Raw genomic sequence first — 57,671 nt, 5'->3', positions numbered from 1 at the left:
CAGGCGGTGAAGGACGCTACCGGTTTTCCCGAGGTCGTGCTCAAGCACCTGCAGGACGCCGGCGGTGACTCTGGGCTGACGGTCCGGGGCGGGGTAGCGCTGACCAGCTGTACTGCGGGCTTCTCCGCGAAGAACGGTTCCGCCATCGGATACTTCTCCGCCGCCCACTGCGGTCAGACTCAGAACATCTACCCTAACACCGCAGGCACCGGCGTCTGGGAAACCAGCACCAGACAGGCCCAGAACTACGGCGCCAACGCGGACATCGCGTTCTACGGCGTCGCCGTCGGCACCGGGAACTCCATCTCCAACACGTTCTACGGGTCATCCTCATCAAGTCCGACGATCGTCGGGGGACCGCAAGACGTGCCGGAAGGCATTACGGCATGTCATCGGGGCAAGACGAGCGGTTGGAAGTGCGGCACGATCACCTCGATCGCCTACAAGCCGACCTGGTCCGGCGCCTGCCCCGGCACGACATGCAATTCGGTCTTCGTCAGGGTGAGCGCCGACCAGGCCGGAGGCGACAGCGGCGGGCCGTGGGTGAACGGAAGTAACGCGATCGGGATCCATAAGGGCGGGGGTAGCGGGTGGAGCGTATACTCCAAGATCTACCGAATCCCGTCAGGCACAACCCTCTACTACTAGCAGAGTTGGTGACGGATGAATCGTGCTGTTCTGCGCCCCCTGCTCGCAGGCTGCGTGATCATGGCTTGCATGAACGGCTGCTCCCGTTCGCCCGACGATGCCTTTGACGCCGGCTCGGCGACATTTGCCCAATATCGAGACGAGGAGCCAGGCGTCGGCGACAGCGCGCTATTGGAGGGCACCGTCTCGAAAAGAGATGAGTGCCTGAGCGTCACCGATTCCACATCAGGCACGGTCTACGTGCCGATCTTTCCTACCTCCTCACTGAGTCAGCCCAAGTCGCTCAAGACCGGCGACAAGGTCTCCTTGCGAGGAGGATCAGTGGAGGCAGCAGCCCCAGAGGGTGCCCAGTTACCGACCCGATGTCCCACGGCCGGACCGTTTTGGGTCGTCGTGGCTTCGTGAGCGCCCGCCTGCAACGGCAAGAGACGGTGGGCCGAACCGACCGGTCCGGCCCACCGTCTGGGTGTACTGCCCAGGCAGGCTGGTTGAGGTCGTGTGACGACACGGCGTAGATAGACGGGATGACGAAGGCCTCCGGTTGTGGAGTGGAGCTGTCTAGGAACCGCTCCGGCAACCAGGAGGCCTTCGTGTCCCACGCTAACGCCGCTCTGAACTCCTCGTGCACGTCTTCGCCTGGCGCGTTTGATCGTGATCACGGGTCGCCCGGGCCGCGAAACGCTATGACGTGTCCTGGCCTATGGCGAAACGGTGGGCGGCGCATTAATGCCGAGCTCGGCGCTGACGCGATTGGCGACCGGTCGTCACGGCCGCGTTCGGCCGCCACCGCCTCGACTGGCGGTGGAAGTTCGGCCCGCAGGACCAGCGGGTGGCCTGACGACTTGACCTTCAGGCAGAGGTGAGCGTCGATCGTGTCCGTCGTCCCGCCGTGATCGGGCTGGGCGGCGTGACCCGTCGACGGAAGGTTTCTCGCCGTGCCCCGCGAACGACTCAGCGCTCTCGCTGCCCTGCCCGGTGATGTGGTCGATCCGCTGTTGTGGCGGCTCGCCTTCGATGTCGCCGCCGCGCACCAACCGAATGAGCGTGGCAACTGCCGGAATCTGCAGTGTGTCGGGCAGCGGGGCATGTGCGCCGCCGCGCGCGCTGCCCGCCGCGCGATGGCCCTCGCTCGGTCTTCCCGAACGACCGCCTCACGTACCCAACCAGCCCGGGGGGGCGCGACGGTGGTCAAACCTTCCCAGCGCGGTTTCGCCGGTTGGTTCGCGACGCGGTCACCACGTGAGGTGACGCGTCCCGTCAGCCGTTCGGCTAGCCTCCCGCGTTGGTCACCTGTGAGGAGCGCCGTCGCGTAGCGGGGCCAGCATCAGTGGCATGCCCGCGCGAGCGCTCATGCCCACCCGAGCGATGTCACGGCGGGCGTCCGGACACGCCCGCAAGGCCGGGCGGTCACAGTCGAGCGGGCACACCAGGTGCGAGCGGCTGGGTACGTGGTTCGGCCCCCCCAGACGTTCCAGGCGTCGATCTCGCTGCACTCCAGCTCAATGTCGTAGTGCTCGCTCCGGCGCATCGGATATCTGCCGTCGGGGGCCATGTCCGGGTCGTGCAGGCGTGCGGTGATGACGCCGTCGCACGGCAGCCGAAAGTCGCAGACGAGCTCACCATCGTGTTCCGAGGCGTCGTTCGACCGTGGCGGGCATCCGCATCGGCGCGGCCACCACCCCTTGCCGGCAGTCTGGGCACGTGGTGGGGTGCCCCTGCCGGGCCTGCTGGCACGCGATGCTGAAGGGCACGTCGCGGAAGTACTCGCGGCCCGCTGGCGTGCGTCTGCCGATCTTGGCGCAGACGGCGATCAGCTGGCGCTCCGCCCACTGGGCGCCCTGCCATGCCTCCGAGACCCAGCGACGCTTGATGGTGAGACGGTAGCGACCGCAATCTCGGCTCGTGACGCTCGTGGCGCATGCGGGGGTCGCCGGTGCGGCCCACCGTGATGACCCCGTTGTCGAACTGCAGGACGTGGAGGTGTTCTCCGCCCGGACGCATTGATGTCTACTGACCTCTTGCCGCGGCCGGGGAGTGTAGCGACTGCCTCTGACAGCGGCCGGCAAGGATCGACTGCCGTCGCCATCTGACGATCTTCGCCACGGCACTCGCACTCCGTGGCGCCACCACAGCGGTAGGACAACAGAAGGCCACGAACCAGCGGTTGAGGGCAGAATGTGACCACCCGATTCGCCGCTTACGGAGATCGACATCCCAGCATGCGAGACGTCACAGAAAGATTCTCGACCGCGAATCGCGTGGACGGACAGGAACCGTCACGGACGTAGGCGACATCCATAGCACTCAGGCGGACTGGCGACAAGACTTCGCGGCTGATCTGTTGGAGATCGGTGGTTGACTGGATCGGGTTTCCGGGGCGTAATGGAGAGACGTTCCCGCAGCGTCGGCTGGCGCCGTCGGCCACAGACTCAGCGGGCAGGCACCCCCAGTGGGGGTGCCTGCCGTTGCTGGTGCCGACCCTGTCGGGGTACGTCGAGTGATGGGAGGACCCCATGAAGGATCGTCTGTCGGCGAGTTGAGCCGCCGCACCCACCTGAGCGCCTGCGCGCTATCGGTGGTGGGTTCTGATCATCTGTGGCTCGGCTTGGCCGTTCGCCCTGTGTCCACGCTGTTGACTGCGGCCTGCTGTGCGGGCTGCGGCGACGCCTGCTTGCCCTGCTGCCTGCTGCGTGGGGTCTGGCGTGTTCCTTGACTCGACCATAGTGACTTGCCGTCCCCCGCGCCCACGTGAGGGGTCCGCCCGGCCGGGCGTCACCCGGCAGGGTCGCGCCTGCCCGTACCCGGCTGGCAGGCGCGACCCGCAGGCGATCCGCCCTCGTGCCGCACCTGGAACCCACAACCCCAATTTTGGAGAAGATCGTGACTTCACTCGACAACATCGTCGCTACGGGCCCGGCCGTCACGGCCGCCCTCCCGGTCGTCCACGTCTGGGCGACGACGCCTCACCGGGTGTCATCCGGGCCAGCCGGCCACAGGTGGTGGGCCTTTGGCGACACATGACCAGCGACGTCGCGACCCGCCCGCTGCGGCGGGGCGCGGACGGCAGCGGCTGGAGGACCGCGCCCAGGTGGCGATCATGCTGCTGATCGGCGGGGCGGCCGGCGCGGCGTCGTTCACCCACGTGCATGACGTCGCCGCTGCGCACGGCCAGCCGGGCTGGCTGGCCTGGGCCGACGCGATCGTCCTGGAGCTGACCTCGATCGCCGCCGGTCTGGAGCTGCGCCGCAACCGGCGACTGGGCAGAAGCATCGTTTTCCCCGCCACCATGCTGACCGCAGCGGTGCTGCTGTCGCTTGCCGCGCAGGTCGTCGAGGCCGAGGCGTCGGTGATCGGCTGGATCGCCGCCGCCCTACCCGCCCTGGGTTTCCTGGCGATGGTGAAGATCGCCCTCGGCCGCGCCGACCCCACCCCACCCACCTCCACCGCCCAGCCCGCGCCGACGGAGCTCGAACCGCCGCAGACCGTCGACACGTCGGTCCCGGACAACCGCCCGCCGGTCCCCGTCACCGCCGCCGCGGTCCCGGACCCCGCGACAGCGGTCCCCGCCGTCGCGGACCAACCATCGGCGGTCCCGGACCACCCGGACCACGAGGCATCGACCGACGACGGCGCTCCGGAGGTCACCGCGCTGGTACCGGCCGCCCGGACCGCCGCCCACACCCTCACCGCCGAAGGGACACCTCTGTCCCGCAAGGCCCTCGCCCACCGGCTACGCGCGGACGGGCACCAGTTGTCCAACGCCACCGCCTCAGCCCTCGTGCGCGTCCTGCGCGCCGAGACCACCCCGCCGGCACCGGATCCGTCAGCGAGGGAGGTCGCGTGACAGAACCCGAACCAATGGCTTCTGTCAGGCCGAGCCGACGCTGTCAGACCGGCGTGCGCGCCTGTCAGCACGCCCGCGAGCTGACAGAAGTCGACCGGACCTGCCCACCCGCTCTCGCCCGCTGCGGCGGCAGGCGCACCAACGTCACACCCACTCGCACCCTCTGACCATGGAGCAAGAACGATGATCACCCCGCACCGCGAAGCGCACCAGCGTCACTGGCCCGACCCACACCGACTCCTACCAATCCGTCATTCCAGACCCGGTGGGCCCGGCGGTTTAGCAGTCAGCGCGGATCTCCGGTCTACCGTCCGTCTTGATCCTGACCCCCAACCTGACCCCTCACGGCCGCTCACAGCCCAGGTCAACCCCGCTCTCAGCGCTCCGATGCCGCTCCAGACAGACCCTCAACTCTGGGGTCTCCCCCCTGGGGCTGCCCATGCGTAAACCCATACACAGCGCAGATCCGCTGCTGCGGCTTCAAGCCAGCATCACCGCCCGTGACGACCGGCTATTCGGTTGGCTCTACGACCACGGTGTGCTCACCACCGACCAGATCGCCGCCGCCCTATTCCCGTCCCTGGACTTCACTCAACGCCGGCTGCGCCGCCTCACCCTGCTGCGGGCGGTGGACCGGTTCCGACCTAACAAGGCCGACGGCGGCTCCTACCCGTACCACTACGTCCTGGACCAGCTCGGCTACGACCACGTACACGCTCAACGCGGACTTCCACGAGGCCGCCGGGACCAGGCCCGCCGCCGCAAACAGTCATTGACGTCCCGGCCGGACCTGCCGCATCTGCTTGGCGCTAACCAGGTCTTCATCGACCTCGCCGCCCACGCCCGCACTCACCCCGACACCGACCTGGTCCGCTGGCAGCCCGCGTCGGCCTACCACGAACCAGGCTCCCTGTACCGCGCCGGCGGCGACCCGCAGATCATCATCGCCGGAGCGACCGGCTTCCCCCGTCCGGACGGTGCCGGGGTGTGGACCGAGGACGGACGGTCCGTGCCGTTCTTCCTTGAGTACGACACCAGCGGCGAAAACCTGCAGGTCCTCATCGACAAGGTCATCAAGTACGAGCGGCTGTACATGATGAGCACCTGGGCATGGCCGGTGCTGTTCCACCTCCCCTCCGCACGACGGGAGGCGAACCTGCACCACCGCCTCGCCGCCGTCCCCGACCCGACAAAGGTCATCGCCACCACCAGCGCTGAACTACGCACCGCCTTCGCCGCCAGCCCCGCCCACCAGATCTGGCAGCTACCCGGCCGCGCGGGCCGTCACCGCCTCATCGACCTGCCCTATACCGACACCCGCCACGACGACGAATATCCCGTCCATGACCAGCCCGCCCCAGATAAGCGGGACGCCTCATGAGGTCAGGCGGGACAGGCGGCGCGGACGGCCGCCCTGAACGCCCTACACACCGCCGGACATACCCATGCCCGCCAAACCCGCCAGGGCGGGAGCCGTTCTTCGCATGTGGGCGCGCACCGAGGGCGACGAGAGCGGACAGCCCGCATCGGACGGGACCCGTCAGACTCTGTCAGCAGCGCAGTTCGGCGGCAGACCCGCGCCCGTCCGAGTACTCACACCCGACGGCACGTCGCGGTGAGTCGCTGTGAGTGGCGCACTGTTCACTTTCGTGGCCCCTGGAGGTACCGTCCGCGGCCCTCCACCCGCTGCTCCCGCAATCGAAGTCACCCGACCGGCGACTACGTCGACCCGCCGCCCCAGTCCGGGTGGCGGAGGCCGGCGATCGATTTTCAGAACTCCCTGGTGAACCGAGAGAGGAGATGACCATGGCCCCACACCTCGCCCCCACGCCGCGAGTCGTCCTGGGAGGGACATGGCCGCACGCCGTGACCAGCAATCACGTGCGAACACACCACACCCGTCGCCGCCGACCCCGCCCACGCGGACAGCCGGCTGCGAGGCCCCGACCGCGCGTCCCGAGGCGGACGCTCCACTCCTGCCAGGGACGATGTCGATGGCCCGCTACCTGACCGAACCCGCAACCGAGACCGAGATCCAAGCCTTGGCCGCCGAAGCCGGCCTCCCGACCGTCGACCAAGCCGCGACCCTCGCCCGCCTGCTCCGCCTACACCAACCTGCACCGCCACGCGCCGCGTGACCTGCGCCCGCCCTGTCTCGGGGCGGGCGCAGCCTCCTTCACCCGAACGCCGGCCGAGTGAGCACCCTTCGAAGACGGCAACCCCTGCCGTCCGCGACAAGGTGCGGAGCAAGAAACATGAGCCTGGCGATCATCCCAGGGGGTGACATGGCGGAGGTTGAACAAGATTCAGGAACCGAGTTCTACCGTGGCGTACGGTTCCCACACGTACATGCCCTCGTCGCGGTTGAGGACGATGAGCTGGCACGAGGTGATCAGCGCGTCGGCGCTGATTTTCGGGGCGGCGGAGAGGGCCTCGATGAGTGGCGCTGCGGGACCGTCGGTGTTGGTGTAGGCCAGGCTGAGGTGAGGGTCGTAGGGCTCGGCGGCCTCGGGTACGCGGTCCTGCCCCCAGACGTCGGCGATGGCGGCACGGATGGCGGCGCGGAGTTGCCGCACGGGCTCGATCGGCTCGACGGCGATCTGGATGGACTCGGGATCGACGTGGGGGGTTCCGATGGTGAGCTTGAAAGGTGACAGGCGCGAGCACCGGTCGGTGGCGGCGGCCACGATGGCGTCGACGTCGTCGGTGGCGACGTCTTGGACGAAGCCGATGCCCTGCATGGTGAGGTGAAGCCATCGGTTCGGGATGACGTCGAGGCTGGGCTGCGAGGACAGCAGGGACCGGTACTGGTCAGCGAGCTTCTCGACCTCGGGCTGTCCGTCGAAGGTGATGTGCCAGGTGTAGAAGCGGGAGCCGATGCCCCAACCCGGTCGCCAGTACCAGTGATCACGGATATCGGTGGCGTGCGGGACTGCCATGGGTTCTCCAGGTTCAGGGAAGTTGTCGGGCGGCGCCGGTGGCGCAGAACTCGGTGATGGCTGCTTGGACATTGCGGGCCTCGATGCTCGCGCGCAGTGACGGGTTGCCGGCGATGTTGCGCCCGACGCCACGCAGGCGGTGCACCAGCGGGTCGAGCCGCTGTTCGGGTGGCAGAGCGAGCACTGGTGACAGGACCGAGACCGCGCCGTCGAGGCTGCCGGCTTTGAGATGTGCTGCGGCGGCCCAGATGCGGATCTGGGCGAGCGTGCCGTACGCGACCGAGGGGTCCGCGGCGGCTTCCGTCAGGGCGTGCTCGGCATGTTCGATGGCGTTGGCGGCCTCGCCGATGCGGAGCAGCACTGATCCAGCGTAGTTGTGTTGGCGTACCGTGCCGCAGGCGAGGAGGCCACCCACGGGGTCGCTGCTTGCCTGTTGGCGGGCTTCCTCGGCTCGTTGCAATGCTGCCCGTGCCGGCTCGACGGCGCCGATCTCCGCCCACGCGTCCGCTTCTTGGCACGCCAGCATGACGGCCGCGCTGCCTTCGGCGGCATGGCCGTAGCCGCGCACGGCGGCGTTGGCCGCGTCTTCGAACCGCCGCTCCCACAGGTGGGTCTTGCTGACCGTGGAGAGGACCCAGGCGCGGAGGGTGCTGTCGCGGACGGTCTCGGCGCACATCCAGGCGGTGCGTGCCTGGGACTCGGCTGCGGCCGGATGCCCGAGATCGCCGGCCATCCAAGCGAGCAGTGTGCAGAGGTAGCCCGCCCATGTGTAGAGCTCCCGAGACTGATCAGGATTCTGGCGCCCGGTCTGCAGAAGGCGGAATACGCGATCCGCCAGGAGCCCGGCCCGCGCGTAGACGACGACAGGCGGCTCGGTCAGGTAGTCGACGGCGATCCTGCGGGTGGAGGCGGCGACATCGTCGAGGGTGAAGGGCCCGACGTTGGAGGCTTGCGCCCATGCGCCGAAGCTCGCCGTGCGTTCTGACACCGCTATCACCAGTTCCGTCTCGTCCTGCAGAGCGCCCAGGTCCCACCGCAGAGGCTCAGCCATCGCGCCAGGCGGTGCTGAGGATGTGACCGATGGCGCAGGCATCGGGGCGGCGCTCCTGCCGCTCACCGCCGCTCGGTCTGCTTCCGGCATAGCGGTCAGGTCGTCGAGGTCGACCAGACTGCTCGGTTCGGTGCCGAAGACCTGCGCCAGTGCGTTCAAGGCGGCCAAGGTGGGCCGACGACCGCCGAAGGGCCACCGCTCGTAGTCGCTGATCCGCGCCCCGGTGAACGTCGCCGAACCGTTTCCTTTAGCGTTCAGTCTCTCGGCTACCGCGTCCTGAGTCCAACCATGGGCCTGGCGGAAGGCATCCCGGGGGCGTAGCCCGAAGCGGCGCTGCAGCTCGGCGGCGATGGCGGCCGGGGTCACTCCGAAACCGGCCAGTGTCTGGCGTACGTGATCACGCTGCGCCTTGGTGCCCGTCGTCCTCGCCATTGCGGTCACCTCCTACCTGCGGCCTCCTGTCGCACGGTATCGCCCCTCTCATCGGAATCGGTACGGGGCGCGGCGAGGCCAGCGGCCCCGGGGTGGGTAGCTCGTCGCTAATTGATCAAAGTATCTGCAGTTCGTGGGCATGCACGGGTGGGGAAAAATCTCACCACTAATGGGAATCCACTCACGTGGATGCGCTTGGCAAGCTTGCTGAGCCGGATCACGGTCGGTCCGGATGTAGCCACCACCAGTGACGAATGGAGTGGCTGCCACAGCAACGTCAACTGCGGATGCCCGTCGCCGTCGGGTCGTTGACGGCCACCCGGCAGGCGTCTCTCCGCGCCCTGCTCGCGCTTCTCATCCTCGTGAGGATTACCGATGACAACCTCGAACGACCTGGCCCGCTACGGCTATCGGCAGGAGCTCAGCCGCCAGCTGCGGTTTCGGGACCTGTTGGCGTACGGCCTGGTGTACATGGTCCCGATCGCGCCGATGGCGATCTTCGGCAGCGTCTACACGGGCTCTGGCGGCATGGTGGCCCTCGCCTACGCCATCGGCGTGGTGGCGCTGGTGTTCACCGCGTTCTCGTACGCGCAGATGGTGAAGGCGTTCCCGATGTCAGGCAGCGTCTACAACTACGCCGGTCGGGGCATCAGCCCGCCGGTCGGGTTCCTCGCCGGCTGGGTGATCCTCCTCGACTACGTGCTCGTTCCCGGCCTGCTGTACCTGGTGGCGTCGGTGGCGATGCACTCCACGGTGCCGGCGGTGCCGGTGTGGCTGTGGCTGCTCGGGTTCGTCGCGGTCAACACCGTTGTCAACTCGGTCGGCATCCGCATGACGGCGGTGGTCACTCGGGTGATGCTCGTCGGTGAGCTGATCGTCCTGGCATTGTTCCTGGTCGTCGCCGGTTGGGCACTCGCGACGGGCACGGGCCGGTTCAGCTGGGATGCGTTCTACAACGCCGACACCTTCACCTGGTCCCTCGTGGCGGGGGCGGTGTCAATCGCGGTGCTGTCGTTCCTGGGCTTCGACGGCATCTCCATGTTGGCGGAGGAGACCCGTGACGGCGCCCGGCAGATCGGCCGGGCGATGGCGGCCGTGCTCGTCCTGGCGGGGGTGCTGTTCATCGCGCAGACATGGCTGGCGGCGATGCTCGTGCCCAACCCCGGCGGGCTGCTGGCCGAGGGCGACGTGCACGGCACCGCCTTCTACGACGCCGCCGCGGTGGCCGGCGGGAGCTGGCTGGCGACGGTGTGCGCGGTGGCGACCGCGATCGCATGGGGGCTGCCGAACTCGATGGTCGCGCAGGTCGCCACGTCCCGGCTGCTGTACGCCATGGCCCGCGACCGGCAGCTCCCCGCGTTCCTGGCGAAGGTGTCGGTGCGCCGCAGCGTGCCGATCAACGCCACTCTGCTCACGGGTGTCGTGTCCCTGGCCCTGGGCTTGTACATGGCCACCCGCTCCGACGGGATCACGCTGTTGTCGTCGCTGATCAACTTCGGGGCGATGGTGGCGTTCCTGGTCCTGCACGTCTCCGTGGTCGTGCACCACCTGATCCGCCGTCGCAGCGGCAACTGGTTCGCGCACCTGCTCATGCCCGCCGCCGGGTTCGTGATCCTCGCCTACGTGGTGGTGAACGCCAACATCGCCGCCCAGCGCCTCGGCCTGGCCTGGCTGGGCCTCGGCGTGCTGGTCCTGGCCGGCCTGTACCTGACCGGCCGCCGGCCGGTGTTGTCCGGCCTGGCCTCCACCCAGGCCGCTGGGCGTGACATGGAGCGGGTGTGATCGCGATGAGTCACTTCACCTACCGTCCCGCCCGTGACGAGTTGGCCTACACCTTCGGTGGACGCCTGCCGGTGGCGCACGTCCGCTCCGGCGACCTGATCACCGTGCACACCGAGGACTGCTTCGGCGGCCTGGTGCGGGGGCCTGCGGACCTGCCGTCGCAGGTGTGTCAGATGCCGTACCTGAACCCGGTGTCGGGGCCGTTCTTCGTCGAGGACGCCGAGCCCGGCGACACCCTCGCCGTGCACCTGCTGTCGATCGAGCCGACCCGCGACTGGGGTGTGTCGGCGACGTTCCCGTACTTCGGGGCACTCACGTCGACCTCGCACACGGCCACGTTGCAGCCGCCGCTGGAGGAGCGGGTGTGGGTGTACGGCATCGACGGGCACGCGGGCGTCGTTCGGTACCGGGCCACCGCCAGTGACCACATGGTCGAGCTGCCGCTGGATCCGATGATCGGCACCATCGGCGTCGCGCCAGGTGGCATGGAGTCCCGGTCCACGATCGTCCCGGACTACTACGGCGGGAACCTCGACACCCCGGAACTGCGCGCCGGGACCACCCTGTATCTCGGGGTGAACGTGCACGGGGCGATGCTCGCCCTCGGCGACGGACACGCCCGCCAGGGCCACGGCGAAGTCTGCGGTGTCGGCGTGGAGATCGCCACCGTCACGACCCTCGCTGTCGAGGTCATCAAGGGTACCGACACCGCCTGGCCGCGTCTGGAAACCGACACGGCGATCATGTCGGTCGGCTGCGCCCGCCCGCTGGAGGACGCCTACCGCATGGCCCACCAGGACCTCACCGGCTGGACCGTCGACCTGTGCGGCCTGCACACGCTGGATGCCTATCAGCTCATCTCGCAGGCCGGGCGGGCGCCCATCGGCAACGTCTGCGATCCCAACTACACCGTTCTGGCGGCCATCGACAAAGCCCTGCTCCCGCAGCGGCAGGCTGCCTACCGCGACGCGCACGCCCGGCTGCGGGCCCTTGCCGCTGTGCAGGGATAGGGGCCTGGGATGACCACGTCGATACCCCACCTGTCGCTGCGCGACGAGCTGTTCCTGCTCGGGCACCACGACGACACCGGCCAGCCGCACCTGCACCGCCAAGCCCTGGCCCTTGGCATGGCCGGCGGTGTGCTGATCGACCTGTTCCTCGCCGGGCGGATCACCATCGACTCCTACGCCGAGCATCCGGCTGCGGACTGGTGGCTACGCCTGAACTCCGACCAGCCGGTCGGTGACCTGATTGCCGACACTGCCCTCGCCGCGATCCGGTACTCCCGTGCGACTCCGACGGTGAAGGCATTTCTGCGTAGCTTCGCCGACGACCTGTATGAGCGCACTCGCGCCGGACTCATCGCCGCTGGGATCCTGCGCCACACCGCCCGCCGCCGCCTCGGCGGCCTGGTCCGCGCCGACGCCTACCTCCCCACCGACACCAAATGGGCTGTCGTCGCCCGCGCCCGTCTGCGCTACCTCGCCGCCGGCCGCGAACAACCGGACAACCACACCGCCGCGCTCGCCGGACTCGTCGCCGTCCTCGGCCTCGCCGACCACCTCTACCTCGACGACGACACCGCCACCCTCACGGCCCACCTGAAGACCATCGCCGCCCAGCACCACCGCCCCGTCCGGGAAATCACCGCCGCCGTCGACGCCGCGATCGGTGACCTCGCCACCGCCACCTACCGATAGACCACCGAGGAGATGACAACAGCCGTGGACCCCAGCGTTCGTATCCGTGCCGCCCGCTGGACAGACAGGCAGGCCGTCGCTGCGTTGATCGCCGACGCCCTGCACCCCAGCCCGCTCGGTGCCTGGCTGGTACCGGACGCGGCGCAGCGCCGCCGGGTGATGACCGACGTCGTCGCGGTGTGGGTGGAGCACGCGATGTTCTTCGGCGACGTACACCTCACCGACGACCTCGCCGCCGCCATCGTCGGCTTTCACCGCTACCGACCGATCCCGCCACCGGCCAACTACCCGACCCGCCTCGTGGAGGCCGCCGGAGCACACGCTGAGCGCTTCAACACCCTTGATGGCCTGATCGCACAGCAGCAGCCCACCGAACCGCACTACCACCTGGCGCTCCTCGCCGTATCCCCAACGCGGCAGAAGGCCGGCTGCGGCAGCGCCCTGCTCAGCCATCACCGCGCCCGCCTCGACCGCATCGGCCTGCCCTCCTGGACCGCCGTTCCCGCAGAACCCGAGCACCTGCTCGCCCGCTATGGGTACACGCTCCGCCCGCCCCTCACCCTGCCGAACGGGCCGAGCCTGCGACCCATGCGCCGTAACCCCTACCGCGCCAGTAATCCAATGCCGATCAACTCCCCGCGTCCGGTCGGCAACCGCTGGCAAGACAACACCGCCCATACCGGCACCACCCTCCGGCCCTGACAGACCGAGCACCGGCCGCCGCCCTACCAAGGACCAAGGAGGCTCACCCATGCCCCTCCGTTCCGTCGGTCACCTACCACTCGCCCCCGACCCGCAGCGTTGTCCACCGCTGCCCAGCTCAGACCTGATCACCAGTACGTTCGGCGGCCGTCCGCAGGTTCTGCCAGAGGCTTGGGCAGTGCCCCTTCACGCGGCGTCCCGGCTCGCCTCGCACCACCGCGAACAATGGGCGGCGGAGACAATCTCCCGCGACCCATCCGCTGACGACCACGTGGTGGCTGCTGCCAAGAGATCGATCGACCGTCTCAACGCCACTCGCGTCGCTCTCATCGGGGAGATCGACTCTTGGGTTGAGCACGTGATCCGGCCTGCGGGCGGGGCACCGTTGCACACCGAGACGATCGGCTCCGTGATCGACCGCCTGGCCATCGCGTGGATTCGGTGGAGGCGATTCTCGGAGACCGCCCAGCTGGACCCGAGCGACGTCGATCCTTCGCTGGCGCTTCAGCAGTTCACCGAACTCACCGAAGCCTTCGACACCCTTGTGCTCGACATCCATGAAGGTCGCCGCCGCATTCCTCACTGGCGCACGCTCAAGAGCTATCGGGAGCCGCGATGAGGACCGCCGTCACCCTCAACGGCGCCGACAACGTCGGCAAGACCACGAACGCCCGCTGGCTGGCGTCGGCGATGCCGGATGTCGAGTTCACCGGGACAGTCGATCGGTGGGACCGGCGATGGGCCGAGGTGTCGCGACGAGACTTCAGTCAGTGGTGGTTCGTCGACAGCACCACCGACGAACACATCGACCTTGTCTTCAGCTCCCACGCCGCGCGGTGCGGCGGTGGCGGCCCCTTGGCTTTGGAGGACCGAGGTTGGCCGATGCTTGTGGCGACCTGCGCCGCGACAGCGGCGATCAAGGACGGCATCTCCACCACCGAGGCGCTCGCGCAAGTCGAGACCAAAGCACGTCGCTACGCCCCCGCGCCGCGCCGTGAGCTGCACCTGCTACTGCGCCACAGCGACCAGCCGGTAGTCGAGGCGCACCACGCCGTGGCACGTGAGCCTGTGCCGACCACCGAACGCTACATCGAGTACCAGCGGCGACTGGCCGAGGCGATCGGCCTACAAGTCGATGGCGGGGAGTACGAGGCCATCGTGGTGCGCGGGGACCGCCCACTCCTTGATGTGCAGCGTGAAATCCGTGAGTCGCTGACGCAGCTCGACGTGCCCGTCGTTCCGCTGCCGCCGGACCGGATCCAGCGCCTGTGGGTGCTCGCTGGTATGTCCGAGAGCGGCAAGAGCACGGTCGGCGAGTTGCTCCGCACGGAGCACACAGCCACCCGGCTGAAGATCGGCTACCTCATGCAGCTCGCCGCCGATCGGCTCGGGGTGGCCGATCCGTATCGCGAATGGGGCGAGCTGACCCAGGCGCAGATGCTCACGGAGGAGATCCTTCGATTCGCCGCGCTGAACCCGGGCTCGCACCGGATCAGCCTGGAGAGCGCGCACCGCTTCGACGCCACAGCACATCTCCGCAGGATCTGGGGGGAGCGCTGCGAGATTGTGTTCCTCCGCCTTCCGGACGGGCTTCGCGCGCAGCGCGCCACCGAGGCCATGGAGTCGCTCTCCGCCCGCGACGCGATCAAGCGAAGCCGGGGCGGAGACCGCATCGCGTCAATCGCCGACACGGTCATCGACAACGGCCGCAGCCTGGCCGCGCTGAAGAGGGCGGTTACAGAAGTTGCTCACCGCAGGTCCGGGGCCAGGGTTCCGCCGCGTGCGGACACGGCCATCCCGGAGGGGCTGCAAGCGGTACTCGCGGACTGCGTCGCCAGGCTGACCGATTCTGAGACCGCGCTCGTCGCCGCCACGGGGAGCCTCGCCCATCAGGGCTGGCAATCGGGATGGAGCGACATCGACCTACTTGTCGTACGCGACACGCTGCCGCTGCGCTGGCTTCAGACCAGGCGTGTACCCCAGAGCGGACCGGCGGGGGAGAAGATCGCGCTGTCGTCGTTCACCACCCGGGAGATGCTCGCCGGGTTGGTCCCACCCCGAGTACTGCACGCGGTGCGGCAGATAGCCCGCGATGGCTGCGGCCTGCTCTACCGCCGAAGCGACCTCGTCCTCAACGCCTTCGACGCACCAACCGACGACCGCGCCTCACGCAGCGAGCTGCCGCTCGTGGCGATGGTGTTGCGGCGACTCGCCGCGAACCCTGAGCCCGATGTCCGCGCTGTCTACAAGCACGTCGTGCTGATCATGAAAATCATCCTGCGCGCCGACGGGGTGGACCTCGACGCCAGCGAGGAGGTTCGTCTCGCCTTCACCACCAGCCATCCGGACGCCGACATCGACCTCCCGGCGGTGGCCGAGGTCAGTGGCGACCGGTGGCGACAGGACGAAATTCTCTCCCATCGGGTCCGCGGGGCCGCCGCCAAAATCCTCACCTACCACGACGTGCTCGGCTGCTCGGTCGCGTCCAACACGCTCCAGACGGAAGGATCAGATCTTCGATGACCACCGCCTTTGACGAGGTTCTGCACGCCGACCGGGTGACCCGGCTCGGGGTGGGAGACACCACTCGTCCGATCCGCGTCGTCCACGGCCTTGATGGCATCCGCACCGACGTGGGCGCGGAACAGGTCCTGGCGACGGGACGCAGCTTGTGGAAGCGGTGGTGCGAGCACCCGGCGTACCGGCCGCACGATGTTCTCCTGGGCCTGGATGCCGGCGGCATCGTGCCGACGATCGCGGTGGCCTGGGCCAGTGGTAGCCAGTATCGGCTCGCCTGGAAAGTCAACCTCGACCTACCCGGGAAGCTCGTGTTCCACGAACCGCATGCCCGGCGTCTTGAGGTCTTCGCCTACGGCGACTTCGAAGGACTGCGCGTCCTCATCGTGGACGACGAGATCACCACCGGACTCACTCTGGCCAATCTCGTCGAGGCGCTTCGCGCGGCCGGCGCCGACATCACCGGCGCGCTCTGCCTCGTCGAAGACACCGCTGGCGAGGGCCGGCAACTACTCGAACGCAACGGGGTCCCGCTGTGCGTACTGACAACGCTGTGACCCTCGTCGAGAAACCGGTGTGCCACCGCGGCGGGCGGTACCTCGTCCGACGTGAACAGGCGCCGCTCGGCCGGCTCCTGCCGTATCGACGAGCCAACGGAGAGATCCCGCCGCGACGGGCACGGCTCGACGCGGTACGTGAGACCGGGTGGCGCGTCGACTTCGGCTCTCGCGGACTCGGCGACCTGCTGCTCGGCCTCGCCATGGCTCGGGCACTTCACGACGCCACACACGATCAGTTCGAAACACTGGAGTACGCCGGCAGGCGGGCGGACCTAATCGCCCGGTGCACCCTTCCAGTCACGGTCACGTACGGGGACGGGCACCAACTGGGCACGCGGAGCAGCGATAACGCCTTGGAATTCGACGCGGTACCGGAATCGCCTCCGACGCTGCTCGACCTCGTCGACGTCGACGTTGTCGAGGTCCATGCGGCGCTGCCGATGCGCTACTACCTCGACATCGAGCAGACCCTCGGCGCCAGGCTCCCCGCATCCGGTGATCCGTGCCCCAGGTTCCGGTCGACCGTCGCAGCGCCAGACCCATTCCACGTGGTCTTCGTGGCCACGACGAGTCGCCCCGACCGCAAGGACTACGGCATCGACAACTTCGCCGCCCTCGCCAAACACCTGAGGGCCCGCCACTCGGGCGCCTGGCGCTTCAGCCTGGTGACACCACCGGGCCACCAACCTCCGGCATTCGTAGGTCAGATCGAAGTACTTCACGGACCAACGGCGGTCGACTGCATTGACCTCTTCGCCACCGCCGAGCTGGTCATCGGCAACGACACCGGCCTGACCCATCTCGCCGCGCTCACCATCCGACCGGACGGCACCCAGCCGCACGTGGTCGGCCTCTACGGACGGCACGGCTACGCCAAGTGGATCACCGGATCGCCACACCACCACGCGGTGGCCACCCCGTTCTCGCACCTGATGTCGGTCGCCGATGCGTGTCCCGTGCGGGACTGCTACGACGACACTCTCTGGTCAACCGCGAGCGACCTTCGCGCCATCCCCATCAAGGACATAGCCGATTTCGCGGGGCAGCGCGCCGGCTGGTGGCCTCGATGATCCGGGTCGCCCGCTACCGCCGCTTCACCATGAACCGCACGTTCCACCTCGACATCGGCCCGCACCGCCTCTTCGCCAAAGTGAACCCGAACCCCGTGGAGGCCGCCGCCGAAGCCGCCGGATACCAACGAATCCGCCACCATTACCAGGTACCAGGGCTGCATTCCCAACACCGCATCGGGCACTGGACCCTCACCCTCTATGACCGCCACCAACCCGATCTCCCGGACACGGGCCTCCTCCTCGACGCTCTCACATCGACCGACGGAGACAGCACGGCCAACCTCGATCGTGGGCTCGAAGCGATCCTCCAGCACTACCGCCGAACCATCGACGCGACCATCTGCCGCGTCCCCGCCTCGCGCACCAACAGCAAGCTCTACCGCGACCGGGTCCAGCCCCGCGGCAGGCTGGACCACTACTACGGTCACGACCCGATCGTGCTCAAACTGGCCGACGCCGACGGTCTCCGACCCTCCGAGCTGCGAGAGACCACCCTCATGGTCAACGGACAGCCCCGACGGCTCGACCTCCATGCCCTCGTCAGCGAGCTACGCGACGCCTTCCAGCCCGACGAGCAGGTCTGGGCCGCGATGACCCAGGGCGACCCCACCGACTTCAACATCGGCCTCGACACCGACAACCAGCCCGTCTGGTTCGACTACGACACCGCAGGCCTCAACGCCCTCCCCGGCGAGATCGCCTGCTTCCTGTGGTACCAGAGACTGCACGGCGCCTGGCTCGTCCCTCACTACAACCCCGGCGCCTACGCCGACCACAGGAGGTCACTCGCCGAAGCTGTCGAGCCCACCGTTCGGCTCAGAAGACTCTCCCACCGAGCCGTCGGCATCGACTATGAGCACCAACCATCGCCGGCCCGGCAGCAAGCCATCACCCGATATCTCACGACGCTTGCCCGGCCGCTCGCACTCTCCGCCGCCACCGACCTGCTCACCTGGATACGCCCGTACCTCGCCATGCGGATCCTCGCCGTCTACCCACTACAGCTACTGGAACCCCGCGACGCTGCTCTGTCGCTGGGCCTACTCGCCGACCTCTACGCACCCGACGCCGCCCTGGAGCAGATCCTCGGACTCACCACTCAGACGCCAGCGGAGCCGCCCTCATGAGCCGCCCCATCGCCGTCATCACCGGAGCAGGCACCGGCATCGGAGCGGCCATCGCCGCCCGGCTGTCAGCCACCTTCGACCTCGTCCTGACCCACCTGAACGACGACACCAACCTCGCTGCGGTCGTCGAGGCCGCCCGCCACCACGGCGCACAGACCCACACCGTCACCGGCGACCTGACCGCCGCTGACACCCAGACCGCACTCCGCACCAGTATCGAGCAACACGCCACCCAACTCGCAGTCCTGATCAGCAACGCCGGCGCGTACCCCCGCATCCCGTGGAGCCGGACGGACCTCAACGTCCTTCGCGACCAGCTCGAACTCAACCTCGTCACGCACGCCGCCGCGATCCGCGCCACCACACCAGCCTTCGTCAGCAACAAATACGGCCGCATCGTCGCCGTCTCGTCAGTCATGACCCAGATCGGACGCGTCGACCTCGCCGGCTACATCGCCGCGAAAAGCGGCCTGGAAGGACTCGTCCGCGCGCTCGCCCGCGAACTCGGTCCCCACAACATCACCGTCAACACTGTGCGGCCCGGCTCGATCGAGGTCCCCGCAGAACGTAGCGTCGTACCCGATCACGAGGCCATGGTCGGACGCCAGCTCGACCGACAATGCATCAAACGACGGGGTCAACCCTCGGATATCGCCGCCGCCATCGCCTTCCTGGCCACCCCGGAAGCGGGCTTCATCACCGGCCAAGCGATCAACGTCGACGGCGGCTGGCACCTGTCATGACGACCCTCTGGATCCGCCACGGAGCCAGCCTCGACGGGATCACCAGCCCCCACGCCCATGCCCGACCCGACACGCCCCTCACCGCGCGCGGCGCGGCACAGATTGCAGCCACCGCCCGCGCACTTCGTGACTGCGGTGTCCGGCCTGCAATCGTGTTGACCAGCCCGCATCCGCGCGCCGCCACAAGCGCGGAGATCCTGGCTGCGCTGCTCGGCGTGCCGCTCGCCGCTCCCAACCCGCTGTACGCCGAGTGGCGCGCCCCCGACTGCGTCCTCGGCAAAGGACCGGAAAACTACCCAGCCGAGTACCGGACCTGGCGCACGGACCGGCTCCGCGACTCGGACTCGGCCCTGGCCGGCGGCGAGAGCCTTACAGCGCTTTACGAACGGGCGACGGCCGCCTCGGCGATTCTCGGACACGTGCGTGAAGGAAACACAGCATTGATCGTCTCGCACCGAGTGTTCATCGGCGCGGTCGCAGCGATCACCGCCGGAGCGAGCCGCCCCCAGGACGTGTTCCAAGCCGCGCGCCGCTTCACGCTCGCACCGGCAGGGATCTGGCCCGCCTTAGCTGAACTCCGATAGCAAAGCATCGGCGTTCGCGAGGATGAACTCCTTCAGAGCCTCAGGCTTCAGATCCACCTCAGGAAGGCGGTCGACGGCCACCCGGTCCAGGGCATAGCCACCACGACCCGGATCAGTGAACTCTGCACCCGTACGAGCGCTCTCGTCGACCCGGGCGAGCCGGCAGGAGACGAAGTGCTGTACGGACACTCCCTCGCCTGACGGCGAGCTGAAGAGGAACACCTGGCTAAGCCGCTCTGCCTCCGCGCCCAACTCCTCGCGCAGCTCACGTCGCAGGGCTGCATCGAGGGATGCGTCAGTCGGTTCAAGGCCGCCACCGGGCGCAGTCCAGTAAGGCGCTTGGCCGGGCTTCGTCCTCTTGATCAATACGAGCTGATCACGTTCGTCCCACAGGATCGCCCGTACCGACCGACGCAGAATCTCACGCATGTTGACCCCTATCGACAGCTGGCAGGGCGCAGGCGAATCGAAGCTACACCGTGTGACCTACCAAGGACGAAACCCTAACCTGACGGCGTTCTTCGAACTCCGCACGACAACCTGATCGCCGCCAAGCACCGTCAGGGGACCAACCGACGCAGTCGCGGTCGCCGCCCAACTGCACCTGTCCCGCTTCGAGGCTCAGGAACGGTCCATGCCCCCCGTGGCCGCGGCTGGCCATGCTTCCGCAGGTGCCGCTAACCGTGCCTCATGCTCCGAGGCCGTTGCTGTCAGTGCTGCTGTCAATCCGCTCGGTCGTATCGCCAAGTAGGAGGGCCTTACCCGTCCTGCCGGCCAATAGCAACTGGCCGTCCCACGCGGAGACTGAGACTCTTTCTCCGTGACGAACCCCCACCGCCCACACGAGCTCGACACCTGGATCGAGCAAACCACTAGCGAGATGGCGAGCGAGTACGAACGCATCCGGCTACGCGCCACCGAGGATCCAGGGACTGCCGGCGACGAGGGAGAGGAGAACTGGGCTCGGTTACTGCGCGAATGGCTGCCGAGCAGCTACCAGGTACGCACGAAGGGCCGCATCCTCGCTCATGATGGAGCCGCGAGCAGGCAGGTGGACGTGGTCGTACTCCGTCCGGGCTATCCCAGCAAGCTGCTCGACAAGAAGCTGTACGTGACCTCCGGCGTAGCGGCAGCCTTCGAATGTAAGCTCACCTTGACGGCTGCACATATCAAGGAAGCGACCCAGACGGCAGCAGAGATCGCACGTATGGCGGCCCCGCGTCAAGGAACGCCCTACAAAGAGCTTGTCAGCCCGATCGTATACGGCGTACTGGCGCACGCTCACGGATGGTCCAGTGATCACGTCGCCGTCGAGAAGATCAATGAATATGTGGTGACGGGCACCGGGCAGCACGCCTTGCACGCGCGGGAGTTCCTCGACCTAGTTTGCGTCGCAAACACATGCGTAACATTGAAGTCGACGCGCCTTACACATATGGCAGCGGCCAGCTGGCATAAGCTGGGTGGCGATCCAAGTGAGGTGCCTGAACCATTGCATTGTTTCGTCGGCTCTTTCTTACCTGATACCAGCAGGCCGGCGGTTGGATCACTGCTCGCCTACCTCTTGATCAGGCTGGGATGGGAGGATCCTCAGGTTCGGCCGTTCGCTGATTACTTCCGTCTGGCGAAAATTTTCTCCCGCCAGTTCGGTGGTGAGGCCCCAGTGCGTCCAACCGGACTCACCCCAGAGACTGAGGCGGCAGTCCTCTCGGCGCCACTCAACGAAAATCCCGATGCGCCGTGGCCATGGTCGTGGGATGAATGGGGCTTCTCGCTGGAGTGATCGGAGCTTGCAGCGAATCTCCTTGTCGAGCATTCGCAGTCCGTCCAGCCTTCCCCGGCCGGGGACAAAGTGGAGCGGCCGACTGAACGAGTCGCAACGGCGGTGTCAGGCAGCGCCACATTCTGCTGTGCGGTGATCGAGCCAGTTACGGGGTGGCGAGCAGGTGCGGAACCGGGCCTGACTGGAGTTACCGCAGGCGCCGGCAGATGAGTCCAGAGGGCAGACGCTCCATCGTCCGCAGCGGACATTCCCCGATCCGCGCCCTCCCGTTCACGTGGGGAGTTGTGCGGCGGCGAGGCCTCGGCACCACTCGGCATCGTGCCGTTGTCCGTTCAGTGTTTGGCCCGGGCGTCGGTGGCGGCGGGCGCGGTGATCGCCTCGGCGGTGACCTGAGGATGCGTGTCCAGCTTGGTGATGAATTCGCGGCAGGTTTCGAGACAGTGGGCCAGGGAGGTCGCGGTGATGACGACCATGCCGTCGCGTACTGGCACGCCGATGACGCGCATCTTGCGGGGAGTCTCTCTCTCGAGCTGCTTTGCTGTGAAGCGTCCGAGACCATGAGCGACTGCATTGCGGACGAGAAAGCATGCCTCGAGGCTTTCCCACGCCGGGATGTCAGCCACGTCGATGTTGTGCCGCCGCCGCAGGAGACCGATGACGTCGCTCCAGCCGCCGGGCGCTCGGCCAGGAGCCTCACCGGCGAGATGTGTCAGGAGTGCCTCGGTGTAGATCTCGACGATGCTGACCAACCGGAGCCAGCAGGCAGCACGGTCGGCTGACGCAGCGTCACTGTCGAGGTTGACGCGGTGGCGGGGTCGGTCACGTAGACGGCCGGCTGCTGTGGCGGTGTGTCGTGCGTAGGTGGTGATCAGCTCTTCGAGAGCGTTTTCGGTGATCTCGAGTGTTACGGGCTCTGGTGTCACGTCCGGGCCAGGATCGTCGCGTGTAGGCCGCTTTCGTCGCGAACGGCATCGTTGGTTTCCTGCGATACAGCTCCGTGGTGGTGCAGGCGTCGTAGCGCAACCAGGTACCAGGTTGCCAATGAGGACGGCTCCTCGTCGAGGGCGCGGACGACCTCCTGCGGCTCGATCTTGTTCGCGTCTGCGAGGGCAAGTGCGGCCTCGGCGCGTACGACAGGCTCGTACCGTTGCGCACGGTTGGCCATGATCCAAGCGGTGAAAGGTTCCACATCCATCAGGCCGAGTTCGCGGATAGCGCGGAGCAGGTAGAGCCGCTGCCAGTCGCTGAGGCTGACCTCCGTAGCGATCGCCGTAACGGTGCGGGTCACTGCAGGACGGTCGAGGTTGGCCATGGCTTTCAGATAGCGGAGTACATACGGTGTCGTGGACGCGGCGAAGGCGACGACATTCACCACTTTCGGCATCACGTCGACGGCCCGTCGTTCTGCGGGATCCGACAGCCTGATGAGGGCACTCCGGATGGCGCGGATCGCGGCACGGTCGGCCTCGTGCAGGTTGATCTGGTGGTCAGCAGCCGTGCTCGTTGGCAGGTCGCGGGGGGTCACGGTCGAGTTGAGCGTGTCGAGCGCCCACTGCGGGTCGCTGTCGTCGTCATCATCGGCGTACTCGGGTACCTCATTCTCCTCCCAGTAGGCGCGGAACGATGGTGTGCGGGTCTTGGATTCGTTGAGCGTCAGCCCGTTGTCGCGGGCGGCTGCTGCCAGATCGTCAAGCGCTCGTTTGGCGTCCTCGAACGTGTCGGTCGCGATTCGGAAGTCGTCGTTGAACCGCCACGCAGCCCACTGCTTGCGACGCAGCGCGCGCAGCACCCGGCTCGCGTACAGGTCGGAGAGCCGATCCGAGGGCTCGAGCAGCTGAGGAAGTCCGTAACGCCTGCGCTGGACTTCGAGCAGGAGTTCGAGCAGACACTCGATGGTGGCGTGGTCCCCGGTACGGAGGAGTAGTTCGCGGGCGAGGATGTCATGGTCGACGTAGTCGTAGAACGACGCGAGGTCGGCTTTCACGACGTATTGGACGACCGCGTTATCCGGCCAGGACAACTCGCTGTGGCTGTTGGCGTCTACCCGGTTGCCCCGAGTTTGGGCGTACGCCAGCGGCGCGTAGGCGAACGTCCGGTATCCCTCGTTGGAGCGGTCCACCTCGTGTTTGGCCTCGGCCATGAGGAGATCGGTTAACGCCCGGTAGGTCACTCGCTCGGCGAAACCCCAGAGCGCAACCGGCCTGCTGCCGGTCTCGGGTTTGGCGACCGCGACGACCAGACCGCGGCAAGGCGTCAGTCCGGCTTGGAGTTGGCCGGCGAGCCACGACGCGAACTCTGGAGCGCGTTCGTTCAGTTCGGTAGCGCCCGGCGACGACGGTATCAACGGTTCCTCGGCACTTGCCTCTCGGCGTGTGGCTCCTTCCAGATCGAGCCGGGAGAGGACGTCAGGTGGCACCGACTGCATGGCTTATGAAAGCACGCGGTGGGCCCAGATGGGGGCAGCGAACCTGGGCGCGATGGAGGAGGGCCCCACCTCCTGACCTCACACTCAGCTGTTGCGTGAGCTTCCGCAGGCTGGAGAGCAGGCCGCCGTCTGGGTTGCGGACTTCGTAGCCGAGTCGCTTGAGCGTCGCGACCGCGGTTGCCGGGTTGGATCGGACCACTGCGGCGATCTGACGGATGCGGTATTCACGCCGGGTGGCATCGAGGACGTCCTTCCATCCGGGCTTGGGGTCGGGGATCCGCTCGACAAAATATGAGGGGGTGGTCTGATCTGGCTCCAGGGCACTGGCCGTCGGTGCTTGGCCAGGCTGAGCACCTCCTACGGAGTGAGGAGGTGCCCAGCCCGTCCGCCTGCGTTCCGAGAGGGTCTTCAGAGCTCGAAGTCGAAGGTGAGCTGTACATCGCCTTCGGGTTCGGGTTGATCATCGATGTTGTCGCCGTCGTCTTCGAGCGTGTCGTCGGCGGGTAGGGCGTATTGGTTGGTGAGTCGTGCGACGTGCATGATCAGGGGCCTGCTGAGGGCTGCCCGGTAGTCGTCAAAGCAGTGGCGTTGCTGGTGTAGAAACCCGGCCCAGTTTGCAGGGTCTTCACCTTGGGGGTGAGCGGCGACGACGAACTCGAGTAGTTCCGCGTTCCAGGCGTTTTTAGAAGGGTCGAGATAGTTCCTCGCGACTTCTAGCTTTCCGTCGGGAGAACGGCCCTCTGAGGGATCGGGAGCATCGGCCTTTGCCGGGTTCTCCTTGTAATGAGGCGTAAGTTTGGCCAAGTCGATGACGATGGAGCTGTGGGTGGCCGGCTTGTCGACCGTGCTGTAATAGACGCGCGTCTGCTCGGTGTTTCCGGTTCCGTCGTCGTGTCGCCACAGCCCGTCGGAGATGCCGATGCTGTCGGCCTCGAAAGCCCATGACTCGGGGGTTTCGAGGCGATCGTTGCCGCAGATCCGTACCAGCCTCATTTTCTTGCCGAAGAGGCTGATTTTCTGAGGTCGCAATTCGCCGAGCTGGAGGTGGTCGGGCAGCATGTGAGCGTTCTGCACCGTGGTGAGTCGATACCGGATGTTATGGGCTTCAGTCACGATGAGGATCTGCGTGTTTCGGAACCGGGTTAGGGTACTTCGGATGAAGGCAGCGAGCCGCTCCTTCTGTTCCTCTTCCTTGGCAGGGCTGGCGTGGTAGTTCGTGCCGGCCAGGGTCTTGAGCAGGGTCGGGTAGGGCACCCAGTCGGCCATACCTTCGGCTTTGCCCATGATGTGCTTTTGGCCGGGCCGGATCAGGACGGCGATCGGGACGAAGATCTGGTGAGTGTTGGTGTCGTCGTTGCGCCTTTTGACGACCCAGAATGCCAGCTGCTCGAGGTCGTCGGGGATGGCGCTCTTGAGTTTGTGCTGCGGGACGAATCGGACGCCGAGCTGCCGTAGGCAGTCGTCCCAGGCGGCTTCGGCCCGGTGCTGGTTGCTGGCCTCTTCCTTGTCGAGATCTTTGCCGGGGAACTCGTCGGGGCGGATGAACTGGCTGACCATGCCGGCGTCGGCGCAGCCCATGCGGATAGCGAATTTCGGGTCGGTGGTGCGTGCGTTGAAGGCCTTCGCACCGTCGAGCTCGATGAGGGCGAGTTGCAGGGTGTCATCGACTTCTTCGGCCAGGTCCTTCATCGCGGAGGCGACGAGTTTCCGGTGCGTGTCGACGGCTTCGTCGTGCTTCCGGCCGCGCCTGGGAACGGAGCCCTCGCCGAGCGCTGCGCCGAGCCTGCCGAGGGGGCGGGCGTAGATCGTGAGGTTGAGGTCTCCGACCTTCCATGTCCAGGTGTCGTTGCTGGCGGGTTGCTGATGAGGCAGGTCGAGTAGTCGTTCGACGGCAGCGAGCAGGCGGTCGCGCATTCCCTTGCCGTCGCCCTGGTAGAGCAAAACGACAGAGAGCCGGCCGTCGACCGCGGCGGCCAGTTGCTGGCGCCGGACGAGCGCGTTCGCCTTCGAGATTTCAGCGTTTGCGGCGTTGGCGGCTTCCTGCCTCTCGACGAGCTGGGTGCGCTCAGCGTCGGTCTGGTCCTTCTTGTCTTTGGGGACGCTTTCGAGCTTGCTGAGGCTTCGGCTTGCCTTGCCGCCGATGAGGACGCGGGTCAGGGGCTGGTCGAGGTCGAAGTCGGGCTGCAGGCACTGGCCGATCCAGCGGATGAGGCGGCTGCGTTCGGCTGGCATGACGCCGGTGCCGACCTGGTGGTCAGGGCCGCGCATGGTGGTGTGGTAGGTGACGGCGGCAGTGACGCCATCTCGGCCGAAGATCCAGGCGTCTGACTTACCGGCGAGCTGCTCGGCAGCCGGGAGATTGTCCACGGCGCCGATCCGGTTGAGGATCTGTTCGGTGCCGCCGTTGCGCCAGCCCATTTCCCGGGTGTCTCGGTCCCAGATCAGGTGGGCGACCGCGAATTTCTGGGATGTCGGTGCGTCGACTACGAAGGGGCTGGTCGACTGTAGGAGGGTAGAAGCTCCCCAGCGGCCCTTGGTGTGTAGCTCGCCGCTGGTCCAGCGGCGGATGCCGGTGTCGACGTGTAGTCGCAGGGTGGGGTCGAACGCCTTTGTACGCAGCGCGATCTTGATCGTGGCGCTGTAGTACCAGGTCCGGATGTTGCTACCTCTGCCGGTGTGGTGTTCCAGCGGCGGCCAAGAAACGAGTTCGGCGTAGCCGTTGGCGGGATTCGCCGCGACCTGCCGGAACCTTATGGATCTGCTGCCATGCTGGTATGACTGGCCAGCGATTTTAGCTGCGGCGTAGTCAGGCAGCAGGCTGAACAGGTGAGGCTGAGGGACGGCGGTGTTGCCATCGGAGAGCTCGTGGGCGAGCAGGTCGACGGTCTTCTGCGTCCATCGCAGGGTGCCCGAGTCCAGTTTCCTGATTGTCGGCATCACGAGCGCTTTGCCGTCGTCGGTGGTGGGCAGGTCATACAGCCAGGCGTTGATGAAGGTCCGCATGATCGCCGGCGGGAACGGCTTTGCTGCGAACAGCCAGGGGTTGTCTTCATCAAGGGTTGCCCAGGTAGCGGTGGAGACCAGATCGGGGGCGACGGTGCGCATCAGTGCGTTGAGGCGCCCGATCGGCACCTGCTGGGCGCGTGCGCGTGATTCCTCGCGCCAACCGGCGGTGCGCAGGTCGAGGATAGGGCGGCGCCAAGAGATGGGGAAGGTAAGTGTGTGCAGCGGGATTTTGAGATCGCCTGCTGCCACGAAGGCTGCGGTCTGCGTGCGGTCGTAGCGCATCGGGGGCCTTTCTGAACCGGTCCGAGCGTGGGCGGTCAGTTCATGTCGCGCAGGGCGCGGTAGAGCGGGTCGTAGAGGGCTTGCACCAGCGATCGGTCGATCGTCGTCTGCGCCGACTCGGGGTCGAAATAGGGAGCGAGTTCGTGCAGCATGCTGGCGAGCAGGCTGGTCGCTGGGGTGTCGTCTCCGGTGAAGCCGGCCTCGCGGGGTGAGAAGGCTCCGTCGACGAAGTAGACGCGGGCGGCGACACCTCCGCGCACGAGTCGTCCAATGACCTGCCAGATGACCACGAGCTGATCCCAGGTAAAGGCCGACTTCTCATCGGGAGGCAGGCTGGTCCAGGACAGGCGACGGGTGAGGAAGCGGTGCCATTTGCGGGCGGCTTCGGCCCGAAAGCGCAGTCCGGCGTCGTCCGGGCTGCCGGCGGCCAGAGCGGTCTGGGTGAAGCGACGGCCTGGGCCGCGGACTTGGCGGACCGCCCAGTCGTTGATTGCCTGGGTGGCCAGGGAGATGTCGTCAGGGCGATGATGCGGGCGGGCGAGGAAGTAGACGCTGCCGATGGCGGCTTTACCGCCGGGAACCACGATGTTGTGCCCGCGCTCGACGGCCAGCAGCGGCGCGATCAGCAACTGCCCGCCGATGTCGGGGAACTTGGCCAGCTCGCCGCGGCGAAGGTGCAGCTGGCGGGTGTCGGCGGGCAGGTTGCTCCAGGAGTGGTCGAGGTCGGTGTCGTCGGATACCAGGACCGTGACGTTGCCGGTCCATTCCGGCAGGTTGTTGAGGTAGTGCCCGGCACGGTGTGCCTCGGCGTAGCTGCCGACCAGCAACAGGATCCTGCGGCGTTGTGGGTCGTCGATGTCGTCCAGTTCCTGCTGCAGCAGCGAGGTCGCGCCGGTCAGGCTGCGGTCAGGTACGGCCAGTTGGTGCAGCATCTGCTCGAGCTGAGCGGGACGCTGCCGAGGGTCGGTGCCGGACAGCCGCAGGGCGGTGGTGACGCCGGGTGGGTAGAGGAAGAGCTTGCGGAAATTGCTCTTCTTGATGGCGGCGACCTCGTGTTCGTGGGGCCGCAGCACGGCGTCAACCTGGGCGTGCAGGTGGTAGCGGCTGGAGGTGCCGGCCCAGCTGGTGGCCGACATCAACAGCACATGCGGGCCGGGCCGGTTGTCCACGGCAGGGATGTCGGCCAGCTCCAGCAGCAGCTCGCGGCCGACACCGTTGCAGCGAAAAAACCGCAGCTCACCGCTCTGATCGCCGTCCTCGTTGCGGTCGCCGGCCTGGAACTGAAAGCCCAGCACGTTACCCATGGGGGATTCGGGAACCACCGGCATGTAGTCCTTGGGCGGCCGGCGGGACAGCACGTTGGAGGTCGAGTCCAGGTTGAGGGCAGCTTCGACGCGAGGCCACAGAATGGTCATGCGGTCAAGACGATCGTGCAGGACCGCCAGCACGAGGGTGAATTCGAAGCGGTGCAGGTTGGCGTCAAGGTCACCGGCGACTGAGGCGTTGTTCGGGACCAGCTGGCGCAGCAACTTCTTCAGCCGCTCACGGCTGAACTCGCGAACGAATACCCCGCGGGGGGCGTGCAGCAACTCCGTCGCCATCGCCACGAGCGCGTTGACCAGGTCCGTGGTCGTATCCTCGGGACCACTCCCGCGCAACGGGGTCAGCGGCGAGTCGCGGAAACTGCCGAGAACGGTGTCGACACGCTGGAGCTCGGCCCGCTGGGAAGCAAGTTTGTCCTCGTCGGGGGCCACGACATTCTCGTCATCGTCGCGATTGCGCCTGCGCAGCTCGGGAAACCACTCATTGATCAGCCACTGGTGCAAGGTCATCGCGCTGAAGTAGTCCTGCGTGATCCATCGCCGCAGCGGCTCGTCGTTGATCAGCATCGAGTAGATCCGGTCGGTGGCCGTGATGACCGTGTTGAGCGCGTTGTTCCAATCGTCGATCTCGTCACTCGACAACTGCAGCCGGCCCTGCGCGGCCAGCTCGGTGAGCTTGTGCTTGCCGACCTCGTCGAGCCACGACTGCGCACCACGGGCCACCAGCGTCGCCGCCGGCGCGAACGCGGTGTCGAGCTGCATCTGTACCCGGTCGGCCTCGTCGACGATGATCAGGTCGCTGCGGCGGCAGGCCAGCTCCAGGTAGCGCATATTCTCGTCGTTGAGATGGTCGGGCACACGGCTGTGCACCAGCGATGCCGGCGTGGCGACCCAGATCTGCGCGTCGACCAGGTCGCGGGCGGCACTATGCCGCGGGCAAGCAGTCCACAACGGGCATCCGTGACGCTTCGGCCTGGCTGGCTTACGGCGACGCCGGAACCTCGTGCTGGCGGAGTCGGGATCGTCGTGCTCGATCTCGGCCTTCTCGACATCGTCAGCGTTGTACAAAGCGGTGCATGGCGCAGCGGTGATCGCCAGCGCCCGACGTGCCTCGAACCCCCGTAAGGCGTCGAGCGGGCAGGCGTTCGACAGGTGCGCGAAACCCGGGTTGTCATGATTCAGCATGCTTTGTCTGGCAGACTCGCTGCGCCGGTGCAACCGCTGAATGTTGCGTTCGAGGGTGGACTTTCCCAGGATCGGCGCGGCGTGCACGCCGAGGCGGCGAAATTGCTCGGTGATGGTCAGCACTTCGGCGACGTCACCCACGACGATCGTGGTCCGGCGTCGGTCGGCCGGGCGCTCGCGGGTGGCGAGCTGGAAGGCCAGAATGTCGCGAATCGTGGACTTGCCGGCGCCGACCATGCCCACCAGGTTCATCAGCCTGTCGATGCGCAGCCGGGGATGGGTCTGGAACGCCCCGGCGGCCTCGTCGCGCAGCAGCAACTCGACCCGCCGTAGACGCTTCTTCCAATCGTTGAGCTTGCGCGGCGTGCGGTTCTCTGCCAGATCCGCGGCGTTGGCGGCGACCTCCAGGGCGTCCATAGCATCAGCTGCGGCTTCCAGTTCGGTCATGGTGACGGTGATCGGCTCGCCTCTGCCTGCCGGCGCCGCCCCGATGTCATGCCCGATCCAGGGCTTGAGGCCGATCAGCTCGACGGGGATGTTCACGGAGTGGCGCTGGTCGCGGACGTAGAACAGCTGGTCTCCGGCGCCGGCGACGGGCAGCTCGCGCCGCTCCAGAGGAGGCGGCTGGGTCAGCAACCGTTCATAGATCTCCCTGCGGTCGTGCGCGCGCGTGGGCTCAAGCGCCTTGGGCAGATCGTCAATGGTCGCGAACGTGTAGCCGCGCAGCGTGATGTCGACATCGAGATACATGTGCAGCGAGTTGTGCCAGGTGTAGCGGCGGCTGCGGTCCCACAGGAAATGCCGGGCTCGCCGGATCATCAGCCGCGCTTCGCTGGTGCGTACGTCGCCGAACACTTCCTCATAGGGGTAGCCGCTGAGCAACGTCCAAATGTCGCGCACCGGCCGGGTCGGCATGACCCGCGTGCCGAGGTAGATTGCCAGCTCTACGTCGAGCAGGTCACCGATGCCGAACCCGGCAGGTGCCTTCCACGCGCCACGGAATTCGCCGGCGAGGTCGCCGTGCCAGCTACTGCGATCACGCATCGTCGCCTCCCGCAGAGCCGTTCTTACGCAGCCGGGTCAGGGTGGTTGTCAACATGCGGAGAAACGCCTTGTCGCTGAGCAGGGTCACCTGCTCCTTGACCTCCGGCGGGCAGAAATGCTCGAAGACGATCTTGTAGTCCTCGCGGTCGTCGAACCGGTACTGCGGCACCACCAGGAAGGCCCGGTTGTACGGCGGCTCCGGCCGGAACCGGGTGGCGCTGTGCCCGAGCAGGGCCGGGTTGGCGCGGTCTTTCACGTCGATGGCCCAAACCTGCCGGTTCGGTAGCGTGATCCTCAGGTCGTAGGCGTCGCAGCCCGGCCACATCTCCGGGACGAGGCCCTTGCCGATGAGCTTCTGTTCCAGCTCGACCTCGGCCAGCCCTGGGCCGGTGATGAACATACGCAGCGGCGCTCGCAGTAAATACAACCCGCCGGTCGAGCGATCGTCGATGAACTCTTTCGGGGTGGCGTGGGCTTCGCGGCGGCAGCGGTCCAGCTCGCACCGCCAGGACCGCCCATCGGGTTTGAGCAGGCAGTGGCAGCGTGCGCACGTAGCGAAGCGTCCGTCGGTGCCTCGGTAGGCGGCCGGGGCCGGCTCGTAGCACCGGTTCACCGTCTCCAAAACGGTGCCCAGCTCGGGATGCTCACCGATCAGCGTCGCCTTGTCGATACCGGTCAGGACCGGCTTGTCGATCAAAAGACGCCGGAACGCGGTGTAGGACTGTGGCGATCGTGCCGTCTCGCACTGTGCGAAGACCGTACGGATGATCTCGTTTTCGAAGAGCTCGGCCGCGGCATCGGGACCTGAGACCTCCCACTCGTAGCATCGCTGGGTGGGGACCCCGGTCTGCGCGTCGACCAGGTACTCGTCCAGGTTCTCGGCTTCCGCCGGCAGGTCAAACGGCCATTGCCCGATCGGCCTGGTCGCCGCCCAGCGCGCCATGCCTGCAACGCTGGCCGGCGGCTCCATCTCGCGCAGCAGGCATTGCAGGACCAGGTGGTTGTAGGCCTTCTGCACCTTGTCCGAGTAGATCGGGTCCGGGGACCTGTCGTGACGCGACAGGTCGACCAAAGCGGTCGCGACCATGCGCAGCAGCGTCACCCCGGTAAAGGTGGACAGATCAGGCGGGCTGTTCACGGTCAGAACCACGAGCGGTCTCCTGAGAGGACGGCGGCGGGTCCGTTCCCGCCGCGCTGGGACACCACCTACTTACCGGACAGGTACGACAGTTATCTCCTGGCACCGCGGCGAAGGTAATGTCTCCGCGCCACGGCTGCGCCATCTTCCGCAGGGCTGCGTACGCCTTATCGAGCTCCTGCGGATCTGACGGGTCGACCATGATGAGATCCGCTCCGGCCGGCCGGAGAATCTCCAGCTCCACTCGGGAACCGTCGACGGGTCCGCCGAGCAGGCCTCGCCCGAGGATGGCCGTCGCGAGTGCGACCTGCGGGAACTCTGTGAAGACATCCTCGCCACCACGCTGGCGGCGCCGGGTGGTCTTGGTCTCGCGCCACACCCAGGCGCCGTCGTCGCGGTAGACGAGGTCGGGCTTGGCGATCACCAGCGTCTGGGCAGCTGTGTCATGAAAGACGAAGGTCTCTTCGATCCTGAGGTCTGAGGTGCTCTCTTCAAGAGGGCACACGGACGGGTGATGCGTGAGCATCCGCATGCCGGCCTCGGCTGCATCAGCGTCGAGCTCCCAGCGCGGGTCGGGCCAGCTGATGTCACCTGGCATGTCCGCGTGCTGGCACGGTCCGCTTGCTTTCGCGTGCAGCGTCTCCAAATAGCTATGAACTGCCTGACCGATCCGGGCCGGAGTGGCGTACTCGTTGACCTTCGGCAGACGCAACGTCTGCAGGTAATGCTGGGCCGGGCAGTCGTTGTAATAGCGCAAGTCGGTGATCGACACCTGGCGCAGCTTCGCTCGCCGGTCCGACCGCAGTCCCAGCAGTCCCGGAGCTCGCATCACCTCGTCACAGGCCAGCACGAGACGGCATTTGAGACAATCGCCGCCTGGGCGGCGCGTCTGGCCATGAAGGACCTGAACCGCAGCGCGGCGTCCATGCTGCTCGTAAAGAGCGCCGGCATCCTCAATGGGTCCGTCGAACAGGACTCTTCTCAAACCTTCGGTGAGATCGATGTCGGCGACCACTACGCGAGACACCTCTTCGCGTGCCCGGACAAAGAACTTCTTCTCCCAATCATCCGGCCACGGCGCGGGACGGCCGTACGCGGCCGTGTAGGCCGCGACCGCCACCTCGGCCTCGCTGCGCTGTCGCTCTAGCATGTTCGCGAGGCGAATCAGCCGCAGTTCACGCACCGCACCGTCAGCCGAGCGGTAACGCCGGCCCCAAGCCCACAGCTCGCGAACACCCTGATCGACATGCTGGACCACCCACCAGCGGGCGACCGGCAGCATCGATGACTCTGCCTCACACATCGACAGGTAACTGCGTGCGGCATGCTTAATGAAGGTTGCTAGACCTTCGTGAAGCGGCTGCTTCGCAAATACCGAGTTCAGCGCCTCGTCAAGCGGTTGGCGGTTGAACTCCACAGCGTCCAATACGTCCATAACGAGCCGCACCGGGACCGGCGGCTTGTCCTGACGCGGCCAAGCGGAAGGCTTAAGTCCTGGTCTCGACTTAACCGCAAGGTGCATTGCGCACCTATGTTCTCCCCCAGTCAAGGCGCTCAAGGCCACACGCATGGGCGAGGTGCTACCGACGAGTTCAGGCGGCGCGGTCCAGGTCCTTGTAGACGGTGCGTCCTCGGGGGTTCGTTGACTGGGAACGAGGGGCGGGTTGCCGCGTTGTTCCAGGGGTAACGGCTTCCTGTCTGACATCGCGCTCCCATGACGAGGGTGTCCGCGCGGCTCGGCACCCGGAGGCGTGATCGCAAAGCATGAGCAATTGATAACGCGGGGCAGAAGCGCTAGCAGGCCAGATTATGCGAGTAGTCGACGTCGTGCGTCCGTATCGGCATGATCAGGCGCACCTCCAACTCGGCGGAAGCGGAGGCGGAGTGGTGCGTCATCCTGGACGGCACGCGTCATGCACATTCCCTGATCACCCCCGCGCCAGCAACGCGTACAGCCCTGTCTAACTCGTGAGCCCGATGTCAGCCATGCGATTGTCAAAAACCCGACCTGTTGGCTTCTATAGACGCTTGACTACCGTCAAGAGCCAGTGCCACGACGCGCTGCGCAAGCTGCGCGACGTCGTACCCGCCCCCGGCACGTCCGGAGACGGCCTGGTGACCGGGATGGAGGCGAACCCGTGAGCGAACCCGAGCTGACCCGGCTGCTGACCCGGGCCGCCGAGGAGATCCGGCCGACCCGGCTGGCCGAGGCAGGATGGGAGCGGGCCGGACGGGTCCGCCGCGCCCGCCGGGCCGCCGGCGTCGCGGCCGTCGCCGTGGTCCTGCTCGGTGGCGGTACGACCGCGCTCCTGCACCGCTCGGGCCCGCCACCGGCCGCACCGCCCCGCCCGACTGTGACGGCGGCACCTAGCGCGCCTGTGGTGCAGCGGCCCCCGGACCGGCTCGGCGAGGCGGGCGACCCGCTGGGCCGGCTCGGCGACCGGGTCGCCTTCGCCCTCTCCGACCGGCCGGTGAGCCGGGCGCTGGCGCTGTACCAGCCGGTCGACCCGGAGACCGGCGACGCCGGTCCGGTCCGGGTGCTGGGTGACGACGGCATGGTCCGGGAACTCGACGTGGTGACGCTCGCGCCCACCCGCGACGCCGAGGGCAACGAGGCCACTCCGCTGAAGCCGGGCAGCCTGTCGCCGGACGGCCGGACCGCCGCGTTCGCGCAGACCGGTGAGGTGGTCGTGGTCGGCCTGACCGACGGCGCGGTCCGCCGCTATCCGCTCACCGGCTACCTGGAACACGTGCTCTGGGCCGGGGACCGGCTGCTGGTCGGGGACAACGACACCACGTACGAGCTGGACCGGCGCACCGGGTCGGCGCGGAAGCTCGCGGTCGACCCGTGGACGCTCGTCGTGCCCGAGCCGGCCCGGTCCGGTGACCTGTTCACAGTCGGCGGCTGGTCCGGGGACGGCGGCCTGGCCGTACGCCGGTTCCCCGCCTCGGGTGGCGCGCCGGAGCGGCGGCCGGTGACCGCCGGGGAGCTTCCCCCCGGCTACCAGCTGAACGAGGTCTACGGGCGGGGCTGGCAGCGCGGCGACCGGATCGCCCAGGCCGGGTGGACCACCACCGCGGGCGCCGCCGGCACGATGAGCGGCGCCGAGGGCGTGGCGGTGCTGGACGCCCGTACCGGCGCGGTGACCCGCCTGCTCGACCTCGGGCGCGAGGGCCGGACCAAGGGGTGCTGCGAGGTGTACGGCTGGACCGCCGACGGCGCGGTGCTGCTCCGCTACGACGCCGGGCTGGCCCGGTGGCGGCCGGAGACCGGCGCCGTCGACTGGGTGGCGAGCAACGTCCCCGGCCGGCTGTCGATAGCCGCCCGCTGACCGGTCCGGAACGCGGCCGGACCGGCGTAACAGCGGAACCGGCCGGTCCAGCCGCCGTGACGACGGGACCGGCCGGGACGCCTCAGCGGGTCAGGCCGCCGGGCTGGTCGCCCTTCACGACGGGGGCCCGGACCAGGTTGCCCCACTCGGTCCACGAGCCGTCGTAGTTGCGCACCTGCGGGAACCCGAGCAGGTGGTGCAGCACGAACCAGGTGTGGCTGGACCGCTCGCCGATCCGGCAGTACGCGACCACGTCGTCGGACGGGCTCAGCCCGAGCTGGTCGCCGTAGATGGCGCGCAGCTCGTCGGCGGACTTGAACGTGCCGTCGTCGTTCGCGGCGGACTTCCACGGCTTGCTCACCGCGCCCGGGATGTGCCCGCCACGCAGCGCGCCCTCCTGCGGGTAGTCCGGCATGTGCAGCATCTCGCCGGTGTACTCGCCGGGCGAACGCACGTCCACCAGCGGCCGCCCGGCCGCCACGTGCGCCATGACCTGCTCCCGGTACGCGCGGATCGGCGCGTCGTTGCGCTCCGGCACCGGGTACGAGGCGCGGGGCCGGCTCACCTTGTCCCGGGTCAGCTCCCGCCCCTCGGCGATCCACTTCTGCCGGCCGCCGTCGAGCAGACGTACGTCCTGGTGACCGAAGAGGGAGAAGACCCAGAGGGCGTACGCGGCCCACCAGTTGAAGTTGTCGCCGTAGAAGACGACTGTGTCGTCCCGCCCGATGCCCTTGGCCGCGCACAGCTCGGCGAAGCTCGCGGCGTCCAGGTAGTCGCGGGTGACCTGGTCGTTGAGTTCGGTGTGCCAGTCGACCTTGACGGCGCCGGGGATGTGGCCGGTGTCGTAGAGGAGCACGTCCTCGTCGGACTCGACCACCACGAGCCCTTCGTCGCCCAGGTGCTCGGCCAGCCACTCGGTGGTGACCAGGCGCTGCGGGTCGGCGTACGACTGGAGGTGGGGATGCGGATCGCTCGGCACAGGCATGATCCCCAAGGTACGCCGGATCAGCGCGGTGCGGTGCCGGTCAGGCGCGGCGGTGCACCAGGCGGCCGGCGACCACTGTCGCCAGGCAGGAACCGTCCGCGTCGAACACGGCGAGGTCGGCGCGCCCGCCGGTCACCAGCGCGGGCGGCCGGACCGTGGGCAGCACCGCCACCTCGTTGCGCGCCGCGGCGGAACGCAGCGCCGGGTCGGTGACGTGTTCGTCGAGCACGGCGGCCACGCCGAGCCGGAACAGCGCGTGCACCCGCTCGCGGGGCGTGGGCGCCGGCGGCAGCGGGCCGTCGTGCACGAGCGCCGGCCCGAGCGTGCCGGCCCACCGCCGCACCCGCACCCCCGGGTACGCGCCGGACAGCTCGGCCGTGGGCACTATCGCCTCGACCCGGTCACCGGCGACCACGACCGCCAGCCCGGTGCGGGGTGGATCGTCGGGTGTCAGCCGCAGCAGGTCGGCGGCGTGGACGGTTCGCACGCTCAGTCGCGCTCGACCGGCCCGAGCACCGGCCGCTTGGCGGTGACGAAGTCGCCGGAGGACCGCCCGGTCAGCCGGCGCTTGATCCACGGCGCCAGGTGCCGGCCGGCCCAGCGCAGGTCGGCGGCGCGCGCGGCGAGCCACGGGCTGGGCGCCGGATGCGGCGGCACCATCAGCCACTCCTCCTCGCAGCCGATGCCGAGCGCGGTGAGCACCTGGGCCGCGACCCGGCGGTGGCCGGCGGCCGACAGGTGCAGCCGGTCGGTGCTCCAGAGCAGCGGGTTGAGGTAGGTGTCGTCGGCGTACAGGTCGACCAGGATCGCGCCGTGCCGCTCGGCCACCTCGCCGACCGCACGGTTGAGCAGCGCGACCCGGGGGGCCACCAGCCGCTGGCCGGGCAGCCGGGCCATCACGTCGGCGAACCGGAACAGCACCACGTCGCTGCCGCCGGACCGCAGCCGCTGCACGACCGAGTCGAAGCGGGGGACGAACGAGTCCGGGTCGAAGCTGCGGCGCAGCACGTCGTTGCCGCCGGCCGCGAAGCTGATCAGGTCGGGCTTCATGGCCAGCGCGGACGGCACCTGCTCGGCCACCACGTTGGGGAACAGCCGGCCGCGGATGGCCAGGTTGGCGTACCCGAAGTCGGGCCCGGCCTCGGCGGCGAGGCGGGTGGCGACCAGATCGGCCCAGCCCCGGTAGCTGCCGTCCGGATACGCGTCGTCCATGCCCTCGGTGAAGCTGTCGCCCACCGCCACGTAGCTGCGCCAGCGCACGGCGCCTCCCTCAGACGTCCCGGCAGAAGTGCGTCGCACAGTCTGTCACCGCGCGGACCGGTCCCGCTGACCCTGGACGCCGGACGTGGCGGATGTCTCGACGTCCTGTTCACGACAGCCACCCGAGGGGACAAATCCGTCCGACACGTCCGGCGGGGCAGAATCCGTCGTCCGGACCGGGGATGATGTCTGCCGTCATCCGGCCGGGCGAAACCGTCCGGCCGGTCCCGCACACGGCACGAGCGAGGAACCACATGACGCAGGGGCACCCACCGGCGGGCTGGCCACCGCCCGGCAACGCCGACCCCCGGTACGCCGCAGCACCGCCGCCCGCGCAGCCGGGACCGTGGGGGCCGCCGCCTGCGACGCCGAAGTCCCGCCGAGGGCTCTGGATCGGGCTCGCGGCGGGTGCGCTCGCGCTTGCGCTCTGCGCCGGCACGGCGGTCGGCGTCGGGCTGGGCCTGCGCGGCGACGACGAGGAGGGCCCGGCGCCGAAGGCGGCAGCCGGCGCGAACGGCGTCACCGTCACGAACGCCGAGCTGACCGCCCTGCTCGACCGGCACAGCAAGGCGCTGGCGGCGAAGGACCTGGACGGCTACCTGGCCGCGTTCGACCCGGCCCGTAAGGAGCTGATCGCCGGGCAGACCCAGCTGTTCCGCAACCTGGGGAAGCTGCCGCTGTCGGTGGCCCGCTACGAGACCATCGAGCGGCAGGGCCGCGCCGGCGACGCCTTCGGGCAGGGCGTCACGTTCCAGCTCGACGTCTCGTTCGTGCACCAGCTCGACGGCTTCGACCTGGCCCCGGTCACCGAGTGGTACCGCTGGACGATCGTCCGCACCGGCAAGGACGCGCCGATCCGGGTCACCGCTGTGACCGGCGCTCCGGCCGCCGGGAACGGTGGCTCGAAGACCGTCCACTACCCCGGTCCGTGGGACAAGTGGCGGGAGATCCACGTCGAGCGGACCCCGCACGCCCTGCTCATCGCCGACGCCGCCCGGGCCGGCGTGGCGAAGCGGTACGCCCCGGCCGCCGATGTGGCGGTCACGAACGGCCTGGCCGTGTGGCGGGCCAGCGGGCCGCCCGGCCCGGTGCCGAGCGGCTTCGTCATCACGCTCGCCGACGGCAAGGACGAGATGACCTCGCTCTACCGGATCGGCACCGAGAAGGCCACCGAGGCGGGCTTCTCGCTGGGCCTGGTCGCGGCCGAGCGCAAGGACGGCAAGGCCACGATCGGCGGCACCCGCATCGTGGTGGACACCCGCGACCGTTACTTCAGCCGTACCAGCGGCGACAACGACGCCCGCATGGTGTTGCGGCACGAGGTGGCGCACTCCCTGATGACGCCCCGCACCGACCTGACCGCTGTGGACGCGTTCAGCAAGCTCGACGAGTGGGTGGTCGAGGGCTTCGCCGAGTACATCGCGTTCCACGGCCGCCCGCTCGGTGCCAGCGAGCGCACCGCGCAGGCCCGGCAGCTGGTCCGCGGCGGGTGGAACGGCACGCTGCCCGGCAACGGCGAGTGGGACGACCCCGACCGGCTGAGCTTCCACTACTGGCTCGGGCACGCCGCGATGAACCACCTCGCCGAGAAGCACGGCGAGGTGAAGCTGTTCCGCTTCGTCGAGGCCGTCTACGGCGGCACCCCGACCGACCGCGCCGCCCGGGACGTGCTGGGCGTGTCGCTCGACGAGTTCCAGGCCGGCTGGGCCGCCTACGTCCGCGCGCAGGCGCGCTGACCGGGAACGGAGACGACGAATGACGTACCAGCACCAGCAGCCGCCGCCCGCGTACCCGCCGGCGGGATGGCCGGGTCCGGCCGGTGCGCCGCCGGCGGCGCCGAAGCGGCGCGGACGCGTGGCGTTGCTCGTCGCCGGTGGCCTGGTGGCCGTGCTCGCGGTCGCGGCCGGCACCGCCTACGGCGTGTCCCGGCTGGTCGGCGGCGATGACGACGACGGGAGGAAGCTGCGTACCGCCTGGGTGCTCGACTTCCCGGAGCGACAGCGCAACGGGCTGAAGACGTACGACGGGCAGGACATGTTCGGCGCCTGGCTGGTCGGCGACGCGGTGGTCCGGGCCCAGCCGGACGGCGTCATCGCCTACCGGCTCGACGACGGCGCCCAGGCGTGGGGCGTGCCCGCGCCCCAGGCGACCTCGCTGTGCGCGGCCGCGCAGACGCTCGCCGAGGGGCGGGGTGTGGTGGCGCTCGGTTCCGCCGACTCGTGCGACACGCTCGTCGGCTTCGACGCTGCCGCCGGCACGCAGACGTGGCGGGCGACGTTCCCCGTCGAACGCCGGACGGGCCGGTCCGAGATCGCCGCCCCGGACCTGTCGGTGACCGCCGGGCAGGTGGTCGTCCGCAGCGGCGAGAACGTCCTCGGCTACTCGCTGGCCGACGGCAAGCGGCTGTGGCAGACCAACACCGACCGGCTGCTGCCGGGCCGCGACTGCCGCCTGACCGACGCGCAGGCCGCCGGGGACCAGGCCGTTGTGACCGCGCGCTGCGACGGCGACCGGGGCGCGCTGCTCGGTCTGGACCCGGCCACCGGCAAGGCGCGCTGGCAGCAGCAACTGCCTGCCGCGCAGCAGAGCGACGGGGTGCTGAGCGTCGACCCGCTGGTCAGCCTGCCCGGTCTGAGCACCGAGACGTTCGTCGCGCGCGACGCCGCCGGCAAGGCGCGGGCCACGTTCGGCAACCCCGTCGACGGTACGCGGTTCAGCGACCTGCCGGTCAACCGCTCCAACACGGTGAGCGGGCCGGGGATCCGGCCGTACCTGGCCGACGCGGACACGCTCTACCTGCCCACCGAAGCCTCTCCGGTGGGCGGCAAGATGCGCCAGGCCAACCAGGTGGTGGCGATCGACCTGGCCACCGGGAAGCGGCGCTGGGTGTCGTCCGGGCACACCGACAGCGAGGTGGAACTCGTCCGCCTCGACGAGCAGGGCGTGCTGGCGTGGGAGGTGGGCGACCGGCGGGACCTCGCCCCGCGGCTGGTCCGGATCGACCCGGCCACCGGCGAGGTGAGCGTCGTGGCCGAGGCGCCGCTGTCGGCCGGCACCGAGGGCAGCGACGCGAAGGTGCTGGAGCGCGACGGCACAGTGGTGCTGGTGCCGTGGAAGCACGTCACAGCGGATGCGGCGATCACCGTGCTGCGCTGAACGACGCGGAGCGGGCCACCCGTCGGTGACCCGCCCCGCGTCGCCTTTCGTCAGGCAGGCACGTAAGCCAGCAGCGACGCCCCGCTCAGCACGGCCGGCTCGGTCACCGTCCCGACCGGCTGGAAACGCTTGTCCAGAACGCTGATGCCGTTGTCGCGCCGGACCAGCACCGTGCCGTCGGTGCTGAACAGGATGCTCCGTACCTCGCCCGCGCCGGGCAGGTCGACCACCTTGCTGGTCCTGGTGTCGACCACCGCGAAGCTCCCGTCGTTGCGGGTCTCGTCCTTGTTGATCCAGCCGACGGCCACGTACCGGCCGTCCGCCGAGACGCTGCGGACCCGCCAGCCGTCGTAGCGGGCCGCCTGGGCCGCCGGCGGCGTGTAGCGGTAGAACGTCACCTTCGGGTCGGTCGTCGCGTACGGCCGCCCCTCGGAGACGGCGGCCCAGTTGCGGCCGTCCGGCGTCCACCACTTCAGAGTCTCGTTGCCGGCGTCGCCGTCGGCGGGCTTGCGGCTGCTCAGGTCGATGAGCGCCATGTGGCCGTCCTGCTGCACCAGCACCCGGTCGTTGGTGTTCCACACGAGCGGGTCGCCGCCGTCGCAGGGCGCCTTGCCGGAGAAGGGCGGCTCCGCCGCGATGGTGGCCCGGTCGCTGCCGTCGATCCGGGTGGTCACGAGCTTGCCGGCCTCCGCTCCGGCCGCTCCCTCCACCCAGGCCAGCCGCTCGCCGTACGGCGAGATGGTGATGGTGTTCCGGACGCAGTCGCCGCCGCCGTACGGGACGCTGGCGCTCACCCGGTCGGTGCCGCCCTTGACGACGTGCACCTCCGCGGCCTGCTCGCCGAACGACAGGTAGTACCGGGTGCCGGGCAGTGCGGCGGAGGAGGCGTCCGACGGGCTCGGGGCGGCGGACGACGGTGCGGCGGCGGACGACTGCCCGGCTGCGGGGGCGGACGGCGTGGACCCGCCGTCGCCGCAGGCGCTCACGCCCACGGCGACGAACGCGGCGGCGGCGAGGGCGGCGACCGTACGTAGTCCGCGGGCGCTGGTGACGATGACGTTCACGATTCGATCCTCGGGGGTTGGTTGGTGCGCGTCTCTGATGCACTCCCAGACGTCGGTTTCGATCTGCATGGTTGCCGCCTGATCGAAAGAACTTCGGCCCCGGGTCGGCGGACGCGGACAGGCCCCCGGCGCACGAAGCGCCAGGGGCCTGTAGGGGTTGTCTGAGGCGGCTCAGGGCACGTACGCCAGCAGTGCCCGGTTCCGGGTCGGTGCCGGCTCGGTCACCGTGCCGAGTGGCTTGAACTCACGGTCGAGGACCGTGATGCCGGTGCCGCGCCGCAGCAGCACCGTGCCGTCGGCGCTGAACAGGATGCTCCGCACCTCGCCCGTGCCGGGCAGGTCGACCACCTTGCTGGTCCTGGTGTCGACGACCGCGAAGCTGCCGTCCCGGCGGGACGGGTCGGTGCCGATCCAGCCCACTGCCACGTAGCGGCCGTCGGTGGACACGCTGCGGGCCTCCCAGCCGTCCCACTTCGCGGCCTCCTGCTGGGGAGGGGTGTAGGTGTACTGCCGCAGGTCGGTGGTGTCCGAGACGTAGGGTTTGCCGTCCGACTCGGCGGCCAGCCAGGTGCCGTCGGCGGACCAGCAGCGTTTGGTCTCCTGGCCCGGGTCGCCGACGACCTGCTTGTTGGCCACCACGTCGTAGAGCACGGACTGGCCGTTCTTCCGCTGCACCATCAGCTGGTCGTCGCCCTTCCACCGCATCGGCCGGGCGCCGAAACAACTGATCCCCTCCGCGAGGGTCGTCGCCCCCTTGTCTCCGACGGTGGCGATCAGCAGCACCCCGCTCGCGTTGTCGGTGCTGTCCTGCACCCAGACCACCCGCTTGCCGTCCGGCGAGACGCTGACGGTGTTGGACTCGCAACGAGAGGCGGCCTCGTGGACGACCTCGTGGACCACCCGGTCCCGCGTCCCGCGGACCTCGTGGATCCGCGATCGGGTGGACGTCTGCTCCAGGTAGTAGCGGGTACCGGCGAGCGCCGACTGCGACTGGCCGGTGGCGGTGCTCGCGTCGGGGGAGGGCGTACGGGACGGCTCGACCGGCGGGGCGGTGACTGTGACCGACGGGCCGGCCGGTGCGGGCGCCTGGCTGTTCGGCCGGATCGCCAGCGCGGTCCCGGTCGCGGCGGCCAGCACCACGAGCGCGGCGGCGGAGGTGGCGACGGCCCGCTGGATGCCGAGCCGCCGCGAGGTACGCAGCGCCCGGTCCCGCAGGTCGACCGGGGTGACCTCCTCGGCCAGGTCGGACAGGTCGAGACGCAGTCGGTCCTGGTTCATCGGGCGGTTCCTTCCGTGACGTACAGCTCGGCGAGCTCCGGGGCCACGCTGCGCAGCTTCGCCAGCGCCTTGGAGGTCTGGCTCTTGACGGTGCCGACGGTCACGCCGAGCAGGTCGGCGGCCTCGGATTCGGTGCGGTCCTCGAAGAACCGCAGGACCAGCACGGCCCGTTGCTTGGCGGACAGCCGGGCCAGCGCGGCCCGGAGAGCCAGCCGGAGCGTGGTCTGCTGGGCGTGGTCGGGGGCCGAGTCGCCTCCGCGCGGCTCGGGCATGTCGCCCGGCATCGACTCGGCCACCCGGCGGCGCCGCCACCAGGAGACCTGCAGGTGGTACATGGTCTTCCGGGTGTACGCCTCCGCGTTGCCGGTCTCGTGCAACCGGTTCCAGGCACGGTGGGTACGGGCGAGGGCGGACTGGACGAGATCCTCGGCCAGGTGCTGGTCGCCGGTCAGCAGGTAGGCGGATCGCAGTAACGCGGGGGTACGAGTTCGGACGAACAGGTCGAACTCATTCAGGAGAGGGTCCACACGAGCCGGTCCTTGGGGTCAGGTGGTACATCAGCGTGACGCCTTCCGAGACGCCACCTGTGCACGCCATGGTTGCCGCCGCCGGTGACTCTTTCTCGACAGCCCTCGGCCGGGCGTCAGCAGTCGAAGACCGACCAGCAGATGTCGTTGCGCAGGCGCTGGTCGTCCAGGACCAGGTCGCGGATCTCCGCCGGGAGCTGGTCGCGCTGCCACCGGCACTCGTCGCGCCCGGCCGCCTCGCCAAGACCGGCGGGTGCCGCCGCGCGTACCGCCTTGATCGCGTACGCGGCGGCACCGAGTTCGTGGGCGGCCACGTGGGCCACGACGGCGGCCTGACCGGCGGCGTACGCGGCGTTGCGTGCCGCCCCGCGCAGGTCCCGGGCCGCACCCATGGCGTGACCGCCCGCCGCACGCGCCTCCATCATCCTGACCTCGCCCCGCACCCAGGCCCGGGCGTGCTCGATCGCCTCGCGTGGGCGGCTGTCCTCCGGCCGGACCGCCTCGAACAGGCCGAGGACGTGCTCGGCGCAGATGGCGGCCCAGAGCGCCAGCAGGTGGTGGTGCTCGTCGGTGAGAGTGCCGCCCCGGCGGATCGTCGTGAACCGGGGATCGCGGACCTTCGGCAGGATCACGACGCGGCCTCCGGCCCGGCGGTGCCCTGGCGCAGGTCGTGGTCCAGAGTGCTCATCAGCCGGGCGACCCGGCTGCCGCCGCCGGTCAGCGGCGGATAGCGGCGGAGCACGTCGACGAGCACCGGCGTGGCGAGCCGTCGGGACCGGTCCACCTGCGAATCCCCGACGGCCTCGTCGCCGCCGGCCTCCAGTTCGGCGACGCGCGCGGCGTTGGCGGCCGCCCGCAGGATGTGACCGACCTGGGTGGCCTTCGCGATGGGGTGCAGGTACGCGGCCGCGGCGGCGTCACCCGCGGCCCGGGCGGCCAGGCGCGCGGCCTCGGTGGGCGCGGACCGGGCGGCCCGGTGCGCGTCGAGGGACGTGACCCGCTGGAGTCTCGTCCGGGCGGCGCCGCGCGCGAACGTCCAGGCCGCGTCGACAGCCGCGCGGGGACGCGGGTCACCGGGAACCGCCCGCTCGTAGACCGGGAGCACGTCCTCCGCGTGCCGGACCGCGTACCGCGCCACCTCGCGCAGCTCGTCCGTCGTCAGGTCGAAGTCCCCGGGCGCTGTCATGTCGCGGGCATCGTATCGGTGATGCTGCGCCGGTACGGGCCCCAGCCGACGAACCGCTCGAACAGCTCGCGCGGGGTCGGCCCGTCCTGCGGGTTGAGGCGGAACAGGTCGTGGGTGGCCTCGTGGTAGAGCCCGGACAGGTAGACGGCCAGGTCGACGGGGTGGTCCGCGTACTCGACCTTGAGCAGCAGGCGGGCCTGCGCGCAGGGCCACGGTCCGCCGCAGGCGCGGCAGAGCCAGAGCGGCCGGATCGGCAGGTGGGCCGGGTGGTCCGGCGGGTAGGGGCGGGTGCTCACCTTCACGCCCGACGCCTGGCGTGCCTTCGTCCGGCTCAGCGGGCGCCGCGCGTCGAGCTGATCAGCACTGTGTGCTTGCGTACCCGGAAGGCGCCCTCGGCGTCGATGCGGGCCTCGATCGCGGCGCGGGCGGCCGCCTCCTGCGCGGCGGGCAGCGGCCCGATCATGCTGGCGACGTACGCGAGGATCGGCTCCGCGGCGGGCACCACCAGCTCGTCCGGGTAGCGCTCGACCGTCACGTCGTCGAAGTGGGCGGCGACCCGGGCCGGTGTCGTCTCGGCGGTCACGTCGTTCCGGTCGTGGAACCGGACAGCCAGGTCGGGGCGCCCGATCACCGCGCCGAGCGTGTTCAGCTCGGCCATGTGGTCGCGGCCGTTCACGGCGACGGCGAGCCGCCCGCCGGGGCGCAGCACCCGGGCGAACTCGCGCAGCGCGGCGTCCGGATCGTCCAGGTGGTAGAGCATGCTGTTGGCGATCACCGCGTCGGCGACGCCGGTGCGGAACGGCAGGTGCGTGGCGTCGCAGCGCAGCACCCGCGCGCCGGGCACCTCGCGCAGCCGCGCGCACATGGCGGGCGAGAAGTCGGTGAGGGTGAGTCGGCCGCGACGGCCGACCCGGCGCCACAGCTCGCCGGTGCCGGCGCCCACCTCCAGCACGTCGCCGGACAGCGGCAGCCGCTCGCCGAGCCAGGCGAACCAGTCCTGCGGGTTGGTGCCGTACGAGTGCAGCGCCATGCGGGCGGTCAGGTTGCCCGTCGTCGTCGCGTACTGGCTCACGGCGCGAGCCGAAGGAGTGGTGGTCATCCGCCGAACGTAGAGGAAGCGGTTCTCCGGGATCCCCGGTATTAAGCGTTGCTAGCTACCGGTACCTAGTGTTACTTTCTACTGGTACTCAGCGACGCTCAATAGCGAGGGAACGAGGACATGGCCAACCAGATGACGGAGATGCTGAAGGGCACCCTCGAAGGCATCGTCCTGGCGATCCTGGCCCGGCGATCCGCGTACGGCTACGAGATCACCGCCTGGCTGCGCGACCGCGGATTCTCGGACATCGCGGAAGGCACCATCTACGCGCTGCTCGTCCGCGTCGAGCAACGCGGTTTCGTGGACGTGGAGAAGGTTCCCTCCGAGAAGGGGCCCCCGCGGAAGGTGTATTCGATCAACGCAAAGGGGCGGGATCAGCTCGCCGAGTTCTGGCGGACGTGGAGCGTCCTCGCGGAACGCATCGACCACCTTCGTGACAACGACGACCGGCACGACCAAGGAGCATGAGCATGGCCGCGAAGTGGATCGAGACGCTCGTCGGATCGCTCGACCAGAAGAAGCAGTACAAGCGGCACATGGCCCGCATGGAGGCCCTGCCGGAACCCCATCGCAGCGCGGCCAAGGCGCTCCAGCGGTACTTCATGTACCAGGGCGGGATCGTCGACGGGAACACACTCGTCGCGATGCTCGGCGACTCCGTGGACCTCTGGGAGCGCGCGGTCGCCGACAACACGCCCGTCCGCGCGATCGTCGGTGACGACCCGGTCGAGTTCGCCGAGACGTTCGTGTCCGCGTACTCCGGGAGGCAGTGGATGGACAAGGAGCGCGAGCGCCTCCGGAAGGCGATCGACGCCGCCGCCGGCAACAGCGGGGAGGAACACTCATGACCACCGCGACGCGCGAACCCGCCATCCGGGTTCGGGGCATCACCAAGTCCTACAAGGACCTGCACGTGCTGCGGGGCGTCGACTTCGAGGTGACGGCCGGGAGCATCTTCGCTCTGCTCGGTTCGAACGGCGCCGGAAAGACCACGCTCGTGCGGATCCTGTCGACGCTGCTCAAGGCGGACACCGGCACCGCGGCCGTCCACGGCTTCGACGTCGCTTCGGCTCCCGCCGCGGTACGCGAGTCGATCAGCCTGACCGGCCAGTTCGCCGCCGTCGACGAAGTGCTCACCGGCCGGGAGAACCTGGTCCTGGTCGCGAAGCTCCGCCACCTGAGGAATCCGGGTGCGGTCGCCGACGACATGCTGGCCCGTTTCTCGCTCACCGACGCGGGGAACCGCCGGGCGGGGACGTACTCGGGCGGCATGCGCCGGCGGCTGGACATCGCGATGAGTCTCGTCGGCAACCCGCCGGTCGTGTTCCTCGACGAGCCGACCACCGGCCTCGACCCGCAGGCCCGCATCGAGGTCTGGCGGACAGTGCGGCAGCTCGCCGAGGACGGCACCACCATCCTGCTCACCACCCAGTACCTCGACGAGGCCGAGCAACTCGCCGACCGGATCGCGATCCTGCACGAGGGAACGATCATCCAGAACGGCACTCTCGCCGAGCTGAAGCGGCTCCTCCCGACCGCGAAGGTCGAGTACGTCGAGAAGCAGCCGACCCTTGAGGACGTCTTCCTCGCCCTCGTGGGCCACACCGCCAGGGCCGCCGACAAGGCAGCCGTGCCCGCAGGAGAGGAATCCCGATGACCATCCACGTCCTCAGCGACACCGGAACCCTCACCGGCCGTTCCCTGCGGCACATCCTCCGCAGCCCGGACACCATCATCACCACGGCGGTCACCCCCGTCGCGCTGATGCTGCTCTTCGTGTACGTGCTCGGTGGAGCCATCAACACCGGATCCGGCGAGTCGTACATCAACTACATGCTGCCGGGCATCCTCCTCATCACGATCGCGTCCGGCATCGCCTACACGGCGTACCGCCTGTTCCTCGACATGCAGGGCGGCATCTTCGAGCGCTTCCAGTCGATGCCGATCCCGCGGCCCTCAGTGCTCTGGGCGCATGTCCTGACCTCGCTCGTCGCCAACCTGGCCTCGCTCGTGATCGTCACAGGCGTCGCCCTGATCATGGGATTCCGGACGGGCGCATCGGTGGTCGGCTGGCTCGCCGCAGCCGGCATCCTGATCCTGTTCACCCTCGCCCTGACCTGGGTCGCCGTCATCGCGGGCCTGTCCGCCAAGACCGTCGACGGCGCGAGCGCCTTCAGCTACCCGCTGATCTTCCTGCCCTTCATCAGCTCGGCGTTCGTCCCCACCGACTCGATGCCCGGCCCGGTCGCCTGGTTCGCCGACAACCAGCCGGTGACATCGATCGTGAACACCCTCCGCGCGCTCTTCGCTCAGCAACCCGTCGGCAACGACGTCTGGGTCGCGCTCGCCTGGTGCGCCGGCCTGCTCCTGGCCGCCTACGCCGCCGCGACGGCGATCTACCGCACCAAGGTCAGCTAGCCGGCCGTGGGAGCCGGTCACCCGTCACAGGTAGAGGCAGAACGGGTGGCCGGCCGGGTCGAGGTGCACCCGGACGTCGTCCTGCGGCTGGAAGTCGGCCAGTGTCGCGCCCACCGACACCGCGTACGCCGAGGCGGCCTCCAGGTCGTCGACCTTGATGTCCAGGTGGGTCATCATCGGCGGGTCGCCGGGCCCGGCGGGCCATACCGGGCGCACGTAGGCCGGCTCGTCCTGGAAGGCCAGCCAGGTGCCGCCGTCCGGCGGAGCCAGCACCACCCAGTCGGACTCGTCCTCGCGACGGGACCAGCCGAGCAGCCGCTCGTAGAACGCGGCCAGGTCCTCTGCGGACGGCGCGTCCAGCACCGTGGTCGTCAGCTTCATCAGCGGTCGCTCAGCCATGCCGCATTCCTACCCGACCCCCGCGACGTTTGCTGGACCGTCCGCACCAGCTCGGCGGGGTGGCGGTATCGACACCAGTCGGATGCCGCCACCTCGCCGAGCTGGCGACGATCGATCCGACACGAGCGCGGAAAGGGATCGCCCGGTCGTCCGCTCGCGCCATAAGCTGCGCCAATGCTGCTGCGCATGTCGACCCTGCTGCTCCGGACCCTGCGCGAGGACCCGGCCGACGCGGAGGTTCCGAGCCACCGGCTGCTGCTGCGCGCCGGTTACGTCCGCCGGGCCGCGCCGGGCGGCTACACCTGGCTGCCGCTGGGCAAACTCGTGCTGGACCGGATCACCGCGATCGTGCGGGACGAGATGACCGGAATCGGCGACCAGGAGGTGCACTTCCCGGCGCTGCTCCCGGCCGAGCCGTACCGGACCAGCGGGCGGTGGACCGAGTACGGGGACGACATCTTCACGCTCGCCGACCGCAAGGGCGCCGAGCACCTGCTCGCGCCGACCCACGAGGAGCTGGCCGCGCTGCTGGTGAAGGACCTGTTCACCTCATACCGGGACTTCCCGGTGACGCTGTTCCAGATCCAGACCAAGTTCCGCGACGAGGCCCGGCCCCGGGCCGGTCTGCTGCGCGGGCGCGAGTTCCTGATGAAGGACGCCTACTCGTTCGACCTGGACGAGGCCGGGCTCCAGGCGGCGTACGACCGGCACCGGGCCGCCTACGAGCGCGTCTTCACCCGGCTCGGCCTGGACTTCACCACTGTCCACGCGATGTCCGGCGCGATGGGTGGGTCCGCCTCGGAGGAGTTCCTGGCCGCCACGCCGGTCGGCGAGGACACGTTCGTCGGCTGCACCGCCTGCGACTACGCGGCGAACACCGAGGCGGTGGTGACCCGCGCCCCGGCCGCCGGCGACCCCGACGCGTACCCGCCCGCCGAGGTGCACGACACCCCGGAGACGCCGACCATCGCTGCACTGGTCGAGCTGGCCGAGGCCCGGGAGCTGGGCGGGCGCACCGGCTGGACCGCCGCCGACACGTTGAAGAACGTGGTCCTCACCGTCCGACGGCCCGGCGCCGAACAGGGCGAACCGCTGGTGATCGGCCTGCCCGGTGACCGCGAGGTCGACCTCAAGCGGGTCGAGGCGGTGCTCGCCCCGGCCACGGTGGCGGTCTTCGAGGACTGGGACGCGCATTCGGAGCTGGTCCGCGGCTACATCGGCCCGCAGATCCTGGCCAAGCACGGCATCCGCTACCTGGTCGACCCCCGCGTGGTGCCCGGCACCTCCTGGCTGACCGGCGCGAACGAGCCGGGCCGGCACGCCACCGACGTGGTGTGCGGGCGCGACTTCGTACCGGACGGCACGATCGAGGCCGCCGAGGTGCGGCCCGGCGACAGCTGCCCGGCCTGCGCCGACGGCGAGCTGACCATCCGGCGGGGCATCGAGATCGGGCACATCTTCCAGCTCGGACGCCGGTACACCGACGCGTTCGCGGTCGACGTCCTCGGCCCCGAGGGCAAGCCGGTCCGGCCCACGATGGGCTGCTACGGCATCGGCGTGTCCCGGGCGGTCGCCGCAGTGGCCGAGCAGCACCACGACGACCGGGGGCTGGTCTGGCCCGCGGCGGTCGCGCCGTGCGACGTACACCTGATCGCCGCCGGGAAGGGGCCGCAGCTCGACGCGGCGCTCGACCTCGGCGGGCGCCTCGCCGCCGCCGGCCTGCGGGTGCTGGTCGACGACCGCACGCACGTGTCCGCCGGGGTGAAGTTCACCGACGCCGAGCTGATCGGCATCCCGCGCGCCGTCGTGGTCGGCCGCCGCCTGGCCGAGGGGTACGTGGAACTGCGCGACCGGGCCACCGGCGAGCGCACCGAGCTGCCGGTGGAGGCCATCGTGGAGCGCCTGCGCGACGAGGCGGGCGCGACGCGCCGCGACGGGGTGTAGCGAGCGCGCCACCGGGTACCGCAGACGGATCGACCAAAGCGTTCGGAGGCTCTCATGTTCCGCGTCAGTGACGTGATGACCAGGCAGGTGGTCTACCTCTCGGCGGAGACCCCGTTGGACGAGGCGGCCCGGGTGATGAAGGAGTCGGACATCGGCGACGTGGTGGTGACCGACGGCGCCACGCTCGCCGGCATGCTGACCGACCGCGACATCGTGGTCCGGGCGGTGGCCGAGCGTGCCGACCCCGGCACCACCACGATCGGCTCGATCATCACCCGCGAGGTGGTGATGATCGAACAGCACTGCACGGCGAACGAGGCGGCGGCGCTGATGCGCGAGCGCAACATCCGCCGGGTGCTGGTGTGCGACAGCGACCGCAAGCTCGTCGGCATCGTCTCCCTCGGTGACCTCGCCATGCAGCTCGACCCCCACTCGGCGCTCAGCGACATCAGCGAGGCCGCGCCGAACGTGTGAGCGCGGGCTCCGCACGTGCGGCGGGGCCCCGCTCGGCACCGCCGGGTGGCGACGCGCGGCGGCGGATAGCCTCGACCCATGCCCGAGATGCCGACCAAGCTGGCCGAGATCGTCGACGAGTTCGCCGCCGCGCCCCGCGACGTCGTTCTGGAGATGCTGCTGGAGTTCGCGGACGTGATCCCGCCCCTGCCCGAGGGTGTGAACCGGGAGGAACTGGAGCAGGTCCCCGAGTGCCAGACCGCGTTCTTCCTGCGCGCCGAGGTGAACGCGGACAAGACCGTGAGCACTGTGTTCGACTGCCCGCCGGAGGCGCCCACCACCCGGGCGTTCGCCGGCATCCTCGCCGAAGGGCTGGCCGGGGCGAGCGCCGAGGAGGTGCTCGCCGTACCGGACGACCTCTACCAGCGGATGGGCCTGGCGCAGGCGATCAGCCCGCTGCGCGTACGCGGCGGCACCGCCATCCTGGCCCGGCTCAAGCGCCAGGTCCGGGAACAGATCTCCTGACCCGCGGGTTGTCGCTGGTCATGGACATCGAGATCTACGCCGACGTGGTCTGCCCCTGGTGCTGGATCGGCAAGCGCCGGCTGGAACAGGCCCTGGAGTCGTACGACGGCGAGGTGAACGTCCGGTTCCGGCCGTTCCAGCTGGACCCGACTCCGGTCACCGAGCCGAAGCCGCTGCTGGAGGCGCTCGGCGACAAGTTCGGCGGGCGGGACAAGGCCGAGGGCATGGCCGCGCACGTGACGGGCGTCGCCGCGGGCGCGGGCCTGGACCTGCGGTTCGACCGGGCGGTGGCCGCGAACACGTTCGACGCGCACCGGCTGGTGCGTTTCGCCACCGAGCACGGGCGCTCCGCCGAGATGGTCGAGCGGCTCTACCGGGCGCACTTCCACGACGGCGTCGACGTCGGCTCGATCGACGCGCTCGTCACGCTGGCCGGCGAGGCCGGGCTGGACGAGACCGAGGCGCGGCAGTACCTGGAGTCGAACCTGGGCCGCCGGGAGGTCGCCGCCGACCTGAGCACCGCCCACCAGCTCGGCGTCTCCAGCGTGCCGACCTTCGTGCTGGCCGGAAAGTACGCGGTCACCGGCGCCCAGGAGCCGGAGACGCTGCTCGCCGCGCTGCGCGAGGTGGCGCAGCGCGAAGCGGCAGCCTGATGTTTCACGTGGAACAAGATCGATGCGGATGAGGACCTAGGCCGGCCTGGCCAGGTCCTCCACCACCCTCGCCCCGGGCAGCGCGCCGAGCGCCGGCCCGGGCAGGGCGATCTTGCTGTGCCGTACGCCCGAACCGATGATCACGTGCGGCGTGGCGATCACCCGGGAGTCGACGAGGATCGGCCAGTCCGCCGGCAGGCCGATCGGCGTGATGCCGCCGTACTCCATGCCGCTCGACTCGACCGCCTCGGCCATCGGCGCGAAGCTCGCCTTGCGCACGTCGAGCAGCTTGCGGACCACACCGTTGACGTCGGCGCGGGTGGTGGCGAGCACGACACAGGCCGCGTACCGGGTCTCGCCGCCGCGCTTGCCGGCGACCACCACGCAGTTGGCCGACTCCTCCAGCCCCACCCCGTACGCCTCGCAGAAGGCAGCGGTGTCGGCCAGGTCGGCGTCGATCGGAGCGACCAGTACGTCGTCCACGTCCACCGGGGCCTCGGCCGGCCAATCCTGCAGGGCCGCGGCGACCGGCGGAGCCAGCAGGTCGAGCCGGGTGCGGGCCGGCTCCGTCTTCAGCGTCCCCATCATGCCGCGATCCTCGCACCCGCCCGGCGGATCGACCGGCCGGACCCCGCCCCCGCCCTTCAGTTGGGATTGGTGAGGAACGCGTTCTCCTGCGCGAAGTCCCGGCTCTCGGTCGTGGTGAGCTGCCGGCGGCGCAGCACCTCGGGACGGTTCGCCTCGGCGTCCTCGATGCCGTGCCGGACGCCGACCCGGATCACGCCGTAGAGGAAGACGAAACCGAAGACGTACAGAACCACTGTGGCGACGAAGACCAGCATGCGGTCACCGTAGGCCGGTGCGGACCCGACCGTTTCTCATCTTCCGGCGGTTCCCCCGTACGTGTCCGCGAGGTGGTCGGCCCAGATCCGGACGCCGGTCGGCGTGGCGGTCGTGGTGAGGCCACCCGCCCGCAGCTCCCGTCCGAGCCGGCCGGGGATCCGGACCGGCAGCAGCGGACGGCGTACCCGGCGCGCCGCGAGCCAGGCGCGGGCCGCGTCGTCGTAGCGCAGCACCTCCGGTCCGCCGAAGTCCTCCACCCGGTTCGACGGTCCGGCCAGCAGCAGGACCGCGAGCCGGTCCGCCACCTCACCGGGGTCGACCGGCTGGGCGAGCACGGCCCGGTCCCCGATCACCGGGCCGAGGCGGCTCGCGCCGCTGAGCAGCCCTTCCAGGAACTCCGGGAACTGGGTCGCCCGCAACACGCTCCACGGCACCGGTCCGGCGGCCACCACCTGCTCGGCCGCGAGCTTGTGCCGGTAGTAGCCCAACGGCACCCGGTCGACGCCGACGATCGACACGAAGACCAGGTGACGCACCCCGGCGCGACCAGCCGCCACCGCGAGCCGGCGGGTGCCGAGCACGTCGATGTCGTGGGTGCGCCGCTGCGGCGACGAGGCCAGGTGCAGCACCGCGTCCACCCCGGCGACCGCCTCCGCCAGCCCGGCACCGGTGGCCAGGTCGGCGGTGACCCACTCGACCCCGTCCCCGGTACGCGGCCGGCGGCTGGCCGCCCGGAGCGTGAAGCCCTCGTCCCGCAGCCGCGGCACCGCCACCCGCCCGAGCCGCCCGGTCGCCCCGGTCACCAGCACCCGCATCGCCCACTCCTCCCGCCCACGCGCAACCGCCACACCGCGGCTCCCCGATGGGACGAAACGCCGACCCGGATCGTGACAGCCGCCCGCCCCCGCCCCTTTCACCCCGATCCTGCGCCCCCGAGGGCCACCTCGGCCCTGCCCTCCCTTTGTTGACCAAGGAGTTCGTGTCGGACGGAGGCTCGAAAACCGACCCGAACTCCTTGATCACCGGCAGAGGGTGGGTGGGGCAGGGGCGGGGGCGGGCGGGGCGGTCAGGGGGTGGGGCGGAGGACCACCCGGCCGGCCAGCAGCAGGCCCAGCAGGCCGCAGGCGGCTGCCACGGCCAGCGTGGTCGCGAAGCCGGCCGGGCCGGGGGACGCACCGGCGGCCAGGACCGCGCCGGTGAGCGCCAGCACTGTGGCGGCGGCGAGCGAGTCGCCCAGTTGCAGCGCGGAGCTGTTGCGGCCCTGCTCGGCCGGGGCGGACTGCTCCAGGGTGAGCACCGACAGCGACGGATAGAGCAGGCCCATGCCCAGCCCGGCCACCGACCAGCTCAGCACGGCCGGCAGCACCGGCAGTCCGGGCACCAGCGCCGACGCCACGCCCGCCGTACCGATCGTGATGCAGGCCAGCCCGGCCCGGGGCAGCGTCGCCGCCGAGCGGGGTGAGCCGATCCGCCCCTGGATCCACGAGCCGACCGACCAGGACAGCGCCCCGACGGTCAGCACCAGGCCGGCACCGGTGGGCGAGAAACCGCGCTCCCGGGACAGCATCAGCGGGATCACCACCTCGGCGGCCACGAACGCCGCCGACGCCAGCGCGCGCAGGCCGATCACCGTCGGCAGTCCCCGCGCCGCGCGCAGGAACCCGGCCGGCAGCAGGTGCGGCACGCAGACGAACAGCCCGGCCAGCGCCCCGGCGATCAGGGCGGCGGCGAGCACGCCGCGCTGCTGCCCCCCGTAGTGCAGCAGTGCGGCGCTCGCCCCCGCCCCGCAGGCCCAGCCGATCCGGGCCAGGGCACCCGCCGGCGGGCGGGTCGCCACGGTGGCGGTCAGCGCCCGCAGCCCCGGCTGGACCAGCAGCGCCGCCGGGATCGCCACCGCCGGCACCGCGAGGAACACCCACCGCCAGCCCAGATGTTCCACGATCAGTCCGGCCAGGGCCGGTCCGACCAGCGACGGCACCACCCAGGCCGCGGCGAACGCGGCGAAGATCCGCCGCCGCAACTGCTCCGGGTACGCCTGCCCGACGACCACGTAGAGCGCCACCGAGACCAGTCCGGAGCCGAAGCCCTGCACCACCCGCCCGACGACCAGCACCTCCATGGTCGTGGCGGCGCCGGCCACCACGAGCCCGGCGACGAACCAGACGACACCGTGCCACATGGCCGGGCGCGGCCCGCGCGCGTCGCACCAGATGCCGGAGGCGACCATCGCCACCACGCCGGAGGCGAAGGAACCGCCGAACGCCAGCGCGTACAGGCCGAGCCCGTCGAGGCTGCGCGCCACGGTCGGCATGGCGGTGCCCACCGCCAGCGCCTCGAACGCGAGCAGGGACACCAGGGCGACACTGCCCACCGTCATCGCCCGCAGGCGCGGCGACCAGAGGTCGACGGGTGGATCAGCCGGAACGGCGGTGGTGCTGGTCATGGCGTTCAGCCTCGGACCTCACCCCCGGTTGAGGTCAACTGTGGCGCGCGTCTCGTCGGCCGGGAACGGCGGGGCGATGCCCGGAAACTTCTGCCGTCGGGGTGGCATAACGGACGCCGCGCCGGGAAGTCGGGCCGCCGGGACGAGACCGGGAGGCGAGATGGCGTACGGCTGCGACACCTTCAACCGACTGCCCGGCCGTACGACTCGATGACCTCGCTGGGACGGTTCGCCGGCCTCCTGCTGTCGCCGACGGTCGTACCGGAGACCGCCGCGCGTGTCGCGCGTACCGTCGGTTCGGCCCTGCCCACTGATGCCGTGCCGGCCCGGGTCAGCGAGGTGGCGGGCAGCGTCGGTACGGCGGCGGCCCGGCTGGCCCGCCTCACCGGGCTGACCAGCCGCCGCGTGTGGTCGCAGGACGGCCGCCACCACATCGAGGTGCACGGCGTGTGCCAGGACGGCGGCGACCGGCTGGCCCGTCAGGTCGAGGCGGCGCTGGAGTCGATGCCGGGTGTCGCCTGGGCGCGGGTGAACGCGCCGTCGGGCCGGGTGGTGGTGGCGACCGGGGATCCGGCGCCGAAGCTGCGCGACCTGATCGCCACGGTGGCGCGCGTGGAGCAGACCTGCCCGTACGAGCCGGACCCGGAGATCGAACCGCCGCAGCCGCCCGAGGACGGCCCGCGTACCGCGCGGACGTTCGGCGCGCTGCTGTCCGACGTGCTCGGGTTGAGCATCTCCGCTGCCACCCGTGTCCTGCCGCTCACTCCCATTCCCGCCGAGGTGGCCGGTCTGCTCGGCGCTGTCGACCTGCACCCGAAGCTGCACGCGCTGGCCGGTCTGGGCATCCGCGCCGACCCGCGCGCCGAGGTGCTGTTCCCGCTGGCCGAGGCGGTGGTGCAGGGTCTCACCGGCGGCTGGGCGGGCATCGTGCTGGACGGCGCGCAGCGGGTCGTGCAGTGGGGTGAGGGCGCCGCTCAACTGAACGCATGGCGGCGGGCCGAGCCGCACCTGACCGGTGACCCGGAACGGGCTGTGGCCCGGGTGCCCGACGGCGAGCGGCCCTGCCCGGTGCCGGACGGGCAGCCCGAGCGGTACGCCAAGCGGGTGCTTCCGGCCGGCGCGGTCGCCGGGGCGGCGGCGCTGCCGGTGCTGGGGCCGAAGCGCGCAGCCGCGCTGGCGCTGTCCTCGCTGCCGAAGGCGCCCGGCTCCGGCCGGGAGGGGTACGGCGCCCAGCTCGGCCGGATGCTCGCCCGGCGCGGCGTGATCGCGATGGACCGCAGTGTGCTGCGTGAGCTGGACCGGATCGACACGGTGGTGCTCGACGCGGCGGTGCTCGGTTCGGACCGGGGCGTCCTGGCCGATCTCGCGCCGCTGGCCGACGCCGACACCGGGCAGGTCGCCGCGCGCGCGTTCGCGTTGTTCGACCCGGCCGAGCCGGACGCGGTTCGCGCCGCCGAGGGCTGGCGGATCGGCCCGCTGGACCGCCTCGGCGCCGACGATCCCGGCGACACCCCGGACAGCGCCCGGCTGCGCGCCGACGGTGGACGGCTGCTCGGGCTGGCGGAGAACGGCCGGCTCGCCGCCGTACTGCGGGTCGAGCCGGAGCCCGCGCCGGGCGTGGACGCGCTGGCGTCGGCCGCACGGCAGGCGGGCCTGCGGCTCGTGGTCGGCGGCGCGGACGACGGCCGGTACGACTTCGCGGACCTGCTCGTACCCGGTGGTGCCCGGCTCGCCGACGCGGTGCACGACCTGCAACGCGAGGGCGCCGTGGTGATGGTGGTCTCCGGTGAGCGGTCGGCGCTCGCCGCCTCGGACTGCGGCCTCGGCGTGTACGGCCCGGACGACCTGCCGCCGTGGGGCGCGCACCTGCTGGTCGGTGACGACCTGCGGGTACCGGCCCTGCTCGTCGACGCCGCCGGGGTGGCCCGCCGGATGACCGAGCAGAACGTCCGGATCTCGATGGCCGGCAGCGGGCTCGGCGCGCTCGCCGCATTCACCGCCGACCGGCGGCGGCTGCCCCGCCCAACGCTCGCCGCGGTGAACGGCGCGGCGGCGCTCGCGTTCGCGCACGGCGTGTTCCGGGCACACCGGCTGCCGGACCGGACCGGCGCACCGATGCCCGCGCTCACCGCCTGGCACCTGATGCCGGCGCAGACCGTCCTGGACCAGCTCGCCACCGACCCGTCCGGGCTTGCCGAGGACGAGGCGGCCCGTCGCCG

At 69.7% G+C, this 57,671-nt stretch carries 51 protein-coding genes (2 of these 51 running past the window's edge); 27 read left to right on the top strand and 24 right to left on the bottom strand.

Annotated elements, in window-relative coordinates:
- From FB454_RS16075 to FB454_RS16060, 3 genes are all read left to right on the top strand, one after another.
- Window positions 1-648, top strand: partial view of a chymotrypsin family serine protease gene (locus FB454_RS16075; RefSeq protein WP_013285704.1) — the 3' portion only. 519 nt of this gene lie to the left of the window's left edge; the window shows 648 of its 1,167 coding nt (coding positions 520-1,167); its start codon lies beyond the left edge, outside the window; its stop codon occupies window positions 646-648.
- 3,007 nt (window positions 649-3,655) lie between these two features.
- Window positions 3,656-4,492 carry a DUF2637 domain-containing protein gene (locus tag FB454_RS16065; RefSeq protein ID WP_041798987.1) on the top strand — a complete coding sequence of 279 codons (837 nt, stop codon included), beginning with the start codon at window positions 3,656-3,658 and terminating at the stop codon, window positions 4,490-4,492.
- Window positions 4,493-4,931: 439 nt separating this feature from the next.
- Complete coding sequence (locus FB454_RS16060; protein WP_013285707.1) at window positions 4,932-5,873, top strand: replication-relaxation family protein; 942 nt, start codon at window positions 4,932-4,934, stop codon at window positions 5,871-5,873.
- Window positions 5,874-6,798: 925 nt separating this feature from the next.
- Here the strand turns inward: FB454_RS16060 and FB454_RS16050 are convergent.
- Window positions 6,799-7,503, bottom strand: a complete 705-nt coding sequence (locus FB454_RS16050) for a 2'-5' RNA ligase family protein (protein ID WP_222433928.1) — start codon at window positions 7,501-7,503, stop codon at window positions 6,799-6,801.
- Entirely contained in the window at window positions 7,445-8,914 is a 1,470-nt protein-coding gene (locus tag FB454_RS16045) for a helix-turn-helix domain-containing protein (RefSeq protein ID WP_013285709.1), read from the bottom strand. The genes FB454_RS16050 and FB454_RS16045 overlap by 59 nt, the downstream gene beginning before the upstream one ends.
- A gap of 375 nt (window positions 8,915-9,289) precedes the next feature.
- Between FB454_RS16045 and FB454_RS16040 the strand changes: the two genes are divergently transcribed.
- Genes FB454_RS16040 through FB454_RS15990 form a run of 11 tightly spaced genes read left to right on the top strand, consistent with a single transcriptional unit; the run spans window position 9,290 to window position 19,702 of the window.
- Window positions 9,290-10,696: an APC family permease gene (locus tag FB454_RS16040; protein WP_013285710.1), complete on the top strand. Its 1,407-nt coding sequence runs from the start codon at window positions 9,290-9,292 to the stop codon at window positions 10,694-10,696.
- Window positions 10,697-10,701: 5 nt separating this feature from the next.
- Window positions 10,702-11,706, top strand: coding sequence for an acetamidase/formamidase family protein (locus FB454_RS16035; RefSeq protein WP_425311448.1), 1,005 nt, complete (start codon window positions 10,702-10,704; stop codon window positions 11,704-11,706).
- A 9-nt stretch (window positions 11,707-11,715) separates the two neighbouring features.
- On the top strand, window positions 11,716-12,396 hold the full coding sequence (locus FB454_RS16030; RefSeq protein WP_013285712.1) for a GOLPH3/VPS74 family protein: 681 nt from the start codon (window positions 11,716-11,718) through the stop codon (window positions 12,394-12,396).
- Window positions 12,397-12,408: 12 nt separating this feature from the next.
- Window positions 12,409-13,098 carry a GNAT family N-acetyltransferase gene (locus tag FB454_RS16025; protein ID WP_049794829.1) on the top strand — a complete coding sequence of 230 codons (690 nt, stop codon included), beginning with the start codon at window positions 12,409-12,411 and terminating at the stop codon, window positions 13,096-13,098.
- Window positions 13,099-13,147: 49 nt separating this feature from the next.
- Window positions 13,148-13,717 (top strand): DUF4254 domain-containing protein, encoded by a 570-nt coding sequence (locus tag FB454_RS34885; RefSeq protein ID WP_013285714.1) that lies wholly within the window; start codon window positions 13,148-13,150, stop codon window positions 13,715-13,717.
- Window positions 13,714-15,621: a hypothetical protein gene (locus tag FB454_RS16015; protein WP_145823135.1), complete on the top strand. Its 1,908-nt coding sequence runs from the start codon at window positions 13,714-13,716 to the stop codon at window positions 15,619-15,621. The genes FB454_RS34885 and FB454_RS16015 overlap by 4 nt, the downstream gene beginning before the upstream one ends.
- The gene (locus tag FB454_RS16010) at window positions 15,618-16,172 is read left to right on the top strand and encodes a phosphoribosyltransferase (protein ID WP_013285716.1); all 555 of its coding nucleotides are present in this window, start codon (window positions 15,618-15,620) and stop codon (window positions 16,170-16,172) included. Before FB454_RS16015 ends, FB454_RS16010 begins: the two co-directional genes overlap by 4 nt.
- Complete coding sequence (locus FB454_RS16005; RefSeq protein WP_013285717.1) at window positions 16,169-17,245, top strand: glycosyltransferase family 9 protein; 1,077 nt, start codon at window positions 16,169-16,171, stop codon at window positions 17,243-17,245. Before FB454_RS16010 ends, FB454_RS16005 begins: the two co-directional genes overlap by 4 nt.
- A complete protein-coding gene (locus FB454_RS16000) occupies window positions 17,242-18,375 on the top strand; it encodes an RHS repeat protein (RefSeq protein WP_013285718.1) in 1,134 nt (377 codons plus the stop codon). Before FB454_RS16005 ends, FB454_RS16000 begins: the two co-directional genes overlap by 4 nt.
- A complete protein-coding gene (locus FB454_RS15995) occupies window positions 18,372-19,118 on the top strand; it encodes an SDR family NAD(P)-dependent oxidoreductase (protein ID WP_013285719.1) in 747 nt (248 codons plus the stop codon). Before FB454_RS16000 ends, FB454_RS15995 begins: the two co-directional genes overlap by 4 nt.
- Entirely contained in the window at window positions 19,115-19,702 is a 588-nt protein-coding gene (locus FB454_RS15990; RefSeq protein WP_013285720.1) for a histidine phosphatase family protein, read from the top strand. Before FB454_RS15995 ends, FB454_RS15990 begins: the two co-directional genes overlap by 4 nt.
- Here the strand turns inward: FB454_RS15990 and FB454_RS15985 are convergent.
- Complete coding sequence (locus FB454_RS15985) at window positions 19,685-20,131, bottom strand: NUDIX domain-containing protein (protein WP_013285721.1); 447 nt, start codon at window positions 20,129-20,131, stop codon at window positions 19,685-19,687. The two genes, FB454_RS15990 and FB454_RS15985, sit on opposite strands and share 18 nt — an antisense overlap.
- Before the next feature lie 391 nt (window positions 20,132-20,522).
- Between FB454_RS15985 and FB454_RS15980 the strand changes: the two genes are divergently transcribed.
- Window positions 20,523-21,485 (top strand): DUF6602 domain-containing protein, encoded by a 963-nt coding sequence (locus FB454_RS15980; RefSeq protein WP_013285722.1) that lies wholly within the window; start codon window positions 20,523-20,525, stop codon window positions 21,483-21,485.
- A 332-nt stretch (window positions 21,486-21,817) separates the two neighbouring features.
- Here the strand turns inward: FB454_RS15980 and FB454_RS15975 are convergent, their stop codons facing one another.
- From FB454_RS15975 to FB454_RS15950, 6 genes are all read right to left on the bottom strand, one after another.
- On the bottom strand, window positions 21,818-22,408 hold the full coding sequence (locus tag FB454_RS15975; RefSeq protein ID WP_145752240.1) for a hypothetical protein: 591 nt from the start codon (window positions 22,406-22,408) through the stop codon (window positions 21,818-21,820).
- Window positions 22,405-23,901: a reverse transcriptase domain-containing protein gene (locus FB454_RS15970; protein ID WP_186466368.1), complete on the bottom strand. Its 1,497-nt coding sequence runs from the start codon at window positions 23,899-23,901 to the stop codon at window positions 22,405-22,407. The genes FB454_RS15975 and FB454_RS15970 overlap by 4 nt, the downstream gene beginning before the upstream one ends.
- A gap of 417 nt (window positions 23,902-24,318) precedes the next feature.
- Window positions 24,319-27,198 (bottom strand): pPIWI_RE module domain-containing protein, encoded by a 2,880-nt coding sequence (locus tag FB454_RS15965; protein ID WP_145823134.1) that lies wholly within the window; start codon window positions 27,196-27,198, stop codon window positions 24,319-24,321.
- 35 nt (window positions 27,199-27,233) lie between these two features.
- Complete coding sequence (locus FB454_RS15960) at window positions 27,234-30,749, bottom strand: pPIWI_RE_Z domain-containing protein (protein ID WP_013285726.1); 3,516 nt, start codon at window positions 30,747-30,749, stop codon at window positions 27,234-27,236.
- Window positions 30,742-31,899: a pPIWI_RE_Y domain-containing protein gene (locus FB454_RS15955; RefSeq protein WP_013285727.1), complete on the bottom strand. Its 1,158-nt coding sequence runs from the start codon at window positions 31,897-31,899 to the stop codon at window positions 30,742-30,744. The genes FB454_RS15960 and FB454_RS15955 overlap by 8 nt, the downstream gene beginning before the upstream one ends.
- Window positions 31,871-33,322: a PD-(D/E)XK nuclease family protein gene (locus FB454_RS15950; protein WP_244879756.1), complete on the bottom strand. Its 1,452-nt coding sequence runs from the start codon at window positions 33,320-33,322 to the stop codon at window positions 31,871-31,873. The genes FB454_RS15955 and FB454_RS15950 overlap by 29 nt, the downstream gene beginning before the upstream one ends.
- A gap of 703 nt (window positions 33,323-34,025) precedes the next feature.
- On the opposite strand from FB454_RS15950, the gene FB454_RS15940 reads away from it, so the two are divergent.
- Window positions 34,026-35,219, top strand: a complete 1,194-nt coding sequence (locus tag FB454_RS15940) for a hypothetical protein (RefSeq protein WP_071097296.1) — start codon at window positions 34,026-34,028, stop codon at window positions 35,217-35,219.
- Window positions 35,220-35,301: 82 nt separating this feature from the next.
- On the opposite strand, the gene FB454_RS15935 is transcribed toward FB454_RS15940, so the two are convergent.
- From FB454_RS15935 to FB454_RS15925, 3 genes are read right to left on the bottom strand one after another with little or no spacing between them, the layout of a single operon-like run.
- On the bottom strand, window positions 35,302-36,204 hold the full coding sequence (locus FB454_RS15935) for a sulfurtransferase (protein ID WP_013283276.1): 903 nt from the start codon (window positions 36,202-36,204) through the stop codon (window positions 35,302-35,304).
- Window positions 36,205-36,244: 40 nt separating this feature from the next.
- Window positions 36,245-36,691, bottom strand: a complete 447-nt coding sequence (locus tag FB454_RS15930; RefSeq protein WP_013473340.1) for a hypothetical protein — start codon at window positions 36,689-36,691, stop codon at window positions 36,245-36,247.
- Between the two features lie 2 nt (window positions 36,692-36,693).
- Window positions 36,694-37,464 carry an SGNH/GDSL hydrolase family protein gene (locus FB454_RS15925; RefSeq protein WP_013473339.1) on the bottom strand — a complete coding sequence of 257 codons (771 nt, stop codon included), beginning with the start codon at window positions 37,462-37,464 and terminating at the stop codon, window positions 36,694-36,696.
- Window positions 37,465-37,718: 254 nt separating this feature from the next.
- Between FB454_RS15925 and FB454_RS15920 the strand changes: the two genes are divergently transcribed.
- Together FB454_RS15920 and FB454_RS15915 are read left to right on the top strand one after the other, a co-directional pair.
- The gene (locus FB454_RS15920) at window positions 37,719-39,200 is read left to right on the top strand and encodes a hypothetical protein (protein ID WP_071097298.1); all 1,482 of its coding nucleotides are present in this window, start codon (window positions 37,719-37,721) and stop codon (window positions 39,198-39,200) included.
- Between the two features lie 19 nt (window positions 39,201-39,219).
- Entirely contained in the window at window positions 39,220-40,620 is a 1,401-nt protein-coding gene (locus tag FB454_RS15915) for an outer membrane protein assembly factor BamB family protein (protein WP_145823133.1), read from the top strand.
- 50 nt (window positions 40,621-40,670) lie between these two features.
- On the opposite strand, the gene FB454_RS15910 is transcribed toward FB454_RS15915, so the two are convergent.
- The 7 genes from FB454_RS15910 to FB454_RS15875 all read right to left on the bottom strand — a co-directional run bounded on the left by FB454_RS15910 (window position 40,671) and on the right by FB454_RS15875 (window position 45,774).
- Window positions 40,671-41,684, bottom strand: a complete 1,014-nt coding sequence (locus FB454_RS15910; RefSeq protein ID WP_486485425.1) for a hypothetical protein — start codon at window positions 41,682-41,684, stop codon at window positions 40,671-40,673.
- A gap of 171 nt (window positions 41,685-41,855) precedes the next feature.
- Complete coding sequence (locus FB454_RS15905; protein WP_114919189.1) at window positions 41,856-42,962, bottom strand: TolB-like translocation protein; 1,107 nt, start codon at window positions 42,960-42,962, stop codon at window positions 41,856-41,858.
- Window positions 42,959-43,489, bottom strand: a complete 531-nt coding sequence (locus FB454_RS15900; RefSeq protein ID WP_030269604.1) for a SigE family RNA polymerase sigma factor — start codon at window positions 43,487-43,489, stop codon at window positions 42,959-42,961. Before FB454_RS15900 ends, FB454_RS15905 begins: the two co-directional genes overlap by 4 nt.
- 116 nt (window positions 43,490-43,605) lie before the next feature.
- On the bottom strand, window positions 43,606-44,121 hold the full coding sequence (locus FB454_RS15895) for a putative immunity protein (RefSeq protein ID WP_030269603.1): 516 nt from the start codon (window positions 44,119-44,121) through the stop codon (window positions 43,606-43,608).
- On the bottom strand, window positions 44,118-44,675 hold the full coding sequence (locus FB454_RS15890; RefSeq protein ID WP_030269600.1) for a putative immunity protein: 558 nt from the start codon (window positions 44,673-44,675) through the stop codon (window positions 44,118-44,120). Before FB454_RS15890 ends, FB454_RS15895 begins: the two co-directional genes overlap by 4 nt.
- Window positions 44,672-44,977 carry a hypothetical protein gene (locus FB454_RS15885; protein ID WP_036310341.1) on the bottom strand — a complete coding sequence of 102 codons (306 nt, stop codon included), beginning with the start codon at window positions 44,975-44,977 and terminating at the stop codon, window positions 44,672-44,674. The genes FB454_RS15890 and FB454_RS15885 overlap by 4 nt, the downstream gene beginning before the upstream one ends.
- 29 nt (window positions 44,978-45,006) lie before the next feature.
- Complete coding sequence (locus FB454_RS15875) at window positions 45,007-45,774, bottom strand: class I SAM-dependent methyltransferase (RefSeq protein WP_030269597.1); 768 nt, start codon at window positions 45,772-45,774, stop codon at window positions 45,007-45,009.
- 120 nt (window positions 45,775-45,894) lie between these two features.
- Here FB454_RS15875 and FB454_RS15870 point away from each other — a divergent pair, with 120 nt between their 5' ends.
- From FB454_RS15870 to FB454_RS15855, 4 genes are read left to right on the top strand one after another with little or no spacing between them, the layout of a single operon-like run.
- Window positions 45,895-46,242, top strand: a complete 348-nt coding sequence (locus tag FB454_RS15870) for a PadR family transcriptional regulator (protein ID WP_145754133.1) — start codon at window positions 45,895-45,897, stop codon at window positions 46,240-46,242.
- Between the two features lie 2 nt (window positions 46,243-46,244).
- Complete coding sequence (locus FB454_RS15865; protein WP_013283261.1) at window positions 46,245-46,622, top strand: DUF1048 domain-containing protein; 378 nt, start codon at window positions 46,245-46,247, stop codon at window positions 46,620-46,622.
- Window positions 46,619-47,431, top strand: coding sequence for an ATP-binding cassette domain-containing protein (locus FB454_RS15860; protein WP_145754135.1), 813 nt, complete (start codon window positions 46,619-46,621; stop codon window positions 47,429-47,431). The genes FB454_RS15865 and FB454_RS15860 overlap by 4 nt, the downstream gene beginning before the upstream one ends.
- Window positions 47,428-48,192, top strand: a complete 765-nt coding sequence (locus FB454_RS15855; protein ID WP_145754138.1) for an ABC transporter permease — start codon at window positions 47,428-47,430, stop codon at window positions 48,190-48,192. The genes FB454_RS15860 and FB454_RS15855 overlap by 4 nt, the downstream gene beginning before the upstream one ends.
- A gap of 24 nt (window positions 48,193-48,216) precedes the next feature.
- Here the strand turns inward: FB454_RS15855 and FB454_RS15850 are convergent, their stop codons facing one another.
- The gene (locus FB454_RS15850) at window positions 48,217-48,591 is read right to left on the bottom strand and encodes a VOC family protein (protein ID WP_013283258.1); all 375 of its coding nucleotides are present in this window, start codon (window positions 48,589-48,591) and stop codon (window positions 48,217-48,219) included.
- 174 nt (window positions 48,592-48,765) lie between these two features.
- Between FB454_RS15850 and FB454_RS15845 the strand changes: the two genes are divergently transcribed.
- The 4 genes from FB454_RS15845 to FB454_RS15830 all read left to right on the top strand — a co-directional run bounded on the left by FB454_RS15845 (window position 48,766) and on the right by FB454_RS15830 (window position 52,166).
- Window positions 48,766-50,535: a proline--tRNA ligase gene (locus FB454_RS15845; protein ID WP_145754140.1), complete on the top strand. Its 1,770-nt coding sequence runs from the start codon at window positions 48,766-48,768 to the stop codon at window positions 50,533-50,535.
- Window positions 50,536-50,589: 54 nt separating this feature from the next.
- On the top strand, window positions 50,590-51,009 hold the full coding sequence (locus FB454_RS15840) for a CBS domain-containing protein (protein WP_013283256.1): 420 nt from the start codon (window positions 50,590-50,592) through the stop codon (window positions 51,007-51,009).
- Window positions 51,010-51,087: 78 nt separating this feature from the next.
- The gene (locus tag FB454_RS15835; protein WP_013283255.1) at window positions 51,088-51,513 is read left to right on the top strand and encodes a SufE family protein; all 426 of its coding nucleotides are present in this window, start codon (window positions 51,088-51,090) and stop codon (window positions 51,511-51,513) included.
- Between the two features lie 20 nt (window positions 51,514-51,533).
- Window positions 51,534-52,166, top strand: coding sequence for a DsbA family oxidoreductase (locus tag FB454_RS15830; RefSeq protein WP_013283254.1), 633 nt, complete (start codon window positions 51,534-51,536; stop codon window positions 52,164-52,166).
- Between the two features lie 36 nt (window positions 52,167-52,202).
- Here FB454_RS15830 and FB454_RS15825 read toward each other — a convergent pair whose 3' ends face one another.
- From FB454_RS15825 to FB454_RS15810, 4 genes are all read right to left on the bottom strand, one after another.
- Window positions 52,203-52,751: a YbaK/EbsC family protein gene (locus FB454_RS15825; RefSeq protein WP_013473323.1), complete on the bottom strand. Its 549-nt coding sequence runs from the start codon at window positions 52,749-52,751 to the stop codon at window positions 52,203-52,205.
- Window positions 52,752-52,810: 59 nt separating this feature from the next.
- A complete protein-coding gene (locus FB454_RS15820) occupies window positions 52,811-53,008 on the bottom strand; it encodes a hypothetical protein (protein WP_013283252.1) in 198 nt (65 codons plus the stop codon).
- A 36-nt stretch (window positions 53,009-53,044) separates the two neighbouring features.
- Entirely contained in the window at window positions 53,045-53,857 is an 813-nt protein-coding gene (locus tag FB454_RS15815; protein ID WP_486481543.1) for an SDR family oxidoreductase, read from the bottom strand.
- Window positions 53,858-54,075: 218 nt separating this feature from the next.
- Entirely contained in the window at window positions 54,076-55,452 is a 1,377-nt protein-coding gene (locus FB454_RS15810; protein ID WP_030269581.1) for an MFS transporter, read from the bottom strand.
- Window positions 55,453-55,662: 210 nt separating this feature from the next.
- On the opposite strand from FB454_RS15810, the gene FB454_RS15805 reads away from it, so the two are divergent.
- A protein-coding gene (locus FB454_RS15805) for a cation-translocating P-type ATPase (protein WP_030269580.1) crosses the window boundary here: on the top strand, window positions 55,663-57,671 show its beginning. Its footprint extends 2,491 nt past the window's final position; the window shows 2,009 of its 4,500 coding nt (coding positions 1-2,009); its start codon is at window positions 55,663-55,665; its stop codon lies beyond the right edge, outside the window.

This window comes from Micromonospora sp. CNZ297 (genome assembly GCF_007827625.1).
Note: the sequence above shows the minus strand (reverse complement) of the source record. Positions and strands in the feature narration are given on the sequence as shown.

Coding starts and splice junctions, on each gene's coding strand:
- FB454_RS16060 (WP_013285707.1), top strand. CDS start 4,932: ATGCGTAAACCCATACACAGCGCAGATCCGCTGCTGCGGCTTCAAGCC.
- FB454_RS16050 (WP_222433928.1), bottom strand. CDS start 7,503: ATGTCCAAGCAGCCATCACCGAGTTCTGCGCCACCGGCGCCGCCCGAC.
- FB454_RS16045 (WP_013285709.1), bottom strand. CDS start 8,914: ATGGCGAGGACGACGGGCACCAAGGCGCAGCGTGATCACGTACGCCAG.
- FB454_RS16040 (WP_013285710.1), top strand. CDS start 9,290: ATGACAACCTCGAACGACCTGGCCCGCTACGGCTATCGGCAGGAGCTC.
- FB454_RS16035 (WP_425311448.1), top strand. CDS start 10,702: ATGAGTCACTTCACCTACCGTCCCGCCCGTGACGAGTTGGCCTACACC.
- FB454_RS16030 (WP_013285712.1), top strand. CDS start 11,716: ATGACCACGTCGATACCCCACCTGTCGCTGCGCGACGAGCTGTTCCTG.
- FB454_RS16025 (WP_049794829.1), top strand. CDS start 12,409: ATGACAACAGCCGTGGACCCCAGCGTTCGTATCCGTGCCGCCCGCTGG.
- FB454_RS34885 (WP_013285714.1), top strand. CDS start 13,148: ATGCCCCTCCGTTCCGTCGGTCACCTACCACTCGCCCCCGACCCGCAG.
- FB454_RS16015 (WP_145823135.1), top strand. CDS start 13,714: ATGAGGACCGCCGTCACCCTCAACGGCGCCGACAACGTCGGCAAGACC.
- FB454_RS16010 (WP_013285716.1), top strand. CDS start 15,618: ATGACCACCGCCTTTGACGAGGTTCTGCACGCCGACCGGGTGACCCGG.
- FB454_RS16000 (WP_013285718.1), top strand. CDS start 17,242: ATGATCCGGGTCGCCCGCTACCGCCGCTTCACCATGAACCGCACGTTC.
- FB454_RS15995 (WP_013285719.1), top strand. CDS start 18,372: ATGAGCCGCCCCATCGCCGTCATCACCGGAGCAGGCACCGGCATCGGA.
- FB454_RS15990 (WP_013285720.1), top strand. CDS start 19,115: ATGACGACCCTCTGGATCCGCCACGGAGCCAGCCTCGACGGGATCACC.
- FB454_RS15985 (WP_013285721.1), bottom strand. CDS start 20,131: ATGCGTGAGATTCTGCGTCGGTCGGTACGGGCGATCCTGTGGGACGAA.
- FB454_RS15965 (WP_145823134.1), bottom strand. CDS start 27,198: ATGCGCTACGACCGCACGCAGACCGCAGCCTTCGTGGCAGCAGGCGAT.
- FB454_RS15960 (WP_013285726.1), bottom strand. CDS start 30,749: ATGCGTGATCGCAGTAGCTGGCACGGCGACCTCGCCGGCGAATTCCGT.
- FB454_RS15950 (WP_244879756.1), bottom strand. CDS start 33,322: ATGGACGTATTGGACGCTGTGGAGTTCAACCGCCAACCGCTTGACGAG.
- FB454_RS15935 (WP_013283276.1), bottom strand. CDS start 36,204: ATGCCTGTGCCGAGCGATCCGCATCCCCACCTCCAGTCGTACGCCGAC.
- FB454_RS15920 (WP_071097298.1), top strand. CDS start 37,719: ATGACGCAGGGGCACCCACCGGCGGGCTGGCCACCGCCCGGCAACGCC.
- FB454_RS15915 (WP_145823133.1), top strand. CDS start 39,220: ATGACGTACCAGCACCAGCAGCCGCCGCCCGCGTACCCGCCGGCGGGA.
- FB454_RS15905 (WP_114919189.1), bottom strand. CDS start 42,962: ATGAACCAGGACCGACTGCGTCTCGACCTGTCCGACCTGGCCGAGGAG.
- FB454_RS15890 (WP_030269600.1), bottom strand. CDS start 44,675: ATGACAGCGCCCGGGGACTTCGACCTGACGACGGACGAGCTGCGCGAG.
- FB454_RS15875 (WP_030269597.1), bottom strand. CDS start 45,774: ATGACCACCACTCCTTCGGCTCGCGCCGTGAGCCAGTACGCGACGACG.
- FB454_RS15870 (WP_145754133.1), top strand. CDS start 45,895: ATGGCCAACCAGATGACGGAGATGCTGAAGGGCACCCTCGAAGGCATC.
- FB454_RS15865 (WP_013283261.1), top strand. CDS start 46,245: ATGGCCGCGAAGTGGATCGAGACGCTCGTCGGATCGCTCGACCAGAAG.
- FB454_RS15860 (WP_145754135.1), top strand. CDS start 46,619: ATGACCACCGCGACGCGCGAACCCGCCATCCGGGTTCGGGGCATCACC.
- FB454_RS15855 (WP_145754138.1), top strand. CDS start 47,428: ATGACCATCCACGTCCTCAGCGACACCGGAACCCTCACCGGCCGTTCC.
- FB454_RS15850 (WP_013283258.1), bottom strand. CDS start 48,591: ATGGCTGAGCGACCGCTGATGAAGCTGACGACCACGGTGCTGGACGCG.
- FB454_RS15845 (WP_145754140.1), top strand. CDS start 48,766: ATGCTGCTGCGCATGTCGACCCTGCTGCTCCGGACCCTGCGCGAGGAC.
- FB454_RS15840 (WP_013283256.1), top strand. CDS start 50,590: ATGTTCCGCGTCAGTGACGTGATGACCAGGCAGGTGGTCTACCTCTCG.
- FB454_RS15835 (WP_013283255.1), top strand. CDS start 51,088: ATGCCCGAGATGCCGACCAAGCTGGCCGAGATCGTCGACGAGTTCGCC.
- FB454_RS15830 (WP_013283254.1), top strand. CDS start 51,534: ATGGACATCGAGATCTACGCCGACGTGGTCTGCCCCTGGTGCTGGATC.
- FB454_RS15825 (WP_013473323.1), bottom strand. CDS start 52,751: ATGGGGACGCTGAAGACGGAGCCGGCCCGCACCCGGCTCGACCTGCTG.
- FB454_RS15820 (WP_013283252.1), bottom strand. CDS start 53,008: ATGCTGGTCTTCGTCGCCACAGTGGTTCTGTACGTCTTCGGTTTCGTC.
- FB454_RS15810 (WP_030269581.1), bottom strand. CDS start 55,452: ATGACCAGCACCACCGCCGTTCCGGCTGATCCACCCGTCGACCTCTGG.